This window comes from Mycobacterium mantenii, from assembly GCF_010731775.1.
Lineage (GTDB): Bacteria > Actinomycetota > Actinomycetes > Mycobacteriales > Mycobacteriaceae > Mycobacterium > Mycobacterium mantenii.
The window spans coordinates 4,753,372-4,810,014 of the sequence record NZ_AP022590.1 but is presented as its reverse complement, the minus strand read 5'-3'; the positions used below and the strand labels follow the sequence as shown (position 1 = coordinate 4,810,014).

The 56,643-nt window shown below is 67.5% G+C and carries 54 protein-coding genes and 2 pseudogenes (2 of these 56 cut by a window edge); 27 read left to right on the top strand and 29 right to left on the bottom strand.

Going from position 1 to position 56,643, the window contains the following annotated elements:
• Both G6N50_RS21920 and G6N50_RS21915 read right to left on the bottom strand, forming a co-directional pair.
• Positions 1-1,436, bottom strand: partial view of a phytoene desaturase family protein gene (locus G6N50_RS21920; protein WP_083097220.1) — the 5' portion only. The gene continues 130 nt to the left of window position 1, outside the view; the window shows 1,436 of its 1,566 coding nt (coding positions 1-1,436); its start codon is at positions 1,434-1,436; the stop codon falls past the left edge of the window.
• Between the two features lie 48 nt (positions 1,437-1,484).
• Positions 1,485-2,132, bottom strand: a complete 648-nt coding sequence (locus G6N50_RS21915) for a TetR/AcrR family transcriptional regulator (protein ID WP_083097218.1) — start codon at positions 2,130-2,132, stop codon at positions 1,485-1,487.
• Positions 2,133-2,220: 88 nt separating this feature from the next.
• On the opposite strand from G6N50_RS21915, the gene G6N50_RS21910 reads away from it, so the two are divergent.
• Positions 2,221-2,706, top strand: a complete 486-nt coding sequence (locus tag G6N50_RS21910; RefSeq protein WP_083097216.1) for a DUF2834 domain-containing protein — start codon at positions 2,221-2,223, stop codon at positions 2,704-2,706.
• Here G6N50_RS21910 and serS read toward each other — a convergent pair.
• On the bottom strand, positions 2,703-3,956 hold the full coding sequence (serS, locus tag G6N50_RS21905; protein ID WP_083097215.1) for a serine--tRNA ligase: 1,254 nt from the start codon (positions 3,954-3,956) through the stop codon (positions 2,703-2,705). The genes G6N50_RS21910 and serS overlap by 4 nt on opposite strands.
• A 110-nt stretch (positions 3,957-4,066) precedes the next feature.
• Between serS and G6N50_RS21900 the strand changes: the two genes are divergently transcribed.
• The 3 genes and pseudogenes from G6N50_RS21900 to G6N50_RS21890 all read left to right on the top strand — a co-directional run bounded on the left by G6N50_RS21900 (position 4,067) and on the right by G6N50_RS21890 (position 6,079).
• A complete protein-coding gene (locus tag G6N50_RS21900) occupies positions 4,067-5,458 on the top strand; it encodes a septum formation family protein (protein WP_163650878.1) in 1,392 nt (463 codons plus the stop codon).
• A 4-nt stretch (positions 5,459-5,462) separates the two neighbouring features.
• Positions 5,463-5,887: pseudogene (locus G6N50_RS21895) on the top strand (metallopeptidase family protein); the annotation flags it as partial.
• Positions 5,888-6,079, top strand: coding sequence for a hypothetical protein (locus G6N50_RS21890; RefSeq protein ID WP_083100282.1), 192 nt, complete (start codon positions 5,888-5,890; stop codon positions 6,077-6,079). It abuts the pseudogene before it with no gap.
• An 8-nt stretch (positions 6,080-6,087) separates the two neighbouring features.
• On the opposite strand, the gene G6N50_RS21885 is transcribed toward G6N50_RS21890, so the two are convergent.
• Both G6N50_RS21885 and pheA read right to left on the bottom strand, forming a co-directional pair.
• Positions 6,088-6,774, bottom strand: coding sequence for a histidine phosphatase family protein (locus G6N50_RS21885; protein WP_083100280.1), 687 nt, complete (start codon positions 6,772-6,774; stop codon positions 6,088-6,090).
• Complete coding sequence (gene pheA, locus G6N50_RS21880) at positions 6,771-7,715, bottom strand: prephenate dehydratase (RefSeq protein WP_083100279.1); 945 nt, start codon at positions 7,713-7,715, stop codon at positions 6,771-6,773. The genes G6N50_RS21885 and pheA overlap by 4 nt, the downstream gene beginning before the upstream one ends.
• Before the next feature lie 90 nt (positions 7,716-7,805).
• On the opposite strand from pheA, the gene G6N50_RS21875 reads away from it, so the two are divergent.
• Positions 7,806-8,600, top strand: a complete 795-nt coding sequence (locus G6N50_RS21875) for a DUF2470 domain-containing protein (RefSeq protein WP_083100277.1) — start codon at positions 7,806-7,808, stop codon at positions 8,598-8,600.
• Positions 8,601-8,653: 53 nt separating this feature from the next.
• Positions 8,654-9,856: an LCP family protein gene (locus G6N50_RS21870; RefSeq protein ID WP_083100276.1), complete on the top strand. Its 1,203-nt coding sequence runs from the start codon at positions 8,654-8,656 to the stop codon at positions 9,854-9,856.
• Between the two features lie 4 nt (positions 9,857-9,860).
• Here the strand turns inward: G6N50_RS21870 and G6N50_RS21865 are convergent, their stop codons facing one another.
• Positions 9,861-10,685 (bottom strand): glycerophosphodiester phosphodiesterase, encoded by an 825-nt coding sequence (locus G6N50_RS21865; RefSeq protein ID WP_083100274.1) that lies wholly within the window; start codon positions 10,683-10,685, stop codon positions 9,861-9,863.
• Positions 10,686-10,689: 4 nt separating this feature from the next.
• Positions 10,690-11,736: a DUF4328 domain-containing protein gene (locus G6N50_RS21860; RefSeq protein WP_197748034.1), complete on the bottom strand. Its 1,047-nt coding sequence runs from the start codon at positions 11,734-11,736 to the stop codon at positions 10,690-10,692.
• 482 nt (positions 11,737-12,218) lie between these two features.
• Here G6N50_RS21860 and G6N50_RS28905 point away from each other — a divergent pair, with 482 nt between their 5' ends.
• The 9 genes from G6N50_RS28905 to rraA all read left to right on the top strand — a co-directional run bounded on the left by G6N50_RS28905 (position 12,219) and on the right by rraA (position 17,895).
• Positions 12,219-12,374 carry a hypothetical protein gene (locus G6N50_RS28905; protein WP_169926988.1) on the top strand — a complete coding sequence of 52 codons (156 nt, stop codon included), beginning with the start codon at positions 12,219-12,221 and terminating at the stop codon, positions 12,372-12,374.
• Positions 12,375-12,522: 148 nt separating this feature from the next.
• A complete protein-coding gene (locus tag G6N50_RS21855; RefSeq protein WP_067831826.1) occupies positions 12,523-13,146 on the top strand; it encodes a superoxide dismutase in 624 nt (207 codons plus the stop codon).
• Between the two features lie 192 nt (positions 13,147-13,338).
• Positions 13,339-13,872, top strand: a complete 534-nt coding sequence (locus tag G6N50_RS21850) for a peptidase (RefSeq protein ID WP_066991901.1) — start codon at positions 13,339-13,341, stop codon at positions 13,870-13,872.
• A 572-nt stretch (positions 13,873-14,444) separates the two neighbouring features.
• A complete protein-coding gene (locus G6N50_RS21845; protein ID WP_067831828.1) occupies positions 14,445-14,843 on the top strand; it encodes a secretion protein EspR in 399 nt (132 codons plus the stop codon).
• 133 nt (positions 14,844-14,976) lie between these two features.
• Positions 14,977-15,633: a DUF6474 family protein gene (locus tag G6N50_RS21840; protein ID WP_083100005.1), complete on the top strand. Its 657-nt coding sequence runs from the start codon at positions 14,977-14,979 to the stop codon at positions 15,631-15,633.
• Between the two features lie 26 nt (positions 15,634-15,659).
• Complete coding sequence (locus tag G6N50_RS21835; protein WP_083100003.1) at positions 15,660-16,322, top strand: YcnI family protein; 663 nt, start codon at positions 15,660-15,662, stop codon at positions 16,320-16,322.
• On the top strand, positions 16,319-16,819 hold the full coding sequence (locus G6N50_RS21830) for a copper resistance CopC family protein (protein ID WP_083100002.1): 501 nt from the start codon (positions 16,319-16,321) through the stop codon (positions 16,817-16,819). Before G6N50_RS21835 ends, G6N50_RS21830 begins: the two co-directional genes overlap by 4 nt.
• 113 nt (positions 16,820-16,932) lie before the next feature.
• Complete coding sequence (locus tag G6N50_RS21825; protein ID WP_083100000.1) at positions 16,933-17,388, top strand: Rv3852 family protein; 456 nt, start codon at positions 16,933-16,935, stop codon at positions 17,386-17,388.
• 12 nt (positions 17,389-17,400) lie between these two features.
• Positions 17,401-17,895, top strand: a complete 495-nt coding sequence (rraA, locus tag G6N50_RS21820; RefSeq protein ID WP_083099998.1) for a ribonuclease E activity regulator RraA — start codon at positions 17,401-17,403, stop codon at positions 17,893-17,895.
• A 4-nt stretch (positions 17,896-17,899) separates the two neighbouring features.
• Here rraA and G6N50_RS21815 read toward each other — a convergent pair whose 3' ends face one another.
• Complete coding sequence (locus G6N50_RS21815) at positions 17,900-19,369, bottom strand: flavin-containing monooxygenase (RefSeq protein WP_083099996.1); 1,470 nt, start codon at positions 19,367-19,369, stop codon at positions 17,900-17,902.
• Positions 19,370-19,446: 77 nt separating this feature from the next.
• Between G6N50_RS21815 and G6N50_RS21810 the strand changes: the two genes are divergently transcribed.
• From G6N50_RS21810 to G6N50_RS21800, 3 genes and pseudogenes are all read left to right on the top strand, one after another.
• The gene (locus G6N50_RS21810; protein WP_083099994.1) at positions 19,447-20,085 is read left to right on the top strand and encodes a TetR/AcrR family transcriptional regulator; all 639 of its coding nucleotides are present in this window, start codon (positions 19,447-19,449) and stop codon (positions 20,083-20,085) included.
• A gap of 30 nt (positions 20,086-20,115) precedes the next feature.
• Positions 20,116-21,321, top strand: coding sequence for a DNA polymerase IV (gene dinB, locus G6N50_RS21805; protein WP_083099992.1), 1,206 nt, complete (start codon positions 20,116-20,118; stop codon positions 21,319-21,321).
• Positions 21,322-21,471: 150 nt separating this feature from the next.
• A pseudogene (locus G6N50_RS21800) lies at positions 21,472-22,230 on the top strand (YoaK family protein).
• An 8-nt stretch (positions 22,231-22,238) separates the two neighbouring features.
• Here G6N50_RS21800 and G6N50_RS21795 read toward each other — a convergent pair.
• The gene (locus G6N50_RS21795; RefSeq protein WP_083099990.1) at positions 22,239-23,246 is read right to left on the bottom strand and encodes a PHP domain-containing protein; all 1,008 of its coding nucleotides are present in this window, start codon (positions 23,244-23,246) and stop codon (positions 22,239-22,241) included.
• A 76-nt stretch (positions 23,247-23,322) separates the two neighbouring features.
• A complete protein-coding gene (locus tag G6N50_RS21790) occupies positions 23,323-23,757 on the bottom strand; it encodes a hypothetical protein (protein WP_083099989.1) in 435 nt (144 codons plus the stop codon).
• 50 nt (positions 23,758-23,807) lie between these two features.
• On the opposite strand from G6N50_RS21790, the gene G6N50_RS21785 reads away from it, so the two are divergent.
• Entirely contained in the window at positions 23,808-24,659 is an 852-nt protein-coding gene (locus tag G6N50_RS21785; protein ID WP_083099987.1) for an LLM class F420-dependent oxidoreductase, read from the top strand.
• Between the two features lie 393 nt (positions 24,660-25,052).
• Here G6N50_RS21785 and G6N50_RS21775 read toward each other — a convergent pair whose 3' ends face one another.
• Together G6N50_RS21775 and gltB are read right to left on the bottom strand one after the other, a co-directional pair.
• Positions 25,053-26,519: a glutamate synthase subunit beta gene (locus G6N50_RS21775; protein ID WP_083099986.1), complete on the bottom strand. Its 1,467-nt coding sequence runs from the start codon at positions 26,517-26,519 to the stop codon at positions 25,053-25,055.
• The gene (gltB, locus tag G6N50_RS21770; protein ID WP_083100006.1) at positions 26,512-31,095 is read right to left on the bottom strand and encodes a glutamate synthase large subunit; all 4,584 of its coding nucleotides are present in this window, start codon (positions 31,093-31,095) and stop codon (positions 26,512-26,514) included. Before gltB ends, G6N50_RS21775 begins: the two co-directional genes overlap by 8 nt.
• Positions 31,096-31,702: 607 nt before the next feature.
• On the opposite strand from gltB, the gene G6N50_RS21765 reads away from it, so the two are divergent.
• Positions 31,703-32,944, top strand: coding sequence for a MinD/ParA family ATP-binding protein (locus G6N50_RS21765; RefSeq protein ID WP_179970049.1), 1,242 nt, complete (start codon positions 31,703-31,705; stop codon positions 32,942-32,944).
• Here the strand turns inward: G6N50_RS21765 and sigI are convergent.
• Entirely contained in the window at positions 32,941-33,798 is an 858-nt protein-coding gene (gene sigI, locus G6N50_RS21760; RefSeq protein ID WP_083100263.1) for an RNA polymerase sigma factor SigI, read from the bottom strand. The two genes, G6N50_RS21765 and sigI, sit on opposite strands and share 4 nt — an antisense overlap.
• Before the next feature lie 112 nt (positions 33,799-33,910).
• Between sigI and G6N50_RS21755 the strand changes: the two genes are divergently transcribed.
• Both G6N50_RS21755 and G6N50_RS21750 read left to right on the top strand, forming a co-directional pair.
• Complete coding sequence (locus G6N50_RS21755; protein ID WP_083100265.1) at positions 33,911-34,762, top strand: NAD(P)H-binding protein; 852 nt, start codon at positions 33,911-33,913, stop codon at positions 34,760-34,762.
• A 1-nt stretch (position 34,763) separates the two neighbouring features.
• A complete protein-coding gene (locus tag G6N50_RS21750; RefSeq protein WP_083100266.1) occupies positions 34,764-35,204 on the top strand; it encodes a nitroreductase family deazaflavin-dependent oxidoreductase in 441 nt (146 codons plus the stop codon).
• Between the two features lie 3 nt (positions 35,205-35,207).
• Here the strand turns inward: G6N50_RS21750 and eccA2 are convergent, their stop codons facing one another.
• The 12 genes from eccA2 to G6N50_RS21690 all read right to left on the bottom strand — a co-directional run bounded on the left by eccA2 (position 35,208) and on the right by G6N50_RS21690 (position 48,375).
• On the bottom strand, positions 35,208-37,058 hold the full coding sequence (eccA2, locus tag G6N50_RS21745; protein WP_083100271.1) for a type VII secretion system ESX-2 AAA family ATPase EccA2: 1,851 nt from the start codon (positions 37,056-37,058) through the stop codon (positions 35,208-35,210).
• A gap of 121 nt (positions 37,059-37,179) precedes the next feature.
• Complete coding sequence (eccE, locus tag G6N50_RS21740) at positions 37,180-38,790, bottom strand: type VII secretion protein EccE (protein WP_083100268.1); 1,611 nt, start codon at positions 38,788-38,790, stop codon at positions 37,180-37,182.
• On the bottom strand, positions 38,787-40,391 hold the full coding sequence (gene mycP2, locus G6N50_RS21735) for a type VII secretion system ESX-2 serine protease mycosin MycP2 (RefSeq protein WP_232069012.1): 1,605 nt from the start codon (positions 40,389-40,391) through the stop codon (positions 38,787-38,789). The genes eccE and mycP2 overlap by 4 nt, the downstream gene beginning before the upstream one ends.
• Before the next feature lie 41 nt (positions 40,392-40,432).
• Positions 40,433-41,962: a type VII secretion integral membrane protein EccD gene (gene eccD / locus G6N50_RS21730; protein ID WP_083094359.1), complete on the bottom strand. Its 1,530-nt coding sequence runs from the start codon at positions 41,960-41,962 to the stop codon at positions 40,433-40,435.
• Positions 41,959-42,984 (bottom strand): MinD/ParA family ATP-binding protein, encoded by a 1,026-nt coding sequence (locus tag G6N50_RS21725; protein WP_142275491.1) that lies wholly within the window; start codon positions 42,982-42,984, stop codon positions 41,959-41,961. Before G6N50_RS21725 ends, eccD begins: the two co-directional genes overlap by 4 nt.
• A 129-nt stretch (positions 42,985-43,113) precedes the next feature.
• Positions 43,114-43,944, bottom strand: a complete 831-nt coding sequence (locus G6N50_RS21720) for an ESX secretion-associated protein EspG (protein WP_083094361.1) — start codon at positions 43,942-43,944, stop codon at positions 43,114-43,116.
• A gap of 108 nt (positions 43,945-44,052) precedes the next feature.
• Positions 44,053-44,340: a WXG100 family type VII secretion target gene (locus G6N50_RS21715; RefSeq protein ID WP_007771836.1), complete on the bottom strand. Its 288-nt coding sequence runs from the start codon at positions 44,338-44,340 to the stop codon at positions 44,053-44,055.
• Between the two features lie 51 nt (positions 44,341-44,391).
• On the bottom strand, positions 44,392-44,706 hold the full coding sequence (locus G6N50_RS21710) for a WXG100 family type VII secretion target (RefSeq protein WP_083094362.1): 315 nt from the start codon (positions 44,704-44,706) through the stop codon (positions 44,392-44,394).
• A gap of 102 nt (positions 44,707-44,808) precedes the next feature.
• Positions 44,809-45,990, bottom strand: coding sequence for a PPE family protein (locus tag G6N50_RS21705; protein WP_083094363.1), 1,182 nt, complete (start codon positions 45,988-45,990; stop codon positions 44,809-44,811).
• Between the two features lie 30 nt (positions 45,991-46,020).
• The gene (locus G6N50_RS21700) at positions 46,021-46,332 is read right to left on the bottom strand and encodes a PE domain-containing protein (protein ID WP_083094364.1); all 312 of its coding nucleotides are present in this window, start codon (positions 46,330-46,332) and stop codon (positions 46,021-46,023) included.
• 251 nt (positions 46,333-46,583) lie between these two features.
• Positions 46,584-46,982 (bottom strand): VOC family protein, encoded by a 399-nt coding sequence (locus G6N50_RS21695; protein WP_083094365.1) that lies wholly within the window; start codon positions 46,980-46,982, stop codon positions 46,584-46,586.
• Between the two features lie 64 nt (positions 46,983-47,046).
• Complete coding sequence (locus G6N50_RS21690; RefSeq protein WP_083094366.1) at positions 47,047-48,375, bottom strand: sensor histidine kinase; 1,329 nt, start codon at positions 48,373-48,375, stop codon at positions 47,047-47,049.
• A 252-nt stretch (positions 48,376-48,627) separates the two neighbouring features.
• Between G6N50_RS21690 and G6N50_RS21685 the strand changes: the two genes are divergently transcribed.
• From G6N50_RS21685 to G6N50_RS21670, 4 genes are all read left to right on the top strand, one after another.
• A complete protein-coding gene (locus tag G6N50_RS21685; protein WP_083094367.1) occupies positions 48,628-49,278 on the top strand; it encodes a TetR/AcrR family transcriptional regulator in 651 nt (216 codons plus the stop codon).
• Positions 49,275-50,486, top strand: coding sequence for an acyl-CoA dehydrogenase family protein (locus G6N50_RS21680; RefSeq protein WP_083094368.1), 1,212 nt, complete (start codon positions 49,275-49,277; stop codon positions 50,484-50,486). Before G6N50_RS21685 ends, G6N50_RS21680 begins: the two co-directional genes overlap by 4 nt.
• A gap of 61 nt (positions 50,487-50,547) precedes the next feature.
• Complete coding sequence (locus G6N50_RS21675) at positions 50,548-50,967, top strand: hypothetical protein (RefSeq protein ID WP_083094369.1); 420 nt, start codon at positions 50,548-50,550, stop codon at positions 50,965-50,967.
• A 31-nt stretch (positions 50,968-50,998) separates the two neighbouring features.
• Complete coding sequence (locus G6N50_RS21670) at positions 50,999-52,216, top strand: GNAT family N-acetyltransferase (RefSeq protein WP_083094370.1); 1,218 nt, start codon at positions 50,999-51,001, stop codon at positions 52,214-52,216.
• A 38-nt stretch (positions 52,217-52,254) separates the two neighbouring features.
• Here the strand turns inward: G6N50_RS21670 and G6N50_RS21665 are convergent, their stop codons facing one another.
• Positions 52,255-53,196: an alpha/beta fold hydrolase gene (locus G6N50_RS21665; protein ID WP_083094371.1), complete on the bottom strand. Its 942-nt coding sequence runs from the start codon at positions 53,194-53,196 to the stop codon at positions 52,255-52,257.
• A 380-nt stretch (positions 53,197-53,576) separates the two neighbouring features.
• A complete protein-coding gene (locus tag G6N50_RS21660; protein WP_083094372.1) occupies positions 53,577-53,858 on the bottom strand; it encodes a hypothetical protein in 282 nt (93 codons plus the stop codon).
• Between the two features lie 233 nt (positions 53,859-54,091).
• Here G6N50_RS21660 and G6N50_RS21655 point away from each other — a divergent pair, with 233 nt between their 5' ends.
• Positions 54,092-55,339, top strand: coding sequence for an MFS transporter (locus G6N50_RS21655; protein ID WP_083094373.1), 1,248 nt, complete (start codon positions 54,092-54,094; stop codon positions 55,337-55,339).
• Positions 55,340-55,342: 3 nt separating this feature from the next.
• Here the strand turns inward: G6N50_RS21655 and G6N50_RS21650 are convergent, their stop codons facing one another.
• A complete protein-coding gene (locus G6N50_RS21650) occupies positions 55,343-56,380 on the bottom strand; it encodes an LLM class F420-dependent oxidoreductase (protein WP_083094554.1) in 1,038 nt (345 codons plus the stop codon).
• 11 nt (positions 56,381-56,391) lie between these two features.
• Positions 56,392-56,643: the 3' portion of a nuclear transport factor 2 family protein gene (locus G6N50_RS21645; RefSeq protein ID WP_083094374.1), read on the bottom strand. It continues 171 nt past the right edge of the window; 252 of the gene's 423 nt are visible here — the last part of the coding sequence; its start codon lies beyond the right edge, outside the window — the gene reads right to left on this strand; it ends in the stop codon at positions 56,392-56,394.

The window sequence follows — 56,643 nt, the reverse complement described above, 5'->3', positions numbered from 1 at the left end:
AAGCCGCGCGGACCGGGGCGGTTGGGACCGACCTGGTTGGCATTCAGCAGGCCGTGGCAGTAGTCGCCGCCGGGCGCGCCGAACATCACGCCCATGTGCTTGGGCGTGAACGTGGTGTGCCGGACGATGCTGCGTTCGAAATTCGGGGCGAGCCGGGTGATCTTGTCGATCACCCGCTGACCCATCTCGACCTTGGCCTGCCCGTAATCCACGTCGCCCTCGATCGGAAAGAACAGCGCGAACGCCGACGCGGCGTGCTTGCCCTCGGGCGCCAGTCCCGGGTCGTTCTGCGACGGGATTTGCAGCACCACCGTCGGGTCGGCGGGCACGATTCCGCGCCGCGCGTCCTCCCACTGCTGCTGGACCTCCTCCGGCGTGCAGAACAGGCCGATCGAGGCCTGCATGGCCGGCGCGTTGAGGCCCTCGTAGGGCGCGGCGAAGACGGGGGCCTCCTCGAGCGCGAAGTGCATCTGCAGATAGCTGCCGCGGTGGTCGATGCGCGCATAGCGTTCCCGGATGTCGGCGGGCAGCGCGGCGGGATCGATCATCTCGTTGAGCGTGACGTCGGGCGCGATGCCGGAGACCACGATCGGGGCGTTCAGCGTCTCGCCCGCCTCGGTGCGCACCCCGGTCACCCGGCCGTCGGCAACCAGAATCTCGGTCACCTTGGTACGCAACCGAACTTCGCCGCCGTGGCCGGTCAGCACGTCGCACAGATGGGAGGTGAGCGCGCCGATGCCACCGCGCAGCTTCTTCATCTGCATGGTGTCCCCGTCGGGAACGCCGAGCCCGAAGGCGAGCGCCGCCGCGCTACCGGGTGTGGACGGGCCCCGGTAGAGCGTGTTGACGGCCAGCACGGTCATCGAACCGCGCAGCGCGCCGTGCTTCTCGCGGTCGGGTAGGTAGCGATCCAACACGTCGGTGACCGATCCGAACAGCATGTCATCGATCGCCGAGCGTTCGAATTCATTTGTGGCACAGGCATACATCTCGTCGATGCTCTTCGGCCGGGTTCCGGCTTCGAACCGGCCCAGCGCGCGCGTCGGCCCTTGGCTCCAGGCCATCAGCCCCGCCATGCCGTTGACGGCATCCGCCCCGTGCACCTCGTTGAGGTGGGTGAACAGCTTGATGGGGTCGCTGTACTGCACCAGCGGATCGTCACCGACGCCGCGCACCGCCACCGACATCACGTCCAGGTCGATCGTCGGTATGGTGTCCAGGCCCAGCTCGTCGACCACCACCTGGGACGTCGGGAATTGCACCGAGCCGGCGATCTCGAACTGGTATCCGTCGAAAAGCTCGACGGTGGATGCCATGCCACCCGCGTAGAGCTTGGCATCCAGGCACACCGTCCGCAGTCCGGCCTTCTGCAGCAGCACCGCCGCGGTCAGGCCGTTGTGTCCCGCACCGATAACTATCGCGTCGTAATCAGTCATGTCGCGCCCTCCGGAATGGAGGCTGGCACGACGGGAAAGTTTTGTCAATTATGACGAAACTTCGCGGCTTGCCGCAGTGATCCAGGAGTCGGTGATTCCCGCCCGCAGCGACTCCAGCGCCGCGTGACACAGCCGTGCGAGTTCGCCGAGGGACCGGTCGTCGCCGACCATCCAGACCTCCATCGCGCCAAACACCGCGGCCGCAATGCATCTCGCGGTGACCGCGGTGCGCACCCGTTGGTCCGCCGTCGGATCCGCGCTGCCGTTGACCCCCCGGCTGCGCCGCTGCAACTGCGCGCCGATGGCGTCGGCGAAGTCGGCCTGGACCTCACGGATGTGCCGGACGATGCGGCCGGGGTCGAGCTCGTCCTGGCGCAGTGCGGCGATTTTGGTCACGGCGTCGACGTCATACGGGAACGAGAAGATGGCGGCCTGCACCGAATCGATGATCGGTTCCGTTGCCGGCCTGGCATCCAGGGCGGAGCGAAACCAATGCAGCCCGGTGTAGTCGGCGAACAGCAGATCGTGCTTGGAGCTGAAGTGACGGTAGAACGTCCGCAGCGACACCCCGGCGTCCGCCGCGATCTGCTCGGCCGACGTGTCTTCCACGCCCTGGGCCAGAAACCGCACCAGGGCGGCCTGCCGCAACGCTTCGCGCGTGCGCTCGCTGCGCGCCGTTTGCGCCGGTCTGACCATGCAAGCAAGGTACCAAGACACCGGCGTGGCGAGTCCGCTTGTTGTGTCAATATTGACAAAACTTCGGCGACGGGGCGAGACTGCGCCCATGGTCTCGCTACTCACTCACGCGGTACTCGGGCTGGCGGTCATCACCTGGATCGTCAAGGCCAACTCGCAGGTGTTCGCCCGGCCGGCCGACGGCCCGCTCTTCTCGCCCATGGAAATCATGTACTACGTCGTCGGCATCGCCTCGGTCGCGCTCGGCTGGTATTTCAACGTCACCTACGTGCAGGAGTACGCGCACGGATCCACCAACCCGCTGTGGGGCGAACACGGCAGCTGGGTCGAATACATCAAGCTGATGTTCACCAACCCGGCCGCCAGCTCGGCCAGCCAGGACTACACGATCGCCAATGTTGTTCTGCTGCCGATCTTTACGATCGTGGACGGCTACCGCCGCGGTCTGCGCCACCCGTGGCTGTACTTTGTGTCCAGCCTGTTCACCAGCTTCGCGTTCGCATTCGCGTTCTACTTCGCGACGATGGAACGCCAGCGCCGGCACGAGCGGTCCCGCACGACGGTAAACGCTTAGGGCTCAAGCACTTCGGCGCCGACGAACGGCACCAGCGCGGCGGGAACGCGCACGCTGCCATCGGGCTGCTGGTGGTTCTCCAGGATCGCCACCAGCCACCGCGTGGTGCCCAGCGTGCCGTTGAGCGTGGCCGCGGTCTGCGGTTTGCCCGCCTCGTCGCGATACCGCGTAGCCAGCCTGCGGGCCTGGAACGTGGTGCAGTTAGACGTGGACGTCAGCTCGCGATAGGCGCCCTGCGTGGGAACCCAAGCCTCGCAATCGAATTTGCGCGCGGCCGACGAGCCGAGATCGCCCGCGGCCACGTCGATCACCCGATACGGCACCTCGATGCGCGCCAGCATTTCGCGCTGCCAGCCCAGCAGCCGCTGGTGTTCCGCCTCGGCGTCGGCCGGGGTGCAGTAGACGAAGCCCTCGACCTTGTCGAACTGATGCACCCGGATGATGCCGCGGGTGTCCTTGCCGTAGCTGCCGGCCTCGCGGCGGAAGCACGACGACCATCCCGCGTAGCGCAGCGGTCCGCCGGACAAGTCCAGAATCTCATCGGCGTGATAGCCGGCCAACGGCACCTCCGAGGTGCCCACCAGGTAGAGGTCGTCGGCCTGGACCCGGTAGACCTCGTCGGCGTGCGCGCCCAGGAATCCGGTTCCGGCCATCACCTCCGGGCGCACCAGCACCGGCGGAATCATCGGAATGAAGCCGTTGTCGACGGCCAGCCGCAGGGCCAGCTGCAACAGGCCCAGCTGCAGCAGCGCGCCCTTGCCGGTCAGGAAGTAGAACCGCGACCCGGACACCTTGGCCCCGCGCTGCATGTCGATGAGCCCGAGCGATTCGCCGAGCTCGAGGTGGTCCTTCGGGTTGTCGATCGCCGCGGGCTCGCCGACCTCGTCGAGGACGGCGAAGTCGTCCTCCCCACCGGCGGGCACCCCGTCGATGATGACGTTGGAGATCGCCATGTGCGCCGCGGTGAACGCCGTCTCCGCGTCGGCCTGGGCGGCTTCGGCGGCCTTGACCTGCTCGGCCAGCTCTTTCGCGCGGGCCAGCTTGGCCGGACGCTCCTCGGCGGACGCCGCGCCCACACTCTTGCTGGCGGACTTCTGCTCGGCCCGCAGGCCGTCGGCCGACGAGATCGCGGCCCGGCGGGTGGCATCGGCGGTCAGCAGGGTGTCTACCAGCGACGGGTCCTCACCACGACTGAGTTGGGAGCGGCGCACGGCATCGGGGTCTTCCCGGAGCAGCTTCAGGTCGATCACGGCCCTGAGACTACTTTCACCGCTTCCGGCCAACCGGCGGAGCACCACCCGGGCTGCCTCAGGACTCACATCCGTAACTTTTGTCACGCGCCTCAGGTGGCCCTGTCAGAATGGAGCGGATGTCGCAAGCGCCCGAGAAGGAACTTTCGGACGGCCGGGAAGGCCGAGTGGTCGAGTCGCCCGTCGGCTCGGCCGATGAGTCGTCCGGCGAACACCCGCCCGCCTTCCTGTGGCCGCGCAGCCTGCAAGCCCGGGCGACCCGGCGCGCGCTGCTGCTGACCGCGCTCGGCGGCCTGTTGATCGCCGGGCTGGTCACCGCGATCCCGGTCGGTGGGCCCGGATCGGGGCGGTTCCTGGACAGCAGCCCCGTGCGCAGCACCGGCACCAAGAGCGACGCCGCCTTCAACCGGGCCTCCGCCGGGGAATGCCTGATGTGGCCGGACACCACGCCGGAGTCGGCGAAGATCGTCAACTGCGGCGACGACCACAAATTCGAGGTCGCCGAATCCATCGACATGCGGACGTTCCCGGGGTCCGAGTACGGGCCCAGCGCCGCGCCCCCGACGCCCGCCCGCATTCAGCAGATCACCCAGGAGCAGTGCGAGGCCGCCGTCCGCAATTACCTCGGCCCCAAGTTCGACCCGAACAGCAAGTTCACCGTCAGCCTGCTGTGGCCCGGCGACCGAGCCTGGCGCCAGTCCGGCGATCGCCGCATGCTGTGCGGCCTGCAGATGCCCGGCATGAACAACCAGCAGCAGGCGTTCAAAGGCAAGGTCGGCGACGTCGATCAGTCCAAGGTGTGGCCGGCCGGAACCTGTCTGGGCATCGACTCGGCGACCAACCAGCCGACCGATGCACCGGTTGACTGCGCGGCTCCGCACGCGATGGAGGTCACCGGCACGGTCAATTTGGCCGAGAAGTTCCCCGGCGCCCTGCCCGCCGAGCCCGACCAGGACGGCTTCATCAAGGACTCGTGCACCAAGATGACGGACGCGTACCTGGCGCCGGTCAAGCTGCGTACCACCACCCTGACGCTGATCTACCCGACGGTGCCGCTGGCCAGTTGGTCGGCGGGCAGCCGCGAGGTGGCCTGCAGCATCGGCGCCACCCTGGGCAACGGCGGCTGGGCCACCCTGCTCAACAGCGCCAAGGGCCAGCTGCTGATCAACGGTCAGCCGCCGGTACCGCCGCCCGACATTCCCGAAGAGCGGCTCACCATGCCGCCGATTCCGCTTCAGGTCCCGGCGCAGCCGCCGTCGAGCCAGTCCGGCCAAGGCTCGGCCCCGGAGATCCCGCCGAACAACCAGCACCTGCCCGGGCAGCAGCCGGCTCAGCAACCCCAGCAGGCCCCGCAGCCGCAGGCTCCCGCCCAGCAGGCGCCGCCGCCGGCGGACAACGGCGCCCCGCCGGCCAATCCCGCCCCCGAGGCGCCGGCACCCCCGCCGCCGCCGGCGAATCCCGCACCGGAGGCACCCCCCGCCGAGCCCCCGCCGGGAGGCTAGGCGGGTGTCGGTCCGGATGAACCCGCAGCGCTTCGACGAGTTGGTCTCCGACGCCCTCGACCTGATCCCGCCCGGGCTGGCGGCCGCGATGGACAACGTCGTCGTCCTGGTCGAAGACCGCCATCCCGAGGACGCCGAACTGCTCGGGCTCTATGAGGGGGTGGCGCTGACCGAACGCGACTCCGACTACTTCGGATCGCTGCCGGATGCCATCACCATCTACCGCGAAACGCTGCTGGACGTGTGCGAATCCGAGGACGAGGTGGTCGAGGAAGTGGCCGTCACGGTGATCCACGAAATCGCTCACCACTTCGGGATCGACGACGACCGGTTGCACGAGCTGGGCTGGGGCTGACGACTTCGCACCCCCGCCGGGTTCCCGGGCGCGGCATCCCGGATTTGTCCGCGACGGGTGCTATGAACTCACCTATGAGCATTGACTGCCGCGATTGCCGGGCAGGCTTAGATCACTGTCACGGCACCATCATTCGCCATGCGCTGCACCGGTCGGAATGCACGGAGCCGGAGTGCTTCAGTCCTGAGTTGTTGCCGCACGCCTTCGTCATCGACTGCGACGCCGTGGGCTGCGCCTGCACCGAAGTGATCGCGCTGGCCGTCTGACGGTGCGGTCAGCCCATCGGGTCGGTGCCTGAGCGCACCGCGTCCGCGACCGGGGTCGCCTCTTCCTCCGGGTAGAACGGCGGCGTCAACGTCCCCCAGCGCACGCAGCTCCAGCGCCCGTCGGTGATCGGGGTCAAAGCCACCGATTGGGTGTTGTCCAGGTGGTTGTCCAGCGCGAATGCGGCTTCCACGCCGGCCAGCACCGCGGCGGCCAGCCGGATCGCCGCGCCATGGCTGACGACGACGATGTCGCCGTGGAAGTCGCGGTCGTCGAGATAGCGCAAGCGCAGGTCGGTGACCACCGGAAGGTACCGGTCCAGCACGTCGTTGCCGGTTTCACCGCCGGGAAGCGCGACGTCAAGCTCGCCGTGATGCCATCGCTCGTAGATCGCGTTGAACTCGGCGACCGCGTCATCGTCGTTGCGGTTTTCCAACCGCCCGACCTGCACCTCATGGATGTCGGCCATCTCGATGGGCGGCATCTCGAGCTGGCCGCCGATCACCGCGGCGGTCTGCGACGCCCGGGTGGCCACCGAGTGCGCGAGCATCGCCGGCCGCGACGAACCGCGGGCGACCGCCCGGGCCTGGTCGCGGCCCAACGGGGTCAGCTCCGCCCCGGGCGGGCGGGTATCAAGCCGGCGCTCGACGTTTCCGAACGACTGGCCGTGCCGCATCAGGATCAATCGACCGCTCACTGTTGCGGCCCCCGATCGGCGGGCCTTCCGTCTCGCAGCCGCGCCAGCCAGCACGCGTCCTCGGCGGCGGGCGGCGGCAGTGCCCCTGCCGGCGAGCCGGTGGGCCAGGATCCTAGGTATCGCACGTCAGCACAACGACGGTGCAGCGCTTTGAGTGCCTCGGCGACGGCATCGTCGTCGATGTGGCCCACGCAATCGGCGAAGAACCGGTAGGTGCCGAGCCCGGTTCTGGTCGGCCGGGACTCGATGCGGGTCAGGTCGATGCCACGGACCGCGAATTCGGCGAGTGCGGCCAGCAACGCGCCCGGAGCGTTGTCGATGCGCAGCACCACCGCGGTGCGGTCGGCTCCGGTGCGGGCGGGCGGCGGTCCCGGCCGCCCGACCAGAAGGAATCGGGTGCGGGCGTTTGGTTCGTCGACGACACCCTCGGCCAGGGTGGCCAGGCCCCAGCGGACGGCGGCCAGCGGCGAGGTCACCGCCGCGTCGACGCGGCCCTGCGACACCTGCTGGGCGGCGTCGGCATTGGAATACGCGGGCCGCAGTTCGGCGCCGGCCAGATTGGCGGCCACCCACTGCCGCACCTGGGCGGCCGCCACACCGAAGGCCGCCAGCGTCCGCACGTCCGCCGCGCTGCGGCCGGGTTTGACGACGATGCTGAACGCGACGTCCAGCGTGGTTTCGGCGAAGACCTGCAGGGGTGAGCCGATGGCCAGGCTGTCCAAGGTAGGGGTCACCGAACCGTCGATCGAGTTCTCGATCGGGACGCAGGCGTAGTCGGCGGCGCCATCGCGCACGGCGTCCAGCGCGGCGGAGGTGCTTTCCACCGGCGAGGGTTGCACTTCGGCCGGATCTTGGTCGGGGATTAGACCGGCGGCGGTGATCTGTTGCAGCGCCGCCTCGGTGAACGTCCCCTCCGGACCGAGGTAAGCGATGCGGGCCACGTCCCAACCCTAGCGGCGCGCGGGCCAGAAAACCCTTGCGACGTCACCCGGGCATAAGTTAATTTAGGCTTACCTAATCGAAGGATGAGAATGGTGTTACCGCTGACCTGTCCCGCCCCGACCACAGCCGAACGGATTCGCAGCGCCTGCGTCCGCGCCGGCGGCGCGCTGCTCGCGATCGAGCACGAAGACCCGGTCCCCACCCCCGTGCATCACCTGATGGACGACGGATCCGTCGCGCTGGCCCTGCCCGTCGAGCGGGAACGCGAGCTCACGCGCCCGATTTCGGGATCTCAGGCGTTGCTGGAACTGACCGACTACGCGCCTCTTCCGCTGCGCGAACCCGTCCGGTCGCTGGTGTGGGTGCGCGGTCGCCTCCAAGAGGTGCACCCGACGGAGATCCTGGAAACGCTCGACCTGATCGCCGCCGAGTGCCCGCATCCGGCCCTGCTGAGCATCGACACACCGCGCTGCGTCCCCACCGACGGCGAAGAGCCGCGGTACACGCTGTTGCGGCTCGAGATCGCGTCGGTCGTCGTCACCGATGCCACCGGTGCGGAGCCCGTCAGCGTGGACGACCTGCTGGACGCCAGGCCCGACCCGTTCTGCGCGCTCGAGTCGAGCCTGCTGCGGCACCTGGACGCCGCGCACGGCGACGTTCTGGCACGACTGGTGTCCCGGCTGCCGGCTCCCCTGCGGCGCGGGCACGTGCGACCCCTGGGCCTGGACCGCTACGGCGTCCGATTCCGCGTCGAGGGCGAGGACCGGGACCACGATGTCCGGCTGCCGTTCCACAAACCGGTTGACGACATGACCGGCCTGAGCCAGGCCATCCGGGTGCTGATGGGTTGCCCGTTCATCAACGGGCTGCGGGCGCGCGGCTAGACGAACTTGCGGCGCACCGGCGCGGCGGACAGCCGGGCACGTACGTTAACCAGGTGAACGGCGACCGCTCCCCGCAACGACGGCGGCCTCCGGGATGGAGCCCGCCCGGGCCACCCCGCCCCGAACCGCCGCAGGTGATCCGCCGGCGGGCGGCCCCGCCGCCCTCACCGACGGCGGAGACCCAGCCGCTGCCGTCCGCCGCTCCCCCGGTGCCGCCGCCGCCACGGCCGCAGGCACCACGGCCGCAGGCACCATGGCCGCATGCACCGAGCGTCTCCCGGAAGCGCCGCAAGCGCCGCTGGCTCCGCACGGCGGTGTCGGTCCTGCTGGTGGGGGCGCTGCTGATCGGCGCGGGCGTCATCGCCGGCGCGTTCTGGTTCGACAACAAACTGCATCGCGAGCAGGTGCTCGCCGACTACGCCGACCGGCCCGCAACCGGCCGCGGCACCAACTGGCTGATCGTCGGGTCGGACAGCCGCCAGGGGCTCAGCGCCCAACAGCAACAGGATCTGGCCACCGGCGGCGACATTGGTAACGGTCGTACCGACACGATCCTGCTGGTTCATGTTCCGGGCGTCGGGTCCGGGGTGCGGACGACCATGGTGTCGATACCGCGCGACTCCTTGGTGCCGATCCCGGGCCACGGGAAGGACAAGATCAACGCCGCGTTCGCGATGGGTGGTGCGCAGCTGCTGGTCCGGACGGTGGAACAGGCCACCGGGTTGCGCCTCGATCATTACGCCGAGATCGGGTTCGGCGGGTTCGCCGCGGTGGTGGATGCGCTCGGCGGGGTGACGGTGTGCCCGAAAACGGCTTTCGACGACCCGTTGGCCGGCATCGACCTGGCGGCCGGCTGCCACACCGTCAACGGCCGGACCGCGCTCGGATACGTCCGGTCACGCGATACGCCGCGGGCCGACCTGGACCGAATGGTCAACCAACGCCAATTCGTGTCGGCGCTGCTGCATCGGGCCGCCAGTCCCGCGGTATGCCTCAACCCCTGGCGCTGGTATTCGGTGCCGAGTGCGGCCGCCGGCGCCCTGACCGTCGACCGGGGCGACCACGTCTGGGACCTGGCCCGGCTCGGCTGGGCGCTGCACGGGTCGACCACCACCATGACCGTCCCGATCGGGGAGTTCACCAGCGGCGACGCCGGGTCGGTGGTGGTGTGGAATCACGACGAGGCCGCCCGCTTGTTCGAGGCGTTGGCCACCGACGCGTCGCTACCCGCCGTCACGACGGACGACCCGCAATAGCGGCCTAACCGCTGCTTTCCCCCGCGCGGTGACGCTGCAGATACGCCTTGGTGCGGCCCGGGTGGTGCGTGGCGAGCCAGGCCACCCCGACGTCGCGGCAGAAATCGATGTCTTCGTATTCGTCGACGTTCCAGCAGTAGACCGCCCTGCCCTGGGCGATGGCGCGGTCCGCGAGTTGGGGATATTCCTTCAGCGTCGACAGCGAGGGCCCGACGGCGGTGGCGCCGATGGCGGTGGGGGCACCGCTGGTCAGGTAACGCGCGGTCTTGCCGAGCAGCACCGTGGGCAGTAACGGCGCGGCGCGACGGATCCGCCAGACCGCCGACGCCGAGAACGACATCACCACCGCGCGGGACCGGTCCGCCGAGGCGGGCGCGGCTATGCCGAAGCGATGCAGCGACGCGAGCAGTTTGGTTTCCACCAGTGAGCCGTACCGGACCGGGTGTTTGGTCTCGATGAACAGCTTCACCGGCCGACGCCAATCCAGCACCAGTGAAACCAGCGCGTCCAGCGTCAACAAACTGGTGTCACCGTGCGTGCCGTCTTCCCGCCAGCTGTCGTGCCACGCGCCGTACTCGAGCTCGCGCAGTTCGGCCAGCGTCGTCGTGCTGACCAGGCCGGCCCCGGTCGAGGTCCGGTCCAGCCGCCGATCGTGCACGCAGACCAGGTGACCGTCGCGCGTCAAGCGCACGTCGCATTCCACGCCGTCGGCACCCTCTTTAAGCGCTAGGTCGTAGGCGGCCAGCGTGTGCTCGGGCCGCGCGGCCGACGCGCCGCGGTGGGCGACGACATAGGGATGCCCGGCGAGCACCTCGTCGGCCCACGTCATACCCCTATGCTGCCGGTTCCCTGCCATCCAACTCAACTGGGACGGCCGATGCCGGCGCGGCGGGCCGGTCATCGGGAACCGCGACCCAGCGATGCGCGGGCCGGGCGACGGGTTTGCGCTGGAATCCCTCGAAGACCCGGGTGGCGGCGGCCAGCGTGGCGGCCGCGAACAGGTACGCGAAGACCATCAGGACGGTGTTGTTGGCGATGCCCTGGGCGTCGGAAACGAAGCTCGTCGCGATGGCGGCGATGGACACCGCATAGCTGCAGACCCACGCTCCCCACCACTGCAGGATGGTGCCGCGCAACCGGGCGTAGTGCTCTTCGAGCACCGCCAGCTCGATGACGTACACCGGGGCCCACAGCAGGTTGGCCAGCGGCACGACGCAGCCGGCCCAGAGCGCCCGCGTGGAGCGCTGCTCGGGGAGGCCGTGGTGGGCGAACACGGCGGCGCGGCGGGCGATCATCCAGCGGATCAGCAGCACGCCGGAGGCGATCACCGCCGCTGCCGCGCCCAAGCTGGCCAGCACGCCGAGCCAGTCGGCGCCGATGGCCACCCAGGAGTTCAGCAAGGTGTTCCGGTTGATTACCAGCAGCACGTACCGCACCACGTAGACCAGGGCGGCGATGCTGAGCACCAGCACGCTGACGAACGCCGTGGTGCGGACGATCTGCGCCGACGGCCCTGGTTGCGCGGGTGCCTCGGCGGTAGCGGGCGCGTGTGCGACGCGGTCGGTCAAACCCCAGCGCGGTATGACGGTGTAGCGCGGCGTGGGTCCCAGCGGTCGGCGGCCGCGTCGCGTCGGCGGCGCCGCGCCGGGCCGGACCGCTATCCAGCGGTAGCCGGGCGGCAGCCGTGGCGGCGTGCGCTGCCACCCCGGGGCCCCCGAGGGGCGGGCCGGGGTCGGGGTTCCGGGCGCGCCCCATCGGGGGTCGGCCGGCGGGGCGTCCGGTGCGGGTGCCATCAGGGCGCCGCGGCAGCGGGGACACCATTCGCGTTGTCGGTCGCGCACGTTCCAGCGGGTGCCGCACTGGGAGCACACCTGGATCACCGGACCAGACTAACGCCGCCCCGACGAGGGCCGAGGAACGCGGGCCGCGGGCCGTGCGACGTCCACCCGCGACGGCCGTTCGAGCGGCGCCCCGGCAACCGCCCGGGCCGCCCGAAGCTATCCACAGTTTCCACAGGTTTATCCACAGGTATGCAGGGGTATAGGGAACCATTGCTACAGCCTCTGGCAGCTGACCGTGGTGTAACTGTGGATAACAACGCGGTTTTGTCGGCATGCCATCGACAGCCCACGACCGGTCGCTGAGCGAAATGGATTGTCTTCCTAAGCACCCGTGTGGACACCGCGTCCGACGGCCTTCCCGGCCCGGCACCGGGGCCCCCGCCCGGCCCGCTCGCCGTGGCCAACCCGCAGCTCAGCGCGCTATTTCTCAAGCACGCCGCAAAGCGCTATGATCGCGTTCTCGAAAGGTGTTTGTGACTCACCTCACTGACGCGAGGTGACCGGGGGGTGAAAGGCGTTTGATGGCCACGCATTCGTTCGGTCCGGGTTCACCGGGCCCGTCGAAGTCGTATTGCGGCTCGCCGGCGTGGAATCACAGCTATAGCATCGCCGCGCTGCGCGCCGGGTTGATCGCCCTGGTATTGCTCGCGGTGCTCGCGATCATCGTCTTGTCTTGAATCGCCGCTGAGCGGGTATCCGCGTTCCGGCTCACAAGGGTCGTTCTTGCGGAGCGCGCGGTCATGGAGCACTGTTGTTAACGGCTGGCCGCCGTGAGGCGGCGCCGCGCGACTGAGCGTCAAGACGATAATCGAAGAAAGGAACGCCGTGGCTGAATACACCCTGCCCGACCTGGACTGGGACTATGCAGCGTTGGAACCGCACATCTCGGGGCAGATCAACGAAATCCACCACAGTAAGCACCACGCCACCTACGTCAAAGGTGTGAACGACGCTCTGTCCAAGCTCGAAGAGGCTCGCGCCAACGAGGACCACGCTGCGATCTTCCTGAACGAAAAGAACCTCGCCTTCCACTTGGGCGGCCATGTCAACCACTCGATCTGGTGGAAGAACCTCTCGCCGGAAGGCGGCGACAAGCCGACCGGCGAATTGGCCGCCGCGATCGACGACGCGTTCGGGTCCTTCGACCGATTCCGCGCACAGTTCAGCGCGGCCGCCAACGGTCTGCAGGGTTCGGGGTGGGCGGTCCTGGGCTACGACACCCTCGGCAGCCGACTGCTGACCTTCCAGCTTTACGACCAGCAGGCCAACGTTCCGCTCGGCATCATCCCCTTGCTTCAGGTGGACATGTGGGAACACGCGTTCTACCTGCAGTACAAGAACGTCAAGGCGGATTACGTCAAGGCGTTCTGGAACGTCGTCAACTGGGCGGACGTGCAGAAGCGGTACGCGGCCGCTACGTCGAAAACCCAGGGCCTGATCTTCGGCTGACTTCGTTTCGATCGGCGGGGGCGTCGCGCGGTTGCGCGGCGCCCCAGTCGTTTGTCTGACCCATTTCGATTGCGTGACAACGTCTGCGCGCTCACCGTGTCGTGTTGCGCGGCGCCTAAGCCGCGGGCATGCTTGATTATTCGGACTTACCAGTGTGGTTATTCCAGGTGGAGGCGTCGCGCGGAGGTCGAAATGGAAACTGGGTCGGATCGGCCTATCGGGGTTTCCCCGTTCCATTCTCGCGGTGCCTTGAAAGGTTTCGTGATCTCCGGGCGGTGGCCCGATTCGACGAAAGAATGGGCCCAGCTGCTCATGGTCGCGGTCAGGATCGCGTCGTTGCCCGGATTGCTCTCCACCACAACGGTCTTCGGCGCCCGCGAGGAATTGCCGGACGAACCCGAACCGGGCACGGTTGGCCTGGTGCTGGCCGAGGGCACGGTATTCGGTGAGTCAGCCATTCAGCCAGGCTATTTCGCAGAACATCAGCCGCCGGCTTTACTCATGCTGCACCCGCCCTCGGAAACCACGCCGTCACTACCCGAATGCACCGGGGCGGCGTCGGGATGCGTATTGCTGCCCGGATTGCCTTACCTCGGACTCGAGCATCGGGCGGCGTGGGTGGAGGCAGAGGCCGACGGCACCATCACTTCGATGGTGAGCCGGGTCGGCGTCGACCCGATCAGCCACCCCGATACGGCCATATTGGCGATGCTGCTCGCGGCATAACGACGCTCCCGGACACAGTTCGGGACCACGCCGCGGGCGTGCGAACCGCGATTCGCCTTCCTGACCGGGGCCCTGGCCCAGGGTGGCGGGGACGATCTGGTGCCGCAAACTCGTCGCCGCGGTCGGGCGTGCGATCACCGGGTACGGGGGTAAGTTAACGGCGCCTCGACGACCGGTGGCCGGAAGCCGTCAGCCGGGCAGCGCCGCAATTTCCGGCACCGTTTCGCCCTCGGCAGCAAAGGGTGCGCTAAATCGGCCCGGATTGCAGACCCGTTGCGGTGCGACTGCCGAACACGTCCTGGCATATTATCGCTCCCGTCAGCAGTTCGTCCGCCCGCCACTTCGGAACGGACGTCCAATTCTGCGGATAACCTGTGAGTTTTATGGATTTAGTGGACACCCCAGCGAATCAGTTAGACGCTCGTCAAGTGGGGAGGTCGCCGGCGTCAGCTATGCCGATCGGCAATCCCCCGGTGTTTGCACCTGGTTAGGGTTACCAAGCCTCGCTACCATGATCAGCAAATACACCTAGGTAATAGTTCACTTCTACAGCCCAGTGGAGGTCATATCTGATGAGCACGACGTTCGCTGCTCGCCTGAACCGCCTGTTCGACACGGTGTATCCGCCGGGACGCGGGCCGCACACGTCCGCGGAAGTCATCGCGGCGCTCAAGGCGGAGGGCATAACGATGTCGGCTCCCTACCTCTCCCAGTTGCGTTCCGGCAACCGCACCAACCCGTCGACGGCGACCATGGCCGCTTTGGCCAACTTTTTCCGCATCAAGTCGGCCTACTTCACCGACGACGAGTACTACGAGAAGCTCGACAGCGAATTGTCGTGGCTGGCCACGACGCGCGACGACAACGTGCGCCGCATCGCGGTGCGCACGGCCGAGCTGTCCCCCGAAGCGCAGCGTGAGGTCATGGAGCGGGTCAACGAGCTGCGCCGGGCCGAGCACTTAGACGCCTGACGCCCACGCCCTGGCACCGGCTGTCGGGCCTGCCCTGGAGGGCTGCCGCCCGCCCATTCCGATTAGGGTTGGCTCAGCGGATCGCGCAACCGCGAGAGCGCTAGTCCACGAGATAATCGGGAGGCGGCCGGGAATGGGCTTGTTCCGCAAGCGAAAGAGCCGCGCGACGCGTCGCGCGGAAGCCCGCGCGATCAAGGCCCGCGCGAAGCTCGAGGCCAAACTGGCGGCGAAGAACGAGGTTCGCCGTGCCAAATCCGCACAACGGGCGGAGGCCAGGGCACTGCGAGCGCAGATCAAGGCGCAACGAGACAGCGACCGTAACGCGCTGAAGGTCGCCGAGGCCGAACTCAAAGCCGCGCGGGAGGGCAAGATCTTCTCGCCGACACGGATTCGCCGGGTGCTGACGGTGTCTCGGCTGCTCGCACCGATCCTCACCCCGCTCATCTACCGGGCGGCCGTCGCGGCCCGCGCGCTGGTCGATCAGCGTCGCGCGGATCAGCTCGGCATTCCACTGGCTCAGATCGGTCAGTTCTCCGGTCACGGCGCCCAGTTGTCGGCCCGCATCGCCGGCGCGGAAAAGTCGCTGCGAATGGTGCAGGACAAGAAGCCCAAGGACGCCGAGACCAAGCAGTTCGTGTCCGCCATCGCCGAACGGCTCACCGATCTGTCGGCGGCGGTCACCGCCGCGGAGAACATGCCGGCCGCGCGACGCCGGGCGGCGCACGCCGCGATCTCGTCGCAGCTCGACGGGATCGAGGCGGACCTGATGGCCCGCCTCGGGCTGAGCTGACCGCCACGGAAGGCAGCGCACCCGGCATGGCAATCATCGGCAGGTGGATCTCACGCATCGTGATCGCGGTGACCGCGGCCGTCGCCCTGTACCTCGGAGCCGCGGCCCACACCCCCGCCGCGTGGGCACACGTGCATGCCAGCAGCGACAACGCCGTGCGCGGGGCCATGGCGATCGTCACGTTCCAGGTGCCCAACGAATCGAACACGGGTGCGCTCACCACCGCGCTGACGATCACGCTGCCCAACGTGGCGTCCGCGCGCACCGAGAGCATGCCGGGCTGGACGGCCAGGCTCGACCGTGACGCGGCGTCGGGCACCGTGCGCTCGGTCACGTGGACGGCCGCCCTCACCGGCGGAATCGGGGCGGATCAATTCGCACTGTTCCGGCTTTCGGTGAAGCTGCCCGACACCGATACCGTCAGCTTCCCGGCCGCGCAGACCTACTCCGACGGGACGGTGGTGCACTGGGATCAGCCCCCGCGGCCCGACGGGAGCGAGCCGGAGCACCCGCTACCCATGCTCACCCTTGCCGGCGGGCCGGCGGGCCCACACCAACACCACGGCTCACCCAACTCCGCGCCCGCGCGGCCGGGTGCCGCCGACAACACCGCGCGGCTGCTGGGCGGCGGCGCTCTGGTGCTGGCCGCTGCGGGCGTCGCGTTTGCACTGATCCGCCGGCGGGCATGAAGCGCCTGGCGGTTGGCGTGTGCGCCGGCGTCATGCTCGTGATCGCCACACTGGTCGCGCCGGCCGCGTCGGCGCACGCCACCCGCGTATCCACCGATCCCGCGGCCGATGCGGCGCTGGCGAGCGGTCCGCAGCGGGTGAGCGCCACCTTCAACGAGCAGCTGCAAACCTCGTTCGCGGCCATGACCGTGATCGGGCCCGACGGCAACGTGTGGTCCACCGGAGAACCGACCGTGCAGGGCGCGGCGGTCGGCATCGCCCTACGCGCGCTGGGGCCGGCCGGGACGTACACGGTGAACTACCGGGTGACGTCCGCCGATGGCCACGTGGTGTCCGGATCCTGGTCGTTTCGGCTCACGGTGCCCGGCACCGGCACGCCCGGACCACCCGCGGCGCGCCCCGACGGCGGCGGCGCGCTGCCGGTCTGGCCATTCATAGCGGTCGCGGTGGCGGTCGTCGCGGGGGGCGCATGGCGGGCGGCGCGGGGCCGCCGCTGAGAACGGTGGGCGGCGACCGGTGACCGAGGGGCCGCGAAGCGTCCTGGCATGATGGGACCTTGAACCCGGTGAGCCAGGGGAATCACGACAGAGGAAGCTCAAGGAGCGGCCGCATGGCAGACCCGCAGGACCCAACCAACAGCGCACCCGACGGCGCCGGCACTCCGCCGGAGAAGAAGCCGCCCGCCAAGGCAGCGAAAAAGACCGCGAAAGCGCCGGCCAAAAAGGCACCTGCGAAAAAGGCGCCCGCTAAAAAAGCACCCGCCAAGAAGGCACCCGCCAAAAAGCTGCCGGCGAAGAACGCCGAACCCGCGCCGCCCAAGCCGCCCGAGCGGCCCGCCGAGCAACCGCCGCTGGACGTGCAGCAGCGGGCAGAAAGCAACGGCGACCTCACCGCCGCCGCCAAAGACGCTGCCGCGCAAGCGAAGTCCACCGTGGAGGCGGCCAACAACCCCGTCTCCCCCGAGATCGCAGCCTCCGCGGCGGGTCAGTTTCCGTTGCCGCTGATTGTTGCCCTAGCCGTCAGCCTGCTGGCCATCCTGCTCATTCGCCAGCTGCGTCGCCGCTGAGCCGCCGGGTACATGTCAGAAGTAACCGTGTCATTCCGGCCGACGGCCGACCTCGTAGACAGCATCGGTCCCGACGTACGCAGCTGCGACGTGCAATTCCGCCAGATGGGCGGTCGGGCCGAATTCGCCGGGCCGATCAGCACCGTGCGGTGTTTTCAGGACAACGCGCTGCTCAAATCGGTGCTGTCGGAGCCGGGCCGGGGCGGGGTATTGGTCATCGATGGCGACGGCTCCCTGCACACCGCGCTGGTCGGCGACGTCATCGCCGAGTTGGCCCGGTCCAACGGCTGGGCGGGTCTCATCGTCAACGGCGCGGTGCGCGATTCCGCCACGTTGCGGGGCATGGACATCGGCATCAAGGCGTTGGGCACCAACCCCCGCAAGAGCACCAAGACCGGCGCCGGCGAGCGCGACGTCGAGGTCACCCTGGGCGGGGTGACATTCGTGCCGGGCCAGATCGCCTACAGCGACGACGACGGGATCGTCGTCGTCGCCGCAGGAGAGTAATCCACTAAACCCCCACGGGGGCGCGCTTTTTCGCGAACTTCAAGCCGTCTTCGTCGACCTTGCCGCGCCGGATCGTGCGCATGTCGAGGAAGTAGTTCTGCTTGAGCCGCCACGGCGCCCGGGACCCCGACTTGGGCAGCAGGTGCATCGAACGCCGGAAGTAGCCCGGAGTGAAGTCCATGAACGGCAGCTCGTCGACGTCGTTGCCGGGATGCTGCGGCTCCACGAAGTCAAAACCGTTGGCGTCCATATAGTTCAGCACGCGGCAGACGAATTCGGAGACCAGGTCGGCCTTCAGCGTCCAGGACGCGTTCGTGTAGCCGAAAGTGATGGCGAAGTTCGGCACACCGGAGAACATCAGGCCCTTGTAGGTCATCAACGAGGTCAGGTCGATGTCCTCGCCGTTGCGGGTGGGCTTCACGCCACCCAACAACTGCATGTTCAATCCCGTTGCGGTGACGATGATGTCGGCCGTCAACTCTTCACCCGAGGTGAGCTTGATGCCGGTCTCGGTGAACCGCTCGATGGTGTCGGTGACGACGTCGGCCTTGCCGTGCCGGATGGTCCGGAAGAAGTCGCCGTCGGGCGCCAGGCACAGCCGCTCGTCCCAGACGTTGTAGCGCGGGCCGAAGTGCTTTTCGACGTCGTAGCCCTCCGGCAGGCGCCGCTGCGCCATCGTCATCAAGGTCTTGCGCATGTAGGCCGGGGCCTTGCGGGACAGCTGGTATTGGAAGGTGCTGAACGCGATGGCTTTCCAGCGGTTGGCCATGTGGGCGAGGCGGTCGGGCAGCAGCCGGTTGGCCTTCTCGGCAAAGGGATCGACGCCGGGCAGCGAGCCGATGTAGGTCGGCGAGCGCTGCAGCATGGTCACGTGGCCCGCGCCCGAGTTCACCAGGGCGGGAATCAGGGTGATCGCGGTGGCACCGGATCCGATGACGACGATTCGCTTGCCCGCGTAGTCGAGGTCCTCGGGCCAGTGCTGCGGATGGACGATGGTGCCCCCGAAGTCGTCCGAGCCCGGGAAGGTCGGCGAGAAGCCCTCGTCGTAGTTGTAGTAGCCGGTGCAGGCGAACAGGAACGAGCACGTCATCTCGCTCTGCAGGCCGTCGTTCTCGACGATCAGGTTCCAGCGGTTGTCGGTGTCGGACCAGTCGGCGGCCACCACCCGGTTGCGGTAGCGGATCTTCGGCTCGATCCGGTTCTCGACCGCGGTCTCCTTGATGTATGCCTTGATCGAAGCGCCGTCGGCGATCGACTTCGCCGAGCGCCAGGGCTTGAACCGGAAGCCCAGGGTGAACATGTCCGAGTCCGACCGGATGCCCGGGTACTTGAACAGGTCCCAGGTTCCGCCCAGGTCAGCACGGCGTTCCAGGATGGCGTAGCTCTTCGTCGGGCAGCGGTCCTGCAGGTGCCAGGCCGCGCTGATGCCGGAGATACCGGCGCCGACGATGAGGACGTCAAGGTGCTCAGTCATGGGCCCAACGTTATCAACGCGGTGTTGAACCAGTCAACACCGTGTCGAAACTTTCAACAACGTGTAAAGTAGCGGCCGTGTCTACCCTCGGTTCCGCCCACACCCATCGGGGCAGGCGTTCGGCGCGCCCGTCCGGCGACGATCGCGAACTGGCCATCCTGGCCACCGCGGAACAGCTGCTGCGCGAACGTCCGCTCGCCGACATCTCCGTCGACGACCTGGCCAAGGGGGCCGGCCTGTCCCGACCGACGTTCTACTTCTATTTCCCGTCCAAGGACGCGGTGCTGCTCACCCTGTTCGAGCGCGTGATCGTGGAGGCCGACTCCGCACTGGAGGCCATGGTCGCCGACCCGCCCGCCGACCTGAAAACGTTGTGGCGCATCGGGATCAACGTGTTCGTCGAGACGTTCGGCGCACATCGCGCGGTGTCACTGGCCGCCGACGCCGCGCGCACCAACAAGGACGTCGATGTCCTGTGGTCGCGGTTCATGCAGAAATGGGTCGACCACACCACCACCGTAATCGAGGCCGAACGCGCCCGCGGCGCCGCGCCGGTGACACTGCCGGCCCGCAACCTGTCCGCGGCGCTGAACCTGCTCAACGAGAAGGTCATGCTCAGCTCGTTCGCCGACGGGCGACCGTCGGTGCCCAGCGAGCATTTGCTCGACACGCTGGTGCACATCTGGGTCAGCAGCGTCTACGGCGACTCCTGCTGAACCCGGCCTGTCGGCCCCCTATGCGAACATATGTTCGTGCGGAGCGATGCGTCCATCCTGCACGCGGACCTCGATTCCTTCTACGCGTCCGTCGAACAGCGCGACGACCCGACGTTGCGCGGCCGCCCGGTGATCGTGGGCGGCGGCGTGGTGCTGGCCGCAAGCTACGAGGCCAAGGCTTACGGCGTGCGCACGGCCATGGGCGGCTCGCAGGCGCGACGGCTGTGTCCGCACGCCGTCGTGGTGCCCCCGCGAATGAGCGCGTATTCGCGCGCCAGTGAGGCCGTCTTCGAGGTGTTCCGGGACTGCTCCCCGATCGTCGAGGCGCTGTCGGTGGACGAGGCCTTCCTCGACGTCGGCGGGCTGCGCCGGGTCAGCGGCACGCCGGTGGCGATCGCCGAGCGACTGCGCGCGGACGTGCGAGACCGCGTCGGGCTGCCGATCACCGTCGGCGTCGCCCGGACGAAGTTCCTTGCCAAGGTGGCCAGCCAGGAGGCCAAGCCCGACGGACTGCTGCTGGTGCCGCCCGATCAGGAGCTCACCTTCCTGCGGCCGCTGCCGGTGCGCCGGCTCTGGGGCGTGGGCGCGGTGACCGCCGAGAAGCTGCGCGCGCACGGCGTCGTGACCGTCGCCGACGTCGCCGAGCTCAGCGAGTCGGCACTGGGCTCCATGGTGGGCGGGGCGATGGGCCGCCAGCTGTACGCGCTGTCCCGCAACATCGACCGCCGCCGGGTGACCACCGGCGTCCGTCGCCGCTCCGTCGGCGCTCAGCGGGCGCTGGGGCGCGCCGGAAACACCATGTCGGCCAACGAGATCGACGCCGTGGTGATCAACCTGATCGACCGCATCACCGCGCGCATGCGCGCGGCCGGGCGCACCGGTCGCACGGTCGTGCTGCGGCTGCGCTTCGACGATTTCACCCGGGCAACCCGATCGCATACGTTGCCGTGGGCCACGTCCTCAACGGCGCCGCTGCTGGCCGCCGCCCGCCAACTGGTCGCCGCGGCGACGCCGCTCATCGCCCAGCGCGGCCTGACGTTGGTCGGCTTCGCTGTGTCGGGCATCGACCGCAGCGGCTCCCAGCAACTGATGCTGCCGTTCGCCGACGACGAGAACCGGCTCGCGATCGACGCGGCGATCGACCGGGTGCGGGATCGGTATGGCAAATCCGCCCTGACATCCGCGGTTTTGGTCGGCCGCGACCTGGGTACAGGAATGCCGCACCTTCCAGACTGAACGGCTTACGAAAATCCGCCAAAACGATTCCGCCGCAGGAATTTTCGATGATTTGAGGTTGATTTGAAATCGTCTGCGGCCGCGGCTTGTCCGGCGGCCCGCTTGTAGCGGTGGCGAAAAACCGACCTCGAAAGCGAGTGATTGAACACGATGCCGCCACCGGACAAAGCCCGCGAAAGCGGCCCGCCGCGCGAGGGCGTCCTGCTCGGTTATAGCGCGGCACTCGCCCTTTCCGCGGGCTTCGTCAACGCGGTGGCGCTCCTGATCCTGGCGTTGCCCGTCGGCAACCTGACCGCGATCACCACCAGCTGGGCATGAACACAGCCAACCCGTGGCTCTACGAAGGCCCACGTGCTCGGCGCGATTTTTCTGGGCTTCCTGACCGGAGCGAGCGTAGCCGGGTTGATTCTCGCGCCCACCCAGGTTCTCGCGGGCCCCCGCCACGCCGCCGTGCTGTTCCTGGAGTCAGCGCTGCTCGTGCTGGCCGCCGCCGGGGTCGAGGAAACCATCGTCAAGGCGCAGATCCACGCCCTGGGAATCGAGCAAACCGCGGTACAGGCTCTGTTCGCCGCGGCAGCGCTCGGTCTGCAGAACGGGATGACCTCCAGCTTCCGCGGAATGGCGATCCGGACCACCCACTTCACCGGGACGGTCACCGACCTCGGACTGATGCTCGGCCGCAGCCGGCTACACGGGATCAAGAAGTGGAATGCCGCGATTCTGGCGACGACGCTCCTGCTGTCCCTCGGAGGCGGGATAGCCGGGATCGTGTTCGGCGCTGAATTGGGCGGTTACGCGTTGCTCGTTCCGGCCGCCACCTGCGCGGCCGTCGCCGGCGCCAACCTGGTGTGGACGACTGGCCGCAGCGGCGAACCGGTTCCCGAACGCGCGGAAACGGTGCAGGTCTGAGCAGCGCCTCAGTTGGCGCCGGCCCACTCCAGCAGTCGCTCGGCCGGCCAGGTGTTCACAATCCGCTCGACGGGAACGCCCGCGTCCAGTGCGCGCTGGGCGCCATAGCCGAGAAAATCGAGCTGGCCGGGCGCGTGCGCGTCGGTGTCGATGGTGAACACGCACCCGATCTCCAGCGCCAGATTCAGCAGCCGGCTCGGCGGATCGCGCCGCTCGGGCCGCGAGTTGATCTCCACCGCGGTGCCGTGGTCGCGGCATGCGGTGAACACCGCCTCGGCGTCGAACTTGGATTCCGGCCGGATGCCGCGATTCCCGGACACCAGCCGGCCGGTGCAGTGACCCAGCACGTCGGCGTGCGGGTTGGCCACCGCACGCAGCATGCGCCGGGTCATCGCGGCGGCGTCCATCGACAACTTGGAATGCACGCTGGCCACCACCACGTCGAGGCGTTCCAGCAGCTCGGGCTCCTGATCCAGGCTGCCGTCGTCGAGGATGTCGACCTCGATCCCGGTCAGGATGCGCATCGGCGCGAACTTCTCTTGGAGGCCCTCGATCACGTCGAGCTGCTTGCGTAACCGCTCCGGCGACAGACCGCTGGCGATGGTCAGCCGCGGCGAATGGTCGGTCAGCGCGCAGTATTCGTGGCCCAGCGCCGCGGCGGAGGCCATCATCTCCTCGATCGGTGCCGAGCCGTCGGACCAGTTGGAGTGCAGGTGCAGATCGCCGCGTAGCGCCGCACGGATGTCACCGCCGCCGAGATCTTCTGCGGTGGAACGCAAATCGACCAGCAGGTCGGGTTCTCGACCTGACCACGCCTGGTCGATGACCTTGGCGGTCTTGGGGCCGATCCCCGGCAGCGTCTGCCAGCTGTTGGCCTGGCCGTGCCGCTCCCGAGCCGCGTCGTCGAGGGCTTCGATGATGTCGGCCGCGTTGCGATAGGCCATCACGCGTCTGGGATCGTGGCGGCTGCGGTCCTTGAAGTAGGCGATCTGCCGTAATGCCGCTACCGGATCCATGGCTCCAGTGTGCCCGCTCGGTGACTGCAAGCGCGGCGAAGCCGGGCGCTGGAGGTCACCGCCAGACCTCCGCGCATCACCACAGTTGGCCGGCGACGAATCCGGCGAGCAGCACGCTGAACCCGCCGATCTCGCCGGCGATCAGCAACGCCATCGCCAGCGCGGTTCGCCCGTCGGCGTTTTCGAATTGGTTGACGGTGTCGCGCCGCGCGCCGTGGCTGATGTAGGCGAGGATGGCGGCGACGAAGAAGAAGACGACCACGCCCGCCGCGGTCAGGTTCACCCATACCGGCCAGGCGCTGAGCTGCACGAAGACCGCGAGCAGCAGCGTCGCGAACGAATACAGCAGCGCCGCGCGGTGCGCGATGTCGACGTAGGGATGGGCGAGGTGGGTCTCCGAGACCATCATCTCGCGGTATTTCCACACACCCAGGACGAGCGCGAGCAGGAAGATCAGGCCCGCCGCCAGCAGGGTGATCTTGGTGTCTATTCCGAGGGAGCCACAAGTCATCGCGGCTTGAGTTTAGTTGCCCTTCATAAACACCGGTTAACGTCGGGGGCATGCGATTCGCGTTCAAGACTCCTCCGCAAAACACCACCTGGATTCAGATGCTCGCCGTCTGGCAAGCGGCCGACGACATCGAGGTCTACGAATCCGGGTGGACGTTCGACCACTTCTACCCGATCTTTTCCGACAGCAGCGGGCCCTGCCTGGAGGGCTGGACGACGCTGACCGCACTTGCGCAGGCCACCAAGCGGCTGCGGGTGGGCACCCTGGTCACCGGGATCCACTACCGCCACCCCGCGGTGCTGGCCAACATGGCGGCCGCCCTCGACATCATCTCGAACGGACGGCTCGAGCTGGGCATCGGCGCCGGCTGGAACGAGGAGGAGTCCGGCGCCTACGGCATCGAGCTGGGCAGCATCAAGGAACGCTTCGACCGCTTCGAGGAGGCCTGCGAGGTGCTGACCAGCCTGCTCAGCCAGGAGACCACCGACTTCGACGGTAAGTTCTACCAACTCAAGGGGGCGCGCAACGAGCCCAAGGGCCCGCAGCGGCCGCACCCGCCCATCTGCATCGGCGGCAGCGGCGAGAAGCGCACACTGCGGATCACCGCTCGCTACGCCCAGCACTGGAATTTCGTGGGCGGTCCGCCCGACGTCTTCGCCCACAAGCGTGACGTCCTGGCCTCGCACTGCGCGGACATCGGCCGCGATCCCAAGGAGATCACGCTCTCGGCGCACTTGCGCCTGGAGCCGGACCTCAACTATGGGAAAGTCATCGAGGACGCCGCCAAGCTGGCCGCCGAGGGCTTGGATCTGGGCATCGTCTACGTTCCCCCGCCGCACGACCCGGCCGTGCTCGAGCCGCTCGCCGAGGCGATCCGCGACTCGGGTCTATGGACGCGGTGACGCCGTTTTCACGGCGCATTCGGCGTTGCCCGGCGAAAACCCGCCGGGTGCACCCTGAGCAAACCCGCAGTGCCCGTACGGGGACGCCGAACGGGCGATCACGCACCAAACAGCAGCAAATCCTGAGCGGTCACCAGACGCTCGTGCTTGGCGGGAAACTCACGACTTTTCACCGGGTGGCGCAACCATGACCAGGCGATTCGCCCCATCCGTGACTGGGGTAATGGGTGGATATGCACAAGAATCTCTCCTGCGATCGGTCTGTCCAACCGTTGAACCGGTATGACCCCCATGTGAGCGGGCTCACAACGAGCTATTAGACACCCGCCGTCTGGCAAACAGAGGCAGACTCGCCGAGCGAAGTCGGTCGTGTTTCTGGTGTGACTGGTGTTACTACTGAAGCGGTACCGCGGTGGGCTTGACCGGCGCCGGCAGCGCGGTCGATCCCATCAGGAACCGGTCCGCCGCGGCCGCGGCGGCCCTGCCCTCAGCTATCGCCCAGACGATCAGCGACTGACCACGACCCATGTCACCGGCGACGAAGACGCCCGGAACCGAGGTGTCGAAATCGGCGCCGCGGGCGACGTTGCCGCGCTCGGTGAATTTCACCCCGAGGTCGGTGAGCAGGCCCTCCTTCTCGGGGCCGACGAATCCCATCGCCAGCAACACCAAGTCCGCCTCGAGTTCGAACTCCGAACCCTCCACCTTGACGAACTTGCCGTCTTCCATGGCCACCTCGTGCGCCTTGAGCGCCGTCACGCGACCGTCCTCGCCGACGAATTCCTCGGTGTTGACCGAGAACACCCGCTCGCCGCCCTCTTCGTGCGCCGAGGACACCCGGTACATCAGCGGGTAGGTCGGCCACGGGGTGGACGGCGCACGCGTCTCCGGCGGACGCGGCATGATCTCGAACTGGTGGATGAGGCTCGCGCCCTGGCGGTGCGCGGTGCCCAGGCAGTCGGCGCCGGTGTCACCGCCACCGATGATGACGACCTTCTTGTCCTTGGCGGTGATCGGCGGCTGCCCGTCGGGACCCAGGACGTCATCGCCCTCCTGCACGCGGTTACCCCACGGCAGGTATTCCATCGCCTGGTGAATGCCGTCCAGTTCGCGGCCGGGGATCGGCAGGTCACGCCCCGCGGTGGCACCGCCGGCTAGCACCACGGCGTCGAAGTCGGCGCGCAATTTCTCGGCGGTGATGTCGACCCCGACGTTGACACCGGGCCGGAATTCGGTGCCCTCGGCCCGCATCTGGTCCAGCCGGCGGTTGAGGACACGCTTTTCCATCTTGAATTCGGGGATGCCGTAGCGCAGCAGCCCGCCGATGCGATCGGCCCGCTCGAAGACGGTGACGGTGTGGCCGGCGCGGGTCAACTGCTGGGCGGCGGCCAAACCCGCCGGTCCCGAACCGACCACGGCGACCTTTTTGCCGGTCCGCTTGTCCGGCGGCAACGGCTGCACCCAACCCTCGTCAAAGGCCTTGTCGATGATCTCCAGCTCGATCTGCTTGATCGTCACCGGGTCCTGATTGATGCCGAGCACACAGGCCGGCTCACAGGGCGCCGGGCACAGCCGCCCGGTGAAGTCCGGGAAGTTGTTGGTGGCGTGCAGCCGTTCGATGGCGTCGCGCCACCGGTCCCTGCGCACCAGGTCGTTCCACTCCGGGATCAGGTTGCCCAGCGGACAACCATTGTGGCAGAACGGAATACCGCAGTCCATGCAACGGGTCGCCTGCTCGCGCAGGGTTTCATTGTCGAATTCCTCGTAGACCTCCTGCCAGTCGCGCAACCGCAGCGGGACAGGCCGACGCTTCGGCAATTCCCGATGCGTGTATTTCAGGAAGCCGCTCGGATCAGCCATGCGCGGCCGCCATGATCGCCTTGTCGACATCCGCGCCGTCGCGTTCTGCTTCGGCGATGGCCTGCAGTACCCGCTTGTAGTCCTGCGGCATCACCTTGGCGAAATGCCACCGTTGTTGCTGCCAGTCATCCAGAATGCGCTGGCCGACAGCGGAATCGGTGGCATCGACGTGTGCCTGAATCATGCCGTGCAACCACTCGTAGTCATCTTCATCCAAGCTCTCGAGCTCGACCATCTCCGCGTTGAGATTGTCGGGGAATTCTTCCTGCGGATCGTAAACGTAGGCCACGCCGCCGGACATGCCCGCAGCGAAGTTACGGCCGGTGCGACCGAGGACGACGACCCTGCCGCCGGTCATGTATTCGCAGCCGTGGTCCCCGACACCCTCGACGACGGCGTGTGCCCCGGAGTTACGGACCGCGAATCGTTCGCCGACGACGCCGCGCAGGTACGCCTCGCCGCTGGTCGCGCCGAACAGGATCACGTTGCCGCCGATGATGTTGTCCTCGGCGACGTAGTCCTGGGGCGCGCTGTCCGACGGCCGAACCACGATCCGGCCACCGGACAGGCCCTTACCGACGTAGTCGTTGGCGTCGCCGTAGACGCGCAGCGTGATGCCCCGCGGCACAAATGCACCGAAGCTGTTGCCCGCCGACCCGTCGAAGGTGATGTCGATCGTTCCGTCCGGCAACCCTTCAGCGCCATAGGCTTTGGTGACCTCGTGGCCGAGCATGGTGCCCACCGTGCGGTTGACGTTGCCGATGGTCGTGGAGAACCGCACCGACTTTCCGGAGTCCAGCGCCTCGCGGCTCATCACGATCAACTGCTGGTCCAGCGCCTTGTCCAGACCGTGGTCCTGGCGCGAGCTGCAGTACAGGTCCTGGTTCATGAACGCCGATTCCGGCTCGTGCAGAACCGGGGCCAGATCCAACCGGTGCGCCTTCCAGTGGGCCCGCGCCAGCGTCATATCGAGGGACTTCACCTGACCGACGGCCTCGTTGAGGGTGCGGAATCCCAACTGCGCCATGTATTCGCGGACCTCTTCGGCGATGAACATGAAGAAGTTTTCGACGAACTCGGGCTTGCCGGTGAACCGTTCGCGCAGCACCGGATTCTGGGTGGCCACCCCGACCGGGCAGGTGTCCAGGTGGCAGACCCGCATCATGATGCAGCCGGACACCACCAGCGGCGCGGTGGCGAAACCGAATTCCTCGGCACCGAGCAGCGCCGCGATCATCACGTCGCGGCCCGTCTTGAGCTGACCGTCGACTTGCACCACGATCCGGTCGCGTAATCCGTTCAGCAGCAACGTCTGCTGCGTCTCCGCCAGCCCCAGCTCCCACGGCGCCCCGGCGTGCTTCATCGAGGTCATCGGGGTCGCGCCGGTGCCGCCGTCGTGCCCGGAGATCAGCACCACGTCGGCGTGGGCCTTGGACACCCCCGCGGCCACCGTGCCGACGCCGTTCTCGGAGACCAGCTTGACGTGCACGCGCGCGGACGGGTTGGCGTTCTTCAGGTCGTGGATCAGCTGCGCCAGGTCCTCGATGGAGTAGATGTCGTGGTGCGGCGGCGGCGAAATCAGACCGACGCCGGGGGTGGAGTACCGCACCTTGGCAACCCACGGGTACACCTTGTGCCCCGGAAGCTGGCCACCCTCACCGGGTTTCGCGCCTTGGGCCATCTTGATCTGGATGTCGGTGCAGTTCGTCAGGTAGTGCGACGTGACGCCGAACCGCCCGGAGGCGACCTGTTTGATCGAGCTGCGGCGCCAATCGCCGTTGGGATCGCGCTCGAACCGCTTGACGTCTTCGCCGCCCTCACCGCTGTTGGACCGGCCGCCCAGCCGGTTCATCGCGATGGCCAGCGTCTCGTGCGCCTCGGCGGAGATCGAGCCGTAGCTCATCGCCCCGGTCGAGAATCGCTTGACGATTTCACTGGCGGGCTCGACCTCGTCCAGCGGAATCGGCGGGTTGATCCCGGCCCGGAACTTGAGCAGGCCGCGCAGGGACGCCATGCGCTCACTCTGGTCGTCGACCAGACGAGTGTAGTCCTTGAACACTTTGTACTGGCCGGTGCGCGTCGCGTGCTGCAGCTTGAAGACGGTCTCGGGGTTGAACAGGTGGTACTCGCCTTCGCGGCGCCACTGGTATTCCCCACCCACCTCGAGTTCGCGGTGGGCCCGTTCGTCCGGGCGGTCCAGGTATGCCAGGGCGTGCCGAGCGGCGACGTCGGCGGCGATGTCGTCCAGGGTGATACCGCCGATGGGACAGCTCAGCCCGGTGAAGTACTCGCTGAGGACGTCCTCGGAAATGCCGACCGCCTGGAACAACTGCGCACCGGTGTAGGACGCCAGCGTTGAAATGCCCATCTTGGACATCACTTTCAGCACGCCCTTGCCGGCGGCCTTGATGTAGTTGTTCAGCGCCGTCTTGCGATCGATGCCTTCGATGACACCGCGGTCGAGCATGTCCTCGATGGACTCGAACGCCATGTACGGGTTGATCGCCGCGGCACCGAAGCCGACCAGCGCGGCCATGTGGTGGACCTCGCGGGCATCACCGGTTTCCACCACCAGCCCGACGTGGGTCCGGGTCCGGTCGCGCACCAGGTGATGGTGCACCCCCGCGACCGCCAGCAGCGACGGAATGGGCGCCAGCTGTTCGTCGGATTCGCGGTCCGACAGGATGATCACCCGCGCGCCGTCAGCGATCGCCGCCGACGCCTGCGCGCGCACTTCCTCGAGCGCGGTAGCCAGTCCGGCGCCGCCCTCGGCGACCGGGTACAGGCAGCGAATCACCTTGGAGCGCATGCCATGCGGGCGACCATTGACCTCGTCGTCCGGGTCGAGGTTGACCAGCTTCGCCAGCTCCCGGTTACGCAGAATCGGCTGCGACAGCGCGATCTGGTGACACGAACGCTCGGTCGGTGTGAGCAGGTCGCGCTCACCACCGGTGGTGCCCTGCAGGCTGGTCACCACCTCCTCGCGGATGGCATCCAGCGGCGGGTTGGTCACCTGCGCGAAGAGTTGCTGGAAGTAGTCGTAGAGCATCCGGGGACGTTGCGAGAGCACCGCGACCGGGGTGTCGGTACCCATCGACCCGATCGGTTCGGCGCCGCTGCGCACCATCGGCGCCACCAGGAGATTGAGCTCCTCGTACGTGTAGCCAAATGTCTGCTGCCGCTTGACCAGTCGGTAGTGGGGCATCCGCTTGTAGTTGCCCTGCGGCAGATCGTCCAGCGGGACCAGATTCTTGTCCAGCCACTCCTGGTAGGGGTGCTCGGCGGCCAACTCCGCCTTGATCTCCTCATCGGCGACGATGCGACCCTGCGCGGTGTCCACCAGGAACATGCGGCCGGGTTGCAACCGCATCCTGCGGACCACCTTTGCCGGGTCCAGGTCCAGCACACCGGCCTCGGAGGCCATTACCACCAGGCCGTCTTCGGTGACCCAAATTCGCGAGGGGCGCAAGCCATTACGGTCGAGCACCGCGCCGATGATGGTTCCGTCGCTGAACGTTATCGACGCAGGGCCGTCCCACGGCTCCATCAACGAGGCGTGGTACCGGTAGAACGCCCGCCGGGCGGGGTCCATCGAGTCGTTGCGTTCCCAGGCCTCGGGGATCATCATCAGCACCGCGTGGGCCAGGCTGCGCCCGCCCAGGTGGAGCAGTTCGAGCACCTCGTCGAACCGCGCTGTGTCGGATGCCCCGGGGGTGCAGATCGGGAACAACTTCTCGACGTCGGATTCCGCGCCGAAAACGTCGGTCTTGATCAGCGCCTCGCGGGCCCGCATCCAGTTCTCGTTACCGGTGACGGTGTTGATCTCACCGTTGTGCGCGACGCGGCGGAACGGATGCGCCAGCGGCCACGACGGGAACGTGTTGGTGGAGAACCGGGAGTGCACGATACCCAGCGCGCTGGTCAGCCGATCGTCTTGCAGGTCAAGGTAAAACGCCTTGAGCTGGGGCGTGGTCAGCATGCCCTTGTAGACGAATGTCTGACCGGAAAGGCTTGGGAAATAGACGGTTTCGCGGCCGGGCCCGTCCTGGCCCGGGCCCTTGGTACCCAGTTCGTGTTCGGCGCGCTTACGCACCACGTAGGCCCGGCGCTCCAGCGTCATACCGGATGCGCCCGCCATGAACACCTGCCGGAAGGTGGGCATCGCGTCGCGGGACAAAGCGCCCAGCGACGAGTCGTCGATGGGCACGTTGCGCCAGCCCAGCACCGTCAGGCCCTCGGCTTCGGCGATCTTCTCCACTGCGGCACATGCCGTCGCGGCGTCCTTGGACGACTGCGGCAGGAACGCGATGCCGGTGGCGTAGCTGCCTTCGGGCGGCAATTCGAAGTCGACAACCTCACGCAGGAAGGCGTCCGGGACTTGAAGCATGATGCCGGCCCCGTCACCGCTGCGCGGCTCGGCGCCCTGGGCACCCCGGTGTTCGAGGTTCAGCAGCGCAGTGATTGCCTTGTCCACGATGTCGCGGCTACGACGGCCGTGCATATCGACGACCAAAGCAACCCCGCACGCGTCGTGCTCGAACGCGGGGTTGTATAACCCGACGCGCTTGGGCGTCATATGCACCTGACCCTTCACCTGAACGTTCTGCGCGGCCCTTAGCAGCGGCCCCGACGGGGTCGCACCCGCGAGGTTGCGGGCTAGAACCCCTTTCGGTCTTGTCTCGATGGGCTGTGCCCCAGGCGGAGATGATCCTGGTAGGGATGTCCGTGCAGCTCTGAACGGTGGCCTGGAACCGGTCTCGACAAGTCGTAAAACGATATGACAATACCCGCCTGACATGCCAACTTCGTCAAGTCTAACCGCCAGCTGGCAGGGTCGTAAATTTCGCTGCCGCCGGTGGTCCCCGATTCCGCCAACCCCCTGCTGGGGGCCGCTGATGCTTGGCATGACCGCGCTCATCGCCGACAGCCCCCAGCCGCCACGGTCGGCGGCGGAAAGTTTGCTGAAATGCGAGCCGGGGCGTGCCGGTGACGTTGCTGCGGGTGCTATGGGCGTGCTCAGCGCCCGACTCGGGGTGGCGCTTCGACCCCGCAGCCCGCGTAATACAGTTTGCAGGTTCGCACATCGGGCGCGTCGGGAGATACTAGACCGGATTGGTCACACCCGGCGTCGCAGGTCGGACCGTGGCGCTTATCACGTAACCCGCCTGGCACCCGAGGAGCCCATGAACGAGCGCGACGAATTCCTGCGGGACCGTCTGCAGCCCGAGCGGCCAAGCACCCCGGCGGCGCGCCCGTCCGGTCCCTCCCCTCGACAGCCCCGGCCCGTCCCCGATGAGGCACGGGCCGGCGCGCCTCCCATTGCCCCGCGACCCGCTCCCCCGCGTCCGCCTTCGGCTCCTCCCCCGCCCCCGCCGAACCGGCCGGCTGCGCCGCCGCAAGCCTGGGCACCCGCGCGCCCGCCCTCGACTCCCGGCCCCTCGTTCCGCCCGCCACCCGCGGTGTCGTCGCCCCAGCGGCCCGCCCCTTCCGCGGCGGCGGCCACGCCGCCCGAGCTGCCCGACCGCGGTTGGCGACGCGCCCTGCGGCTGGCCACCTTCGGCCGGGTCAACCTGGGCCCGTCACCCGCCCAGCGGCAGGAGGCCCAATTCGAAGCCGCCATCCGGACCCGCCTGTACGGCAACTACAAGGTCGGCGTGCTGGGCAAGGGCGGCGTGGGAAAGACGTCGGTGGCCGCCAGCGTGGGCTCTCTGTTCGCCGGACTCCGTCGGCAGGATCACGTCGTGGCGATCGACGCCGATACCGCCTTCGGTCGGCTCAGCAGCCGAATCGATCCGGCGTCGACGGGCTCGTTCTGGGAGTTCACCGCGGACAAGAACCTCCGGTCCTTCGACGACGTGGTGGCGCGGCTGGGCCGGAATTCCGCGGGTCTTCATGTGCTCGCCGGTGAACCGGCGTCGGGCCCGCGCCGGGTGCTCGATCCGGCGATCTACCGGGAGGCCGCGTTGCGGCTGGACCGCCATTTCACGATCTCGGTCATCGACTGCGGTTCGACGATGGACGCGCCGCTCACCCAGGAAGTCCTGCGTGATCTGGATGCGCTGATCGTGGTGTCCTCGCCTTGGGCGGACGGCGCATCCGCCGCCGCGCGGACCATGGAGTGGCTGGCCGATCAGAACCTGGCCACGCTGCTGCGCTACAGCATCGTGGTGCTCAACGATTCCGACGGACATGCCGACAAACGCACCCGGGCCCTGCTCGCTCGCGAGTTCACCGATCACGGCCGGCCGGTGATCGAAGTGCCGTTCGATCCCCACCTGCGGCCCGGCGGTGTCATCGACGTGACCCGCGAGATGGCCCCGGCCACGCGGCGCAAGTTCCTCGAAGTCACCGCGACGATCGCCGGCTACTTCGCGACGCGTTCCGACTGTGCCGTCGAGCAGCGACCGACGGACGAACAGAACTAAGCGCGCGCCGACGGGTCGGCGATCGCCTCGATCTTCGTCACCCGAGAATCGCGGATCGTCAACACGATGACGGCGAAGAGGCGGCGCTCGCTGAAGGCCAGCAGCACCGGCCCCCCGGCGGGACCGCTGACCAGGGTTACGTCCGGCCACAGGTAGCGCAGCAGGTTGGTGGCGACCGCAGCCGGGCCGTGGTTGATCTGTGGTGGCGGTGCCGGGTCCGCGAGGATCGTCCCCACACCCCACACCGTCGGATCCAGGACGGCGGCCAACGCGTCGAGGTCACCGTTGGCGCACGCGGTGACGAACTTGTCGGTGACCAACTGGTGCTCGGCCGACGCGACGTCGCTCAGCTTCGGTTGTGCCGCAGAGAATTTGGACCGTGCACGCCGCGCCAGTTGACGGCAGGTGCCGACCGGGCGTCCTACCGTCTGCGAGATCGACTCGAAGGGGACGCCGAAGATGTCGTGCAACACGAAGGCGACTCGTTCCCCGGGACTGAGCCTGCGCAAGACTTCCAGCAGCGCGGTGCGGATCTCGTCGTCGAGGGTGACCCGGTCGGCCGGGTCGAAGCGACGCGCGGCCGGTTGCTCGGGAACGTCGCCTGGGCGCTCGTAGCGGGCGCGGGCCGAGCGCACCTGGTCGAGGCAGAGGCGGCTCGCCACCACGGTCAGCCAGCCCCGCGCGTCCTCGATCTCGCCGACGTCGGTGCGCGAGAATCGCAGAAAGGCCTCTTGTGCAATGTCTTCGGCTTCGCCGACGTCACCCAGCATCTGGTATGCGAGGTTGACCAGATAAGGGCGGTGGCGGCGCCAGGCCTCGCTGACCTGGTCGCTGGCTGACTGCGACTGGTTCATGACTCTTCGACGATCCGCTGAGGCAAAAAGTTACGGATTCTCCGATGTAACTTTCCCACCTTTTGTCCCGTCGTTTTCAGCAGTGCAGGAAGTTCATGGAAGGAACCCCATCATGACCATCGTCGTCACCGGTGCGACCGGCAACGTCGGACGTCCGCTCGTCACCGAACTGATCGCCGCGGGGGCCCGCGTGCGGGCGGTCACCCGACAACCGGCCGGTGCCGGGTTTTCCCCGGAAGTCGAGGTATTCGGTTCGGTTACCGACGCACTCTCGGGTGCCGCCGCGGTATTCCTGAACTCGCGGGCGCTGGGTGGGCAGTTGGAAGGTGTGGTGGCGCAATGCCGGCGCGCCGGAGTCGCCAAGCTGGTCGCGCTGTCGGCGATCAATGCCGACGATGACGACGCGCGGCAGCCGTCCCGGTTTCGCGGCGACCGTAATAGGGAGGTCGAGCGCCTCGCGGTCGACTCCGGTCTGGCCTGGGTGAGCCTGCGGCCCACCGTGTTCGCCACCAACTTCGCCGGCATGTGGTCCGCGCAGATCTGCGCCGGCGACGTGGTCGCCGGGCCGTACGCCGCCGCGTCGACGGCGCCGATCGTCGAGTCAGACATCTCCAGCGTCGCGACACGCGCGTTGCTCACCGATTACCTTGATGGACAACGTATCCCGCTGACCGGCCCACAGGCCTTTACCAACGCAGAGCTGGTCGAGGTCATCGGCGGTGTGCTGGGCAGGCCGCTGCAATACCGCGAGGTCCCCGTTGACACGGTGCGGCAACGGTTTGTCGGGTTGGGCTTCAGCGCCGGGTTCGCCGACGCGTATATCGCCATGCTCGCCGAGACGCTCGACAAACCCGCCGCGGTCACCCAGGACCTGCAAAAGATCCTCGGCCGGTCGCCAATCCCTTTCGCGCACTGGGTTTCCGATCACCGAGAGATGTTCAGCAACGAAAAAGTAGGAATCTGAAATGACCGATCCCCGTCCCCCGCGCTACCTCAAGCCGATGAACAAGTTCATGATGGCCGTGCAACGCCTCGGCATCCCGACCGGGCCCGCCATGGTCCTCACGGTGCCCGGCCGCAAGTCGGGTCAACCGCGCAGCACCCCGATGACGCCCTTCGATTTCGAGGGCGGCCTCTACGTGGTGGCCGGGTATCCCGGAGCCGACTGGGCGGCCAACGCCCGCGCGGCCGGCGTCGGCACACTGAGCCGGGGCCGACGATCACGCCCGGTCCGGATCGTCGAACTCTCGGCCAGTGAAGCGCGGCCGGTGCTGCGGGAGTTCCCCGCCAAGGTCCCCGTCGGTGTGGCCTTTGCGAAACGATCGGGGATGGTGCGCGACGGCACGGCCGAGGAATTCGAGGCACTGGCGGGCCGGCTCACCGTGTTTCGCTTCGAGCCGGCCTGAACGTCACCAGACGATGGCCGCCATGTCGCGGTTGTCGGAACACACGCTGCGCACCGCGGCCTGGATGTCGGCCGCGGTGATGATCTGCAGATCCTCGACGGTCACCGGTTGACCCGCACGCTTTTGCGCCACCACCCGGGTATCCCGAAAGCCTTCGGCGCGTTCGACGACGTTGCGGGCGAACCTACCGTTCTGCATAGCGTCGATGCCGTGGCGCCCGCCGGGGGTCGTGTAGTTGCGGATGGTCGTCGCCGCGTCCAGGAACGTCTCGCGTGCACCGTCGTCGAGCAGGCTGGCGCGCGGCGAGGCGTAACGGTGCGCGATCTCGACGATCTCCGCCGGCGAATAGGACTCGAAGCGCAGCTTGCGGTTGAACCGGCCGGCCAAGCCCGGGTTCACGGTCAGGAAGGCATCCACCTGGTCTTCGTAGCCCGCCCCGATGAAGCAGAAGGCGAATCGGTGCGCTTCCAACGCCACGAGCAGCTGGTTGACGGCCTCCATGCCGATCATGTCGGGCGTCCCATCCTGATGGCGTTCGATCAACGAGTAGAACTCGTCCATGAAAATGATTCGCCCGAGCGACTTTTCGATCAGCTCATTGGTCTTGGGCCCCGACTCGCCGATGAAGTGGCCGCAGAAATCCGAGCGGCGCACCTCCCGGATCTCGGGGTGTCGCACGATCCCCATGCCGGCGTAGATCTTGCCCAACGCCTCGGCGGTGGTCGTTTTACCGGTGCCGGGCGGTCCGACCAGCAGCATGTGGTTGGTCTGTCCCTCCACCGGCAGCCCGTGCTCGAGCCGCATCATTCGCACTTCGAGTTGATCTTCGAGCGCCGCGACCGCTTCCTTGACCGCGGCGAGTCCCACCTGCTTGGCCAGCAGCTTGCGTCCCTCGGCCAGCAACTCTGCGCGCCGGTCCGAGGCGGCGTCATCGTCGAGCTCGTCGCGGCTCTTGGCCGACGACGCGTCCCATCGATCGGTGCGGCTGTCGATGGTTTGTTCGTCCGTCACCACCAGGTGCAAATTCGGATCTGCCAGTGCCTCTTTGGCCGCCGCGGTCAGCACCCCGTTGATGGTGGCCTTGGACAGCCAGATCTGGGCCTGGTCCTCCTCGCGCAGCTGCCGGTACACCATCCCGCGCACATAGGCCAGATCGGCGACCAGCAGCGGAATGTCGGCCGGGCCGATCGACGCCGTCAACACGTCGGTATCGAAGCGGGACGACGACTGGGTGTGCCCGATCACGTCGACGCGGTCCAGCCAGTCCAGAGCGACCCGGCCCTGCCCGAGGTGGGCGGCGGCGTGAGCCGCCAACGCGCAAATCGATGCCGTCACCGCCGACATGACGATGGCGTGCGCGGGCAGCTCCTCGGCGGCCGTCAACAACACGTCCGGCCAGCGTTGCGTGCGGTACATCAAGAACGTCCGGGCCAATTGGTGCCACTGGTAATTGGTCCACGAATCCAGCAGGTCACGGTTGGCCAGCAGCCTGTCCGCCTCGGCGTACTCCCCGGCGATCGTCAACGCGGACGACAACGCCAGCCCGACCTGTGACGCGTCGGTGACGGTGATGCCGATGTAGGGGCCCAGCTGGATCTCCGCGGCCAGCGTCTGTCCGATGCGCGTGGTCTCGCGGTGCAGCCATTCGCTGGTGGCGTACAGCTGCCGCAACGAGGCCAGGTCGCTGTCACCGCACGCGATGCGCCCCAGCCATGCGTCGGCCATCGACGGGTCGGCGTCGGTGGCGGCGGCGAACTCGGGCAGCGCCGCCGCCCGGCCCTGTCGGCTCTTGATTGCCATGGCAAGATCGAAATGCCTTCGGGCAGTTTGTAAATCACCCATCACGTCCCCCATCCCGAGCACCGTGGTGATCACCGCCGGAGCCGCGGGCAGCCACCTTCGGCCGGATCGTGCTGTCGCCGCAGCCGCTACGTGCCCTCATCACACTGTGCCTCAAACCCGCATTACCGACCCGCTACGTGCCGACCGACATGCTGACCGGCTCGAGACTCACATACCGATTCTCGGCGCGGAACATGTCCATCTCTACAAGCCAATTCTTGCCCGCTGCACTGACATTCACCGTCGCCGGGCCGATCTGCTCGATGATCACCTCGTAGCCGTGTCGATGGCCCTCGGAGAGCTCGGCCCCCGCGGGTGCGACGGTGATCACGGTTGCCGGTCGCGGCGTGGGTGAGATCGCGGCCTCGATACCGCCGCCGTCGGGTCCGCCGAAGCTGTTGCCCCGTCGCGCGGCGTACTCGACAACGCTGACCGTGGTTCGTGGTGCGGGGCGCGAGCTGCTCACCACGCTGATCTCCGGCATGCGCACGCTGACCCAGCGCGACATGTCGCGGGTGTGCACGCAGACCCGTTCGCCGGCACCGGCGGTGCGGATCACGATCCGTTTGGCGATCGGGTCGTCGGCGGCGACGAACACGCGTGACAGCTCGCCGGCGTCGGTAACCGGCATCAGCAGCCGATCACCGTTGCTGAGTTTGCCGATCAGCACGCCCGACGGTCCGATCTCGGTGACCAGCTGCGCGGGCAGCGGACTGCGCCGTAATCCGCGCAGGTGTAGGCGGGGACCGCACATGTTCGCGGCCGCCGCGGCCGCCTGCTCCCCGTTGAGGCGGCGCAGGATCACGCTCGGCGGCGTCGGCGCCGGCGTCGGTGTGCGCACGGTGATGGTCGCGGTGCATTCGGCGTCCGGGTACACCGTCACGTTCTGGATGACCTCGTCGGCGCGCAACGTCCATGCCTGCGAGAGGTTGCGCGACGTGATCGCCTCGGCCGGATACGCATAGGTGGTCATCCAACCCGCTTCTCCGCGTATCGCTTTCCATCTTTGTGCGGTTCCCGACACCGCGTCCCACCCGAGGCGGCGATCGAACTCGACGAGGTCGGTGGCAGTAGCCACCTTTGCCCGCATTCCCTGGCAGCGCAACAATCCCGCGATGCGCTGTGCAACCGAAATGGCCGCCGCGCCAACGGTCGTGCGCCACAGCAGGGCTTGGGCGTTGTCGATCACCGCCAGCCGCATGATCAGCCAGGTCTCGCGCCGGCCCGCGTAGGGCGGGGTGCCGATCTCGGAGTCGTACACCCGCGGAAAGTCACCGACGGTGCCGTGCCGGGAGCCGATGGTGACGACGCTGATCGAATCGAGCTGCAGGCCCAGGGCCTGGCGCAGCATCGGCACCAATTCGACTATGTCGAGCACGTTTTCGGTTTCGACGGTCACCGAGCCGGTCACCATGGTGGCGCGATGCCCCCTGCCGAGCAGCTGCACCGCGACCACGGCGACCCCGTCTTGCACGCGGACTCCGCCACCGGAGCGGTTGTTCGCCACGGTGACCGGGGCAGTCCACTCGACCGGCCGCCGGCCGCGCCGCCACAGCACCGCCCACGACCACGCCGGCTGACCCCACCACCGCACGAAGACCAGCGCGATACCAACCACCACGGCGACAGCCGCACCGATGTAACCGCCCACCAGCCAGCTCGCGAACGCGAGGACGAACACCACCCAGACGCCGACCACCCGGCGGTTGCTGCCGCGGGAGAAGCCGGTCAGGTCGGGCCTCATCGGGCCCTCCGCAACCGCGCCGCGATCGCGAACACGAGCACACCGGCGGCTACGGTTCCCAGAAATCCGATGGCGATGTTGCGTGCCCGGTGGTCCGGCGGTGGGGGCGGCGGGGCCGGGGTGATGACCCGGCTCTGCGCGCCCGGGGGCATCCGGTCGCCCGGCGGGATGTTGAAGGTCAGCGCCGCGACCGGGTCCACCAGTCCGTACCCGACCTTATTGTCAACGCCCGCAGGTGGATTGTGCGCCGACTGCACGATTCGGTTGATCACCTGATGCGCGCTGAGGTCGGGGAATTTCGCACGCACCAACGCCGCGACGCCGCTGACGTAGGCCGCCGAGAAACTGGTTCCCCAGAACGGCATGTTCTTCTCGCCGGGCCGCGACGGCGGGTAGGCGTTGACCGGGCCGCCACCTTGGGGCGACAGGCCCATGATGTGCGTCCCCGGTCCGGCCACACCGACCCAGGGACCCGACATGCTCTTGTCGAGTGGGGCGCCGCTGGCATCGACGGCACCCACCGACAGGACGTAGTCGGAGAACCACGACGGCGCCGAGACGATCTTGACCTGATGCCAGTCCCGCGGGTCCGACGGATCCAACGGGTCATACATCGGGTTGTTGTTACAGCCTGCTTCCCCGTCGTTGCCCGCGGCCGCCACGATCACCGCGTCCTTGGCGGTGGACGCGTACCACAGCGCCGCACCCAGCGCTCGCTGATCGGCCGGGGACGCGGCGGGCAGACACGCGGTTACCGAGATGTTTATCACCTTCGCCCCCATGTTGGCGGCGTGAACCACCGCGCGCGCAACCGAATTCAGCGTTCCCGCCTTGACCTTCTCGTCGGAGTAGGGATCTCCCGGCGGCGGGTTGACCGGCTCGAAGGCTCGTGACGATTGCCGGATCGAAATTATGGTCGCGTGCGGGGCCACGCCGACCACCCCATCGGGCGCTCCGGGGGGAAGCGGCGGCACCGCGGGTTCGTCCTCGGTCTGCGGATCGGCCGGCCCGTTCGATGCGACCGTGGCACCGCCGCCCTCCGGCGGCGGGGGTGGGGGGGGAGGCGGGGGCGGAAGGATCTGGGTGATCGTCACCGGCGGCGGCGGGGGCGGGGGCGCTACCGGGGGCGGCACCTCGACCGGTGGCGGCGGTGCCCCGACCACCGGCGGCGGCCCGACCGGCGGAGGGAACGCGGGAGTGGCCGGCATCGGCCGTGGCATCGGCAGAATCCCTTGGGGCGCAGCGCCGATGATCGAGCTGACGATCGTGCCATGAGCGTCGCAGTCCGACAGACCGTCTTCACCCATGATGTAGTCCCCACCGGGTACCACCGGCAGCCGCGGGTTCGGCGACACCCCGGTGTCGATGACCGCCACGGGCACACCGTTGCCGGTGCTGTACTGCCATGCCTTCGTGATGTTGAGCAGGTTGAACCCCGGGGCCATTTGCGCTACATCGGGGTTTCTCACGGTGATCGGGGTCGAGCAGCTGTTGGCGCGGCGCATCGGCTGGTCGGGCCGCGGTGGCCCGTCCGGCGGCACCATCCCCGGATCCACCGAAGGTGGTGTAATGGCCAGTGCGGCAGGGATATTGGCTGACATCGCGACCAGGGTGACGGCGGCGGTGACCGCCGCCGCCCTTCTCAGTGGCGAATCCACGTGAAGAGCCCTCCCAAGGCCGCCGCCGCAGGCAGCAAGACGATGAACGCGAGCACTTCCACCCATTCCACGGTCAACCGGATGAATGGCCGAAACCTCATGGCCGGCACCAAAAGCGCTGCGGCCAAACCCAACGCGGCGAAGGTCGCCACCGCCACCGCGGGCCACATCAGGCCGCTCATCGCGTCTTTCGGCTCGGCGACGGCGTATTTCACCACTCCCGCGCACACCGCGGCGGATGCCCCGCACACCAGGGCGATGGCCTGGTACTTGGCGGCGAATCCGCGCCCCTGGGTGAGGAAGATGCCCGCCACGAGCCCGGCGACCACCAGCGCCAACCACGCCCACGGGCGTCCCGGCGTCAACACGCCCCACACCGCGGCGGGCAGCACGATGGACACCCCGACGCACAGACCTACCTGGACCGCATTGACCAACCGCGCCGAGGCGGCGATCGCGGCGCCGCGCGCGGTGATGTCGGTCAGTTCGTTGTCCTCGTCCTCGGATTCGTCCTCACTGACCGGGGCCACCGTGTCGACGGGCATCCCCTCGCGCCGCGCGAACAGGTCCCGGCCGGTGATCGATCCGAAATGCGGCGGCCGGACCCGCGCCACCCACAACGCGATCAGTGGGGCCATCCGGACCAGGACGAGTAATCCGACCAACACGCTGACCGCCAGCACCTGGGCCGAAGCCGGCCGGAACATCCGTACGGCGGCGACGGCGGCCAGGATCCCGCACACCGTCACCACCGCGGTGACCACCGCGGTCTGCCAACGGTTTCGCGCGGTCACGCCGATGGCGACGGCGCCCAGGATCACCACGACGGCACCGATCAGCCCATGCGCCGCGCCGAGCACGCCCGGGGGCGCGCAGGCACCGGCGGTGGCCAGCGACACCACCGCCAGCCACGCGAATCCGCTGAACAGGTCGCGCCGGTCCTGCCAGCCGCTTCGCACGACCAGCGTCGCGACCACCAGCAGCGCACCGACCGCCCCCGCCACCGCGGCCGGGATGGGGCCGTCGGTGAAGGTGCGCGCCCGCAGGGTGAGGGCCACTACGACGCCAACCGCCATCGCGATCACCGCGACCGCGGTGTGCGCGGCCGTCAACGGCGTCACCGGCGCGAACATCCGATCGCCACCGTCGCGGCCCAGCCACTTGCCCATGGCCGCCAATCCCGTTGACAGCGACTCGTATTGCGGTTCGAATGACTCCCCGTCCACCCTGGGCACCAGCACCAGGGTGTCGCCGTCCTGGACGCCCAGCTCGTCGAGGCTTTTATTGATATCGAGCCGAACCCCGTTGATCTTGTGGAGTTCATAGCTGCCCGCGGGCAATGCGATGCCGTCAAAGCCTTTGCGCTTCAGGTCGGCATCGAACAGCTCGACCATTCCCTCGAAGAATCCCTCCATCGGAATTCCGGCGGGGAATACCTGGGAACAAAGATGCTTTTCGTAAGAAATGTTGACCGCACAACGCGCCGGGAAAGCGACCTTATGCGGCGCTGTCACGGCACGGACCGCTCGGCGTCAGGAATGTATTTGTCCGCCAGGCCGGCGGTAATTTCGAAGAGGCGCAATCGCGTCTTTTTCTTCAGCTCGTGAACGGTGTCGATGATGCCGCCTTTGGCGAGGTGGGGATCAAACGGCAGCACTTCGACCGTCGCCCCGACCTTGGTGAAACGCTCGGTCAGGTAAGCCAGCGCGTCCTTATCGGTGATCTGGTCGGTGTGGTTGACAATCACGGTGCTGCGCGAGACCAGCTCGTGGTAACCCTGCGAGCGCAGGTAATCCACCGCCCGCAGCACCGGGCGTGACCGGTCCGCGGTGATGCCCGAGACGAACACCAGGGTGTCGGTGTTCTCCAATACCGGCTTCATCACTTCGTGTTCGAGGTCGGGGGAGGTGTCGACGATCATCACCGTGTGCGTACGCCGCAGGCGCGACAGCACCCCGGAGAACATCGCGGGCACCAGCGGCCTGGGCTGGTCGGAGGTCCGGTTGCCGGCCAGGACGTCAAGACCAATGACGTTCTGGCCCAAGTGTTCCCGAATATCGGCGTAGCCCTGGACATCGGTGTCGTTGATGATCGCGGTGTAGTCGCCGGGCGGTGACTCGTCGATGCGGTCGGCCAGTGTCCCGAAGCCCGGGACGGCGTCGATCGCAATCACGTTCTGCGGGCGGCATTCCCGGAACACACCCCCGAGGCAGGCGACGAGCGTCGTGACGCCCACGCCCCCCTTGCCGGAGACGACCGTGATGACGTATTGCCGCCGAATATGCCGCCGGATGCGGTTTTGCAAATCCCGGTAGTGCCGTTCGCGGGGCGACTCACCGGGATTTATTTTGTGAAACGAGATGGAGTAAATGAATTTCCGCCAACCCGACCCCGGTGGAATTTTTCGCGGCGCGGCCAGATCGGTGATACGCATCGTGTCCGATACCGAATCTGGGAAGTTGCTGGCCCCTGACGGATCCCCCCGTCTGAGCGCTCCTTCGTCCGACATATTCGGGTCATTCCAAGGGCTCGTCACGACGAGATGCTAACACGGTTGGCGATACCGCGTTTACCCGTTCAGAAACCTTTCAAGTGCGACAGACGTTGCTATTCCAAGACTTTGGTTATCTCAGTTAGTTTCATCGGTTCGCTACGCATCGCACCGTCAGACCACTCGCCGATATGAGTGCCACTCGTCGCCCGCGGGCAACCGGCGGATGAGCCGCTGAATCGCTCCCCCGATATCGGTGCGCGAACCGGGCGAGAGAATCTGGTACTGACGCTGCCCCGAGGTGACGCTTTCGATGCAGATCCGTCCCGCCGGGGTGTCGACGATCGACACCGCCGAATCGCCGACCGCTATCCGCGCCAATTCGTCCGGCCCGACACCGGCCTGCAGCCCGACGATGTTTGCGTGCGCGGACCGGGCCGGGTCGGCGGCCGTCAGGACCATCTGCAACTGGTCGGCGTCGAGGCGCTGTTCGAGCAGGAACGCTCGCAGGCTGGCGGTGTCGCGCACCGAATTCAGCAATTGCTCGGTGTCCAGCGTGACCGGCCGCAGCGGCGCCGCCTCGGCCACCCCGCACAGCCGCTCGATCTGACCGACCACGAGGTCGCTGGCCGACGCCTCGTTGCCGGCCGTGCCGGCGGGATACAGACGAACCAGGTCGCCATGGCGTTCCAGGACCACCCACCACGTCGCGAAGCGGCAGATCGATGCACGCGTCGGCTCCCGGCCCGGGACTCCCATCATCACCAGCAGTCCCAGGTCGCGCCGCAACAGGACGGTCAGCCACTCACGAATCATCGGGTCGACGGTGCCGGCATCATCGAGCGCACCGGCGGCCACCAACTCGGCGGCGGCGGGGTGGCCCAGCGCCCGCTCCGGGGTGTCCAGGCGCGGCAGCATCGGTCGCAACCCCAGTTCAGGGCAGGTCTGCTCGATCCCCGTGACCGCCTGCAACACCCAGAGGCCGTCGACCGTCGTTGTCAGCATGTCGCCTTGCCCTCACTGAGCGAATCCCCGGATGGGCGGACAAGAGACCAAAGGTGGGGCACACACGCTCGGCGCATCTGCCCCACCTTCGCTTGTCCTGGTGTGGGCTCAGAAAAGACCGGCGATGTGCTGGTCCGTGCTGAGGGCGTTGTCCAGCACGTGGGAGGTCGTCACCCCGTGCTGGCGGATGGTGTCGATGAGACCTTGCAGCCCCGACAGCATCTGCGCCTGGGCCTCGAAGAAGCCCGATGCCCCGTGGCCGGCGAAGAATTCCTGCAGGGCGTGCGTGCGGTTGGAGGTGTCGTCGAAAATCGATTGCAACTGGCCGGCGCGGGAGGCGACATCGGTGGCGAAGTCGGCTACGGCTCCCGGGTTATAGGTGATCGGGTCGGACATTGTGGATTTCCTTTCAAAAGACCATTAAGGGAATTGCGAATGAATGGGAGCTCAGGAGCCGTGGCCGCCGAATAGCGCGCTAAAGGCGTGCGAGGAATCCGCCTCGTGGCCCTCCATCAGTGCCGCCGCCTTGGTAAGGCCCTCGGCCAGGCGCGTGCCGCCGGTCAAGACTTTGTTCAAGTCGTTTTGGACTTCGATGGCCGTGGCGTGCGATGCGGTCACAGCCGCACCAGACCAGGTGGACGGATTCATCACGTTTTCCTGATTCGCGACGTATCCCTGGCCAATCCCGATCGCGTGCTCCATGTTCGCCTGGATAGCGTTGGAAGCATCACGAAGCATTTGCGGTGTCACTTTGATTGTCACGGAATTCTCCTTCTCCGGTGGGCCGCCCCCCGTGAGGGCATGAAGCGAAGTGTATGGCGGCTATTTGGACCTGTCGATTCACCTTTCACCAGGGGGTTCGCTTCACACTCGAGCGTCGACCACCCGCACGGTCGCGGGCTGGTCGGCTTTGTCACGGGAGCCGCGTTCGCCTCCCGCCCCGTGCCCCACGGGCATACCGCCCATCGGGGCACCACCCATCGTCGTGGTCTGCGGTCGCATGGCCTCGGCGCCTAACGCCCCGGCCGGCCGCAGCCCCACCGGCCGGCCACTGGTGGCGGGCTCGAAGGCGCTGACCGGACGGGTGAAACTGGTCGCGGGCATGCCAGCGCCGCCCAGGGATGCGCCCCCGCCCGCGCCGGCTTCCGCCGCGGACAGTCCGCTGGTCGCCGAGACCGCCGATACCGCGGGTGTCGCCCCGCCCATGCCCATCGCGCCGGGGTTGGCGAACATGCCCATCAGCGGCTGCATCATCTGCATCGGCGCCTGCATCATTTGCATCGGAGCCTGCATGACCTGCGGGACCGCGCCCATCAACTGCTGCGCCGGCTGCATCAACGAGCCGGCCTGACTCATGAAGTCCTGGCCACCCGAGGCCGCCTGACCGGCCCCCTGCGTCCCCGTCTGGGCGCCCTGCATGGCGGCGCGCATGCCGTCGCCGGCCCCTTCGTCGGCGGCCGACTCGCCGATCGCCGCTGCCGCCTGCGCGGGCGCGGCCGGCGAGGCACCCATGGTCGCGACCGGCGGCGGAATGGTCAGGCTTTGCGCCAAGGCCGTCAGGATCGTTCCGTAGCTGGCCCCGACGGCGGAGTTGTTCGGCCACATCGACCCGAAGTACTCGAGCTCCAAAGAGGTGATTCGCGGGGTCAATGCGCCGAGAACCAACGGGTTGATGCCGTAATCGGTGGCGGTCTCGGTGCGGTTCTCAATGCATTCGGGAGCGGGGCGCATCGAGCCATATGCCATCTGGTACGCCGAGACCGCGGTCGACACCACCGCAGGCTTGACATCGACCCAGCCGGCCAGCCCGTGCAGCGACGCGTTCAGCGCGGTCGCGTTTGCCGCCGAGGCCAAGGAACCCGAGCCCGTCCAACTCGCCGACGTCGCAACCGTATTGATCGTCGACGCGATGCTCGAGCCGTGATGGGTGGCTGCCAATGCGGTCCAGGCGGCCTGGTTCGCCAAGTGAGTGATGACGCCGGCCCCCGCCTTGAGCAGCAGGTCGTTCTCCTCAGGCGTACGCGCAGCCCACCCCGGATCGGCCATGCGTACTTCCCCCTCTAACGTCGCTTGGTTCTAAGCCCCGATTGCCATCGTCAGGCTGCGCATCAGCTCGGTGACGACGTACGTGCTCGAGGCGATGCTCTGCGTGCCGGCGAACAGGCCGCGCTGGGCGGCGTGCTCGGACACTACGCCGAGGTAGCTACCACCGCAGGCGTTGAGCGCCGCCGCGAACATGGCCGAGTCGGGGTCGCCGCCCATCGGTAGCACTCCCAGCAGGACGGGCGCGGCCGCCGACGCCGCCGCCTCGGTCTCCGCGCTGATGGCCGATTCGGCGCCCGCCGACGCCACAACCGCCTCTGACTGCACCGACGTAACAAAACCCATGATTTCCCTCCGAACGCTCAACCCCGAATGCACGTGCTTGGGGCCTCAGTGTAATGCGGTTTCGTTGATCTTGTATTCACTCCGTTTTACGCGGAGTAAAGCCCGGAATTCAGTTAAGCATCCCTGGTCTTAAGCGTGAAAGCACTGGATCCCCAGAAGGAGTCGTTTATAAACCCCAGTCGCCACTCACGACTCGACAGTCACAAATGCACCTCGGTCACCTCGCGACGGTTCCGTCGCAGCGCTTTGATTTAGTCGCGGTCGTGGTGGCATACGGCTTCCAGTTTGATGCCGAATGGGTCGTACCAAAAGGTGGCGAAATAATGGCCGGGATATTGCGGGAAATGGCGAGGCGGGTGGATGACGGTGTCGCCGACCCGGACGACGTGATCGTGCACGGCGTGCACCGCGGACCGACGCCGCACAATGAATGCCAGGTGTTGCAGCCCGGTTTGCTGCGACGAGTACTCGTGCGGCTCGACCGCTGGATAGAAGAACAGGAAAGTGCCCGGTTTGTTTTCAGCGGGCCGATAAGAAAACTCGTCGTCGGCATGAAAGAACGGCTCAAAGCCGACAAAGGGCATCAGCGCGTCGTAATACCGTTTTGCGGCTGACAGGTCGGGCACGTTGATGCCCAGGTGGCCGAGCATGGCTCATTGTCCGATATCGAGTGTGTTCGCGCCCAGGGGGCGGGTTGCCACGAGCGGCCCGCCGCTACGCCGGACCACGCCCATCACCGGCCAGCCGCAGCAACAGCCGAGTGCCGCCGAGCGGGCTGGTCTGCAATGCCGCTGTGCCGCCGTGCAATTCGGCCTGCTGGGCGACCAGCGCCAGGCCCAGCCCCGACCCCGACCGCGAGGCCGTCGAACCGCGGGCAAAGCGTTCGAAGACCGTGGCGCGTTCGGATTCCGGGATGCCGGTGCCGTTGTCGTCGATCGCGATCTCCACGCCCTCACCGGAACTACCGACGGTCAGCTGGATCTTATCGGCATTGCCGTGCTTGACGGCGTTGGCGATGGCATTGTCGATCACCAGCCGCAGCCCGGTGGGCAGCCCGATCATCAGCACCGTCGGCGAGGGCACCAGCGACACCTCCACATCGGGGTAGATGCGCAGCGCGTCGTGAGCGGCACGATCCAAAAGCTCGGTGATGTCGAACGGGACGAAGTCGTCGACGGTGGTCAGTTCGCCCTGAGCCAGCCGCTCCAGGGCGGTCAGGGTGGCTTCGATGCGGCTCTGGGTGCGGATGACGTCGCCGATGACCTCGTGACGCTGCTCGGGCGGCAGGTCCAGGGTGGACAGCACCTCTAGGTTGGTGCGCATGGCGGTCAACGGCGTGCGCAACTCGTGGGAGGCGACCGCGGCGAAGTCGCGTGCCGATTCAAGCGCGGCCTTGGTGCGCTGCTGCTCCTTACCTATGCGGGCCAGCATCCCCTCGACCGCCTCGGCGATCTCCACGGCCTCGCGCACGCCGCGAACCTGGACCTCGTCGGGACTGGACTGGGCGTTGATGGCGCGGGCCTGCTGAGCCAGCAGCAGGAACGGATTGACCATGATCAGCGAGATCACCCATCCCACGACCACGGTGCCGCCGATCACGCTGGCACAGATCAGCAACACCCGCAGATGCAGTTCGTTGATCCGATGCTGGGCCTCGGCCAACGGCGCGGCCAGCGCGATGGAGGCCTTGCCCGCAGTGAAGGTGCGGACGCGGTACTGCACCCCGTTGATCGTGGTGTTGGCATAGCCGTCGGGAAGCTGGGGCAACACAATGCTGCTGGGTACAGACACGGTGACGTCCCCGATGCGCGCGGTGCGCACCAGGTTGCCGTCGGGTGCGGGCCGGTCCGGTCTCGTGTGCTCCGCATTGTTGAGCAGGCTACTGATGTCGCCCAGACTGCTGACCGAATCGAGCCGGCGATCGAGCTGGTTGTACTGATCGTTGGTCACGCCCACCCACACCCAGGTGCCCAGCAGGACGACGAGGGTCATCACCGATATGGCGGCGACGATGACGATGGTGCGCAGCGACAGCACCCGCATCGGCAGCTGTACACGCGGTAGGACGCGAATGTCAGGCTCCTTCAGTGGCTCGCCGTCAACGGTGGGGACCCGGCCGACCGGGTGGGCCTTGTCAACCAACCTAAGTACAACCCTCACAGCAGTACCGGTCCGGCGCGTTCAAGCGCCGTGGCGTTTCGCAAGAATTTAACGCTAGCCATGGCCCTCTGCTCCGGCACGTGCCGGAATCGGGCCGATTTTGCCTCAACCAGGGTGAGTGAGTACTCTCTCACCATGCTCGCTGGACCTGGCCGGGGACGTGACCGGTTGCTGTCCGCCGCGCTGCGGCTGTTTGCCGCCAAGGGCTACGCCGCGACGTCGGTGGCCGACATCCAGCGTGAGTCGGGCCTGGCGCCCGGCTCGGGCGCGCTCTACAAGCACTTCGGCTCCAAGCGCGAACTGCTCGAGGCCGCGGTCGCACACCGGATCGACAGCATCGTGGCCGCGCGGGAGCAGTACGACGCGGGGCAACCGGGAAGCGTAGAGCGGGCGGTGCGCATCGCCGGCCAGCTGATCTGGGGCAACCTCAAGCAGAGCGAGGATCTGCTCAAGGTCATGCTGCGCGAACCCGACGAGCTCGGCGATCTCGACGAGAAGACGTGGCAGGTGATCACCGACAACGCCTACCAACGCTTCGCCGACGAACTGGCCGCATCGAATCGGTCCGGCCGCACCAGCATTCCCGACCCGGAAGCGGCCGCGGCCGTCGCGATCGGGTCGCTGTCTTACGCCGCGACGCTGCAAGCGCTCACCGGCCGGATACCCGGCAACACCGATGAGGAACGGTATTTCGAGGCGTGGGTCAACCAGACCGTCAGCGTCCTCGCGCAATACGCAAATCCACGAAACCCGTTGAATACCAATGATTCAGGAGTAGAGCTGTGACATTTTCACTGCAACTCAGCGACGACGTGATCGAGGTCCGTGACTGGGTGCACCAGTTCGCGGCCGATGTCGTCCGTCCCGCCGCCGCGGAATGGGATGAACGAGAGGAAACACCGTGGCCGGTGATCCAGGAGGCGGCCAAGGTGGGGCTTTACTCCCCCGACCTGTTCGCGCAGCAGGCGGCCGAGCCAACCGGCCTGGGCATGTTGACCGTGTTCGAGGAACTGTTCTGGGGTGACGCGGGTATCGCGCTGTCCATCATGGGCACCGGGCTCGCCGCGGCGGCGCTGGCCGGCAACGGAACCCCCGAGCAGTTGGGCCGCTGGCTGCCCGAAATGTTCGGCACCGCCGACGAACCCAAGCTCGGTGCGTTCTGCTCGTCCGAACCCGACGCGGGCTCCGACGTCGGCGCCATCCGCACCCGGGCGCGCTACGACGAGGCGACCAATGAATGGGTCCTCAACGGCACCAAGACCTGGGCGACCAACGGCGGTATCGCCAACGTGCACATCGTGGTGGCATCGGTTTATCCCGAACTCGGCACCCGCGGCCAGGCGACGTTCGTTGTCCCGGCGGGTGTCAAGGGGCTGGCGCAGGGCCAGAAATTCAAGAAGCACGGGATCCGCGCTTCGCACACCGCCGAGGTGGTGCTCGACGACGTCCGCCTCCCCGAAGACCACATCCTCGGCGGCCGCGAGAAGTTCGAAGCGCGGATCGCCCGCGTCAAATCCGGCGCCTCCGCGCGCGGGCAGGCCGCGATGAAGACCTTTGAGCGCACCCGGCCCACGGTCGGTGCGATGGCCGTCGGCGTGGCCCGGGCCGCCTACGAGTACGCCCTCGACTATGCCTGCCAGCGTGAGCAATTCGGCCGCAAGATCGGTGAATTCCAGGCGGTGGCGTTCAAGCTGGCGGACATGAAATGCCGGATCGACGCCGCCCGATTGCTGGTGTGGCGAGCCGGATGGATGGCGCGCAACAACCAATCCTTCGACTCGGCAGAGGGGTCGATGGCCAAGCTGGTGGCCAGCGAAACCGCGGTCTACGTCACCGACGAGGCGATACAGATCCTGGGCGGCAACGGATACACCCGCGACTACCCGGTGGAGCGGATGCACCGCGACGCGAAGATCTTCACCATCTTCGAGGGCACCAGCGAGATCCAGCGCCTGGTCGTCTCCCGGGCGCTGACCGGGTTGCCTATCCGTTAGCGGGCCCGCAATTGGATTGCGTCTGATACCTTCTGCGGCACACCAACCGTTAGGGGCAGACGTGAAGCGTGCGGTCATTGCGGCACTCGGATTCGTCGTCGTTGGCTGCTGTGCGGGGGCGCCCCGGGCGATCGCGGACAACCCGACGTGCACGGCGTCGGTGTGCGCCTTCTTGTCTCCGTCGCGCAACATCAGTTGTGAGGTCAACTACAAGCGGGATCCCGGCATCCCCGACGAGGCCTACTGCCAAACCAACGAACCGCCCGCGTCCGCGCGTCTGTCCACCGCCGGAGTGGTCACCAACTGCACGGGCATTTCCTGCATCGGCAACGCGGGAATCGGCACGCCGGTTCTCGCCTACGGCCAAACCGCCGGAATCGGCCCATTCAGTTGTGGATCCACGACGGACGGAGTCACCTGCACGATTTCGTCGGGCCATGGCTTCACGATCTCCAACGCGGGGATCACGCCCGTCGGGTGACTCCGTGCGCCCAGCGCGACATGATGGCCGAATGACCACCAAGATCCGGACCCTCGATACCGAGGACGACCTCGTCGCCGCGGCCAGATTGTTCCGCACCGCGATGGTGGGTTTGCCGCCGCTGTCGAACCTGTCGCCCGGCCAGATCACCAAGCTGCTCGACCCCGGCCGCACCATCGGCGCATTCGTCGAGGGGCAACTCGTCGGCACCGCCGACGCGGTGACGAGCACCCTGACCCTTCCCGGCGGGGCCACGGTGAGCCACGCCGCCGTGACACACATCGGGGTGCTGCCGTCATTCACCCGAAGAGGCATTGCCACCGAATTGATCCGGCACCAGCTGCATGACATCGCGGCGCGCGGTGAGGTGGTCGCATCGTTGCGGGCGTCGGAGGCGACGATCTACGAGCGGTACGGCTACGGCGTGGCGAGTTGTTTTCAAAGCGTGGAGATCATGAGCGCGCGGGCGGCGTTCCGCCCCGGCGTCGGCCTCGGTGGTCCGGTGCGGCTGCTCGATGCCGCCGAAGTCTGGGAGATCCTGCCCCGCATCTATGACGCCAATCGTCCGTATCGCCCCGGAACGATCGACCGGCCCGGGGTGTGGTGGGAAAGCGCTCGGCTTCGCGCCGAATCATCCTCCGGGGCTTGGTATGTCGCCGCCCACGGCGAACCGGGCGCCGAGTCGGGTTTCGTCCGTTACCGACCCACCGGCACCGAAAATTGGTTCGTCAGCGACCAGCGCACCATCGTGGTCGAGGACTTCTTCGCGCCCACCACAGACGCCTTTCTCGGTTTACTGCGTTTCCTGCTCGGCCTGGATCTCGTTCACCGAGTGGTGTTTTGGATGCTACCTATCGACAACGCGTTGCCGTGGCTGTTCGTTGACCGCCGGGCGACGAAGGTTACCGCGGTGCACGACGAGACATGGCTGCGCGTCATCGATGCGGAGCGTGCGCTGACGGCGCGATCCTATGTTGACGGCGGAACCGTCACGATCGCGGTGAACGATCCAGTGTTGCCGGATAATTCGGCGACGTTCACGATCACCGGGGACGGGGCCGAACCGACGACCCGTCGCGCCGACGTCCACGTCGGGATCCAGGGGTTGGGTGCCGCACTGCTCGGCGGCACGAGCTGGCGCAGTCTCGCCGCGGCCGGGCTGGCCCGGGCTGACGATTCGGCGGCGCTGGATGTGGCCGATCGACTGTTCGCAGTGCCCGGCGCACCGTATGCCGGCACGTTCTTCTGAGTCGGAGCTGACACCCGGTGCGGCGCACACCGGCGGCGTCAGCGGTGCGGGTCCGATCTCTGCATCGCCAGACGTACGCCGGCCACCACCAGGTCGGGCTGGTGGATTTGGATGAAGTGGTCGCTGCCGGTCGCGATCATGTGCGGTGTCTGTGGCCGCAGCGCGATCAGATCCGCCGACGCCTCTCTCCACACCTGCTCGAGCTTCGCGCTCTGCTCGGCCGAGACGGTGCCGGGGATCGCGAACGGCTCGGTCCTGGTCAATACGACGGTGGGGACGGGCGGGAACGTCGGGGCCGCACCGACCTGCGCGACGCTCTTGTCGATGTCGATCACCTCGAACGACGGCGAATTCGCGAACTGCGGCAACGGCTGGTCCAGCGCCTGGCGATACATCGGCCAATCCGATCCCATCAGGCCCGGAATCTCGACCGGAAAGGCGTCGACGAACGCGCACGCCCGCACCTGGTCGGGATAGGTCTGGGCATACAGCCGGATGAACAACCCGCCCAGCGAATGCCCGACCAACGTGTACGGGGCGGGAAGATGCGCGGCGGCGAGTAACGCGTGCAGGTCCTGGACCACGTCCTGCGCGGTGCGTGGCATCGCAACCGGTGAACTGCGGTCGGTGATGCTGGGCGGATCGGGATAGCGCAGGGTGCCGGGCCGGTCATAGGCGCAGACGCGGTGGTCGGTGGCGAGGGCAGGCAGCACGGCCGGACCCGTTGCCGGCGTCGCGGCATCGGAGTGATCCCACGGATCCGACGAGTTGTGATAGCCGGACTCCAAAATGACTGTCGGACCACCCTTTCCGTGACATTCGAGATAAATGTGCCGGCCATTGCCGATCTCGACCGGACCCGCGAAATCGCCGTCTGACGCCGGTGCACCGCGGTTGTGTGCCGGTTCGCCGCATCCCACCGATGCAACCAGCAACGCGATGGCCAACAGGCATCGACGGGAACCGTCAGCGGTGTGCATCGCGTCATTGTGCGGGTGCGCCGACGCAGCGTGACGGCATTTTGGGGACGATTGTGCAACGGCCGCCCCTTCCGATCGTCCTGCAGGGGAGGTCGAGGCCAGCGTGGCGACCGCGGGTAAAGCGCGCTCCCGGTTATGGGGGCGGCGCGTTCAACGGTCCAAATTGTCCGGAGCGGACCTTCGCGCCTGACGTTGACCGCCAATGCGTTCGTGGCACAGTCTCTTTCACCCGGCGTTTATCGATCCCGGTCCCCCGTCGTCGAAAGCGAGGGTTAGCCGCGCCGTAGTAACCGCCGTGTCGGACACCGCGAAATCCCGCTGCGCAGTTGCGGATTGCGTACAACCGGCTCCCGACCGGAACCGGCCCGGGGCGGGCTCCGTCAGCCGTGCGGTGCCTCGGAGATCTTGGTGTCCGGCTTGCCGAGTGTCTGGCAGTACGTCATGGCCGAGAGCCGCGTTGCGGAGATCTCCACATTGGTCGGGTCGGCACCGCTCTTGTCTTTGAGCATCTTGCTGACTTCGTCGTTCTGCTTCTTTTCGTCCTGCGTGGTGAAGTCTTTGCACTTGGTGTCGCCGCCGGTGTTGATGACCTGTGAGGCCGAACACGCGCTGGACAGCAAGACGGAGATCGCGATCGTGGCTGCCGCAATGTACTTCATCATTTGCCTTCCTGGGTGCGAGTAGTGGTATCAGTACACCAAATCGCCTGATTTCAAACCCCGATGGGGTATCCGAACCGGCGATCGCCGTGTTTGCAGGCGGGCTTCGCACCGTCGGCATCGCGGTGCCGCCGCGGTGTCATCGCGCTCAGCGGGAATAACTGCCCAGGTGACGTCGCGTTCTACCAAGGTCGGCCGGTCGCAGATGCACTCTGGTTTTGGGAGGGAGGACCTCGGTGACCTCGTCGAATGTGCGCATCGGCCAGGAGGGCGGTGCCCGAACGGGACACCAGCCGGCGGGAGGTCAGGCGCTGTTCGTCAGCGTGTTGGCTCTGCTGCTGGCAACGGGATGGGTGGCCAACCACTTCGTCGGTTTGATGCCGGTGATCAGCGACGGTGAGCACCTCACCACGGCCACGCTCGACGGGATCTTCGGCATCTACGCGGTGGGCCTGCTGCCCGGGTTGCTGATCGGCGGGCGCACGTCGGACGCGCTCGGGCGGCGGTCGGTGGCGCTGGCCGGTTCGGCGGCCGCCTTGGCGGGGACGACGGTGATGCTGCTGTCCCAGCACACGGAGGCCCTGCTGCTGGGTCGCCTGATCGTCGGCGTCGGTGTGGGCCTCGCCATCAGCTCATGCACCGCGTGGGCTTCAGATCTGCGAGGCCCCGCCGGTGCCGCGGCCGCCGGAGCGGTACTCACGGCCGGTTTCGCCCTGGGGCCATTCGCCGGGGGCTTTATCGTGTCGGCCGGGCCATCCGGCATCCGCGTGTCGTTCGGCGTCGCCGCCGCCATTGTCGTCCTGGCAACGGTCGCCGTCGTCGGCGCGGCGCGACGCATCGAGGTGACCCGGCCGGCGAAGGACTACGACTCGGGACGAGCGGCGCCGACAGCCCCGGCGGCGCAGGGATTGAGCCGGGCCCTGAGTTGGGCCATGCCGCTGGCGCCGTGGGTGTACGCCTCGGCAACACTGGGATTCGTCACGATCCCCACCCGGTTGCACACCGCGCTGGCGGCCCCGATGGCGGCCGGCATGGCCACCCTGGTCGTCAACGGCGTCAGCGGTGTCGTACAAGTGCTGGCGCGCGCGCTGCGGTGGGGGCCGCAGGCCGGTACCGCCGGTGCGATGCTGGCAGCGCTCGGCTACGCGATGGCCGCGCTGGCGCCGCCGGCCGTGACCCCGGCGTTGGGCCTGCCGCTCTTGCTTGTCCTCGGCTGCGCATCCGGCCTGTGCCTACGCGAAGGCTTGATCGACCTGGAGGCCGCCGCGCCGCCACACCTGCGCGGCGCCCTGACCGGAGTGTTCTACGTCGTCACGTACGTCGGCTTTGCGCTTCCGCTGATATTGGCCACCGTCGGGTCCGCGGCCTCGCTGGTGATTTTGTCCGTGATGGCGGTGCTGGCATTGGCGGCGGCCGTCGCCAGGGCGGTCCGGTTACGGCGGGATAGTCACCGCCAGGACGGAGCGGGCCCGGCACGCGGGTGATGATCAAACCAGTTGGCGCAACGTCTCGATCAGCTTGATTCGCTCAGCCGTCGTGGCCGCGATGGGCGCCACGTTGAGGGTGGTCACCCCCGCCTCACGGAAGGCCGCCAGACGTTCCTTGACGAACTCGCGGGTACCGATCAAGTTGACGTCTCGCACCAGATCGTCGGGCACCACCTTGGCGGCGCCCTCTTTATCACCCGCCAGGTAGAGCTCCTGAATCCGGTCGGCTTGCGGTCCGTAGCCGTACTTCGTGGCCAGCGCATGATAGAAGTTCTTGCCCTTGGCACCCATCCCGCCGATGTAGAGCGCCAGGTGCGGTTTGACGAATTCCCTTAGCGGCTCGACATTTTCGCCAATGGCCAGCACGGGACCGGCGTAGATGTCGAGCTCACCCAGGTCGGGGTCGCGCTTGGCCCGGCCGGCGGCCAGCGAATCCCCCCACACGTCCTTCGCCTTCTCGGGCAGATAGAAGATGGGTTGCCAGCCCTCGGCGATCTCGGCCGCCAGTTCGACATTCTTAGGCCCCAGCGCGGCCACCAGTATCGGAATGCGCTCTCGGACAGGCTGATTGATCAGCTTGAGCGGCTTGCCGAGTCCGGTGCCCTGGCCGGCGGGCAGCGGGATCGTGTAGTGCTTGCCTTGGTGTTGCACGGTCTCGCGTCGCCACACCTGGCGGCAGATCTCGATGACTTCGCGAGTCCGGCCGATCGGAGCATCGTAGGGAACACCGTGGAACCCCTCGATGACCTGCGGTCCGGACGCGCCCAGGCCCAGAGTGAACCGGCCATCGGAGACGTAGTCCAGGCCGGCCGCGGTCATCGCGGTCAGGGTGGGGGTTCGGGTGTAGAGCTGCAGGATGCCCGAGGCCAGCCCGACCCGTTGAGTGCTCGCGGCCAGGTAGCCCAGTGCGCTCACCGCGTCGAACGAATATGCCTCGGGGACAAAGACTATGTCCAGTCCGGCGCGTTCCAGGTCGGCCACTTCGACGGCCACATCCTTGAAGCCGCCCGCATAGTTGACGCTCAGTCCAATCCGCATGGTCATTACTTCTACGCGGTGCCGGATTGATTGGCCAATTCGAGCGCCTCCTGTTGGATGCGTTCAAACTGCGCACCCATCGCCTCGGACAGAGCCGTCGCGCCCGACAGCGGCCGCACCATCACCATGAAGTCGTCGATCAGACCGTCGTCGTTGAAGTGCAGGAAGTCGCATCCGGTGATCGTCACCCCCGGCACCCCAACTATTCCGGTCTCGAACACGAAGGCGTGGTCGCGGCCTTCGGGGTCGTGGATCTCGCGGAT

What these genes read in the sequence shown, in the direction of transcription:
- G6N50_RS21795 (WP_083099990.1), bottom strand. Translation starts at nt 23,246, where the DNA reads ATGGATCCGGTAGCGGCATTACGGCAGATCGCCTACTTCAAGGACCGC.
- sigI (WP_083100263.1), bottom strand. Translation starts at nt 33,798, where the DNA reads ATGAACCAGTCGCAGTCAGCCAGCGACCAGGTCAGCGAGGCCTGGCGC.
- G6N50_RS21865 (WP_083100274.1), bottom strand. Translation starts at nt 10,685, where the DNA reads ATGACGTGGGCCGACGAGGTGCTCGCCGGGCATCCCTATGTCGTCGCC.
- G6N50_RS21665 (WP_083094371.1), bottom strand. Translation starts at nt 53,196, where the DNA reads ATGCACACCGCTGACGGTTCCCGTCGATGCCTGTTGGCCATCGCGTTG.
- G6N50_RS21785 (WP_083099987.1), top strand. Translation starts at nt 23,808, where the DNA reads ATGCGATTCGCGTTCAAGACTCCTCCGCAAAACACCACCTGGATTCAG.
- G6N50_RS21695 (WP_083094365.1), bottom strand. Translation starts at nt 46,982, where the DNA reads ATGCTCGGCCACCTGGGCATCAACGTGCCCGACCTGTCAGCCGCAAAA.
- gltB (WP_083100006.1), bottom strand. Translation starts at nt 31,095, where the DNA reads ATGACGCCCAAGCGCGTCGGGTTATACAACCCCGCGTTCGAGCACGAC.
- G6N50_RS21830 (WP_083100002.1), top strand. Translation starts at nt 16,319, where the DNA reads ATGAAGCGCCTGGCGGTTGGCGTGTGCGCCGGCGTCATGCTCGTGATC.
- G6N50_RS21765 (WP_179970049.1), top strand. Translation starts at nt 31,703, where the DNA reads ATGAACGAGCGCGACGAATTCCTGCGGGACCGTCTGCAGCCCGAGCGG.
- G6N50_RS21900 (WP_163650878.1), top strand. Translation starts at nt 4,067, where the DNA reads ATGGAGCGGATGTCGCAAGCGCCCGAGAAGGAACTTTCGGACGGCCGG.
- G6N50_RS21670 (WP_083094370.1), top strand. Translation starts at nt 50,999, where the DNA reads ATGACCACCAAGATCCGGACCCTCGATACCGAGGACGACCTCGTCGCC.
- G6N50_RS21825 (WP_083100000.1), top strand. Translation starts at nt 16,933, where the DNA reads ATGGCAGACCCGCAGGACCCAACCAACAGCGCACCCGACGGCGCCGGC.
- G6N50_RS21755 (WP_083100265.1), top strand. Translation starts at nt 33,911, where the DNA reads ATGACCATCGTCGTCACCGGTGCGACCGGCAACGTCGGACGTCCGCTC.
- G6N50_RS21840 (WP_083100005.1), top strand. Translation starts at nt 14,977, where the DNA reads ATGGGCTTGTTCCGCAAGCGAAAGAGCCGCGCGACGCGTCGCGCGGAA.
- G6N50_RS21910 (WP_083097216.1), top strand. Translation starts at nt 2,221, where the DNA reads ATGGTCTCGCTACTCACTCACGCGGTACTCGGGCTGGCGGTCATCACC.
- G6N50_RS28905 (WP_169926988.1), top strand. Translation starts at nt 12,219, where the DNA reads ATGGCCACGCATTCGTTCGGTCCGGGTTCACCGGGCCCGTCGAAGTCG.
- G6N50_RS21815 (WP_083099996.1), bottom strand. Translation starts at nt 19,369, where the DNA reads ATGACTGAGCACCTTGACGTCCTCATCGTCGGCGCCGGTATCTCCGGC.
- mycP2 (WP_232069012.1), bottom strand. Translation starts at nt 40,391, where the DNA reads ATGTCAGCCAATATCCCTGCCGCACTGGCCATTACACCACCTTCGGTG.
- G6N50_RS21875 (WP_083100277.1), top strand. Translation starts at nt 7,806, where the DNA reads ATGGTGTTACCGCTGACCTGTCCCGCCCCGACCACAGCCGAACGGATT.
- eccA2 (WP_083100271.1), bottom strand. Translation starts at nt 37,058, where the DNA reads ATGGGGGACGTGATGGGTGATTTACAAACTGCCCGAAGGCATTTCGAT.
- G6N50_RS21705 (WP_083094363.1), bottom strand. Translation starts at nt 45,990, where the DNA reads ATGGCCGATCCGGGGTGGGCTGCGCGTACGCCTGAGGAGAACGACCTG.
- G6N50_RS21790 (WP_083099989.1), bottom strand. Translation starts at nt 23,757, where the DNA reads ATGACTTGTGGCTCCCTCGGAATAGACACCAAGATCACCCTGCTGGCG.
- G6N50_RS21775 (WP_083099986.1), bottom strand. Translation starts at nt 26,519, where the DNA reads ATGGCTGATCCGAGCGGCTTCCTGAAATACACGCATCGGGAATTGCCG.
- G6N50_RS21835 (WP_083100003.1), top strand. Translation starts at nt 15,660, where the DNA reads ATGGCAATCATCGGCAGGTGGATCTCACGCATCGTGATCGCGGTGACC.
- G6N50_RS21690 (WP_083094366.1), bottom strand. Translation starts at nt 48,375, where the DNA reads ATGCGGGTGCTGTCGCTGCGCACCATCGTCATCGTCGCCGCCATATCG.
- G6N50_RS21685 (WP_083094367.1), top strand. Translation starts at nt 48,628, where the DNA reads ATGCTCGCTGGACCTGGCCGGGGACGTGACCGGTTGCTGTCCGCCGCG.
- G6N50_RS21750 (WP_083100266.1), top strand. Translation starts at nt 34,764, where the DNA reads ATGACCGATCCCCGTCCCCCGCGCTACCTCAAGCCGATGAACAAGTTC.
- rraA (WP_083099998.1), top strand. Translation starts at nt 17,401, where the DNA reads ATGTCAGAAGTAACCGTGTCATTCCGGCCGACGGCCGACCTCGTAGAC.
- G6N50_RS21845 (WP_067831828.1), top strand. Translation starts at nt 14,445, where the DNA reads ATGAGCACGACGTTCGCTGCTCGCCTGAACCGCCTGTTCGACACGGTG.
- G6N50_RS21715 (WP_007771836.1), bottom strand. Translation starts at nt 44,340, where the DNA reads ATGTCCGACCCGATCACCTATAACCCGGGAGCCGTAGCCGACTTCGCC.
- dinB (WP_083099992.1), top strand. Translation starts at nt 20,116, where the DNA reads ATGTTCGTGCGGAGCGATGCGTCCATCCTGCACGCGGACCTCGATTCC.
- G6N50_RS21700 (WP_083094364.1), bottom strand. Translation starts at nt 46,332, where the DNA reads ATGGGTTTTGTTACGTCGGTGCAGTCAGAGGCGGTTGTGGCGTCGGCG.
- G6N50_RS21850 (WP_066991901.1), top strand. Translation starts at nt 13,339, where the DNA reads ATGGAAACTGGGTCGGATCGGCCTATCGGGGTTTCCCCGTTCCATTCT.
- eccE (WP_083100268.1), bottom strand. Translation starts at nt 38,790, where the DNA reads ATGAGGCCCGACCTGACCGGCTTCTCCCGCGGCAGCAACCGCCGGGTG.
- G6N50_RS21720 (WP_083094361.1), bottom strand. Translation starts at nt 43,944, where the DNA reads ATGCTGACAACGACGGTCGACGGCCTCTGGGTGTTGCAGGCGGTCACG.
- G6N50_RS21915 (WP_083097218.1), bottom strand. Translation starts at nt 2,132, where the DNA reads ATGGTCAGACCGGCGCAAACGGCGCGCAGCGAGCGCACGCGCGAAGCG.
- G6N50_RS21890 (WP_083100282.1), top strand. Translation starts at nt 5,888, where the DNA reads ATGAGCATTGACTGCCGCGATTGCCGGGCAGGCTTAGATCACTGTCAC.
- G6N50_RS21660 (WP_083094372.1), bottom strand. Translation starts at nt 53,858, where the DNA reads ATGATGAAGTACATTGCGGCAGCCACGATCGCGATCTCCGTCTTGCTG.
- G6N50_RS21650 (WP_083094554.1), bottom strand. Translation starts at nt 56,380, where the DNA reads ATGCGGATTGGACTGAGCGTCAACTATGCGGGCGGCTTCAAGGATGTG.